We start from the raw sequence: 57671 nt of genomic DNA, 5'->3' as shown, positions 1-57671 counted from the left end.
CGATTTCTCGTCGTAACCGATCGGGCGCTGAAGGAAAAGCTCCTGCCCGTCGCCTTCAATCAGGAGCAGGTCCTGACCTCTTCGGCGATGATCGTCGTGCTGGCGGATATGGAGGGTTACAAGGAGGCCGACCGGATCTATGATCGCGCGGTGCAGGCCGGCTATATGACGGAGGAAGCGAAAAGCAAGCTCGTCGCGAATCTGAACCGTCATTACGCGAGCTCGAGCCCGGAGAAGATCAGAAGCTCCTTTCTCGTCGATGCGGGGCTCGTCTCCATGCAGCTCCTGCTTGCCGCGAAAGCGCATGGCTACGATACCTGCCCGATGGGCGGCTACGACCCGCAGCAGCTCAAAGCGCTGTTCGATATCCCGGACCGTTATGCGGACGTCATGCTGATCGCGATCGGCAAAGCGAGCGAGCCCGCTCGTCCGACGGTTCGTCTTCCGCTCGAAGAGATCGCGTTCTGGAACGGATTTGACAACTAATCGCATCTTGAGGAGGAATCCGGAATGAGTAAAGGGTTAGACTACGGAGAGAACGGGTTGAAGCTGGCGGCGCCGGCCGTGATCGACGATCGTACGGGAGCGTTGCAGGCCGGCGGCGGTTCCGTGCAGACGAACCCCGCTTTACGCACTTGGCTGGCAGTCGTATCGCTCGCGCTCGCGGCGGCAATCATCGTCACGACCGAGTTCATTCCCGTCGGATTTCTTCCGAATGTCGCATCCGACCTGGACGTATCGCTCGGCGCGGCAGGACTGATGATCTTGATCCCCGGATTGAGCGCGGCTCTCGCGGCGCCGCTCGTGATCGTAGGCGCGGGTCGGCTCGACCGCAGGCGTCTAGTCGTCGGACTCGGCGTACTCGTCGCGCTCTCGAACGCGATCGCCTATCTGGCGCCGAACTTCGCCGCCGTGCTTGCGGCCCGCGTGTTCTTGGGCGTCGCGATCGGCGGGTTCTGGGCCGTGGTTCCTTCGCTCGGCTTCCGTCTGGCCGGTCCAAAAGCCGGAACGCGCGCCACGTCGATCATCCTTGCCGGGCTGTCCGCCGGTACGGTAGTCGGCTTGCCCGCCGGTCAATTCTTCGGGAACCTCATCGGCTGGCGTCTGACCTTTGCAGGGGCGGCAGCGGCGGCGGTGCTCATCGTGGTCGCGCAGTCGGCGGTCCTGCCCCGCATCCCCGCGATCGGCCGGATGCGGTTCGTTCATCTCGGACAGGTGTTCCGGATGCCCTTAGGCCGTACCGTGCTTATTGCAGGCGGCGTCGTTACCGTCGGACAATTCGCCGCTTCGACTTACGTGACGCCGTTTCTGCTGCAAAACGCCGGCATGAGCTCGAATCTGGCGACCGTGCTGTTTCTCGGTTACGGGTTCGCGGGTATCGTCGGCACGCTGCTCGGCAGCGGTCTTGTGGCGAGAAGCCAAATTTGGACCTTTGCCGGCGCTGCTGCCGCAATCGGCATCGTTTTGATTAGCATGCCCGCGCTGCATGCCTTTCCAATCACCGTCGCTCTTCTTTTTGCGGCGTGGGGGCTGATCTGGGGGCTTGTGCCCTTGGCGCTTCAGACGCTGATGCTCACAGTGACACCGGACGCTCCGGAGGCATCGTCGGCGATGTTCATTACCGTCTCGCAATTGGCGATTGCGGTGGGCTCCGCAGTCGGCGGCATGCTCGTCGACTCCGCCGGGCTGTCCGCCGTGTTCATTGTCAGCGGAATCGTCGCTGTCTTGTCGTCGATGTTCGGCCTTGCGGCCCGGCGCGGCGTGTGATAGATTCACGGTATCGCTGTTATAAGGAGACTATCGTGAGCAGAATCGCAACCGAAGTGTTTTGGGAAAGCTTCCTGCATCCGTCGTTCCAAGACCGACCGCTTTATCTGGCCGCGACCGAACGCGGGTTATGCGCGATCACGCTGCCGAACGAATCGTTCGGGACGTTGCAAGCGTGGGTGGAGCGCAAGATTCCGGATGCCGTGCTGATCCAGGAGCCGGAGCGGATGTCCGCGTACGTCCTACAGCTGCGGGAATATCTTGAAGGAGAGCGGACCGCTTTCGATTTCCCGCTCGATTTGCGCGGCACGGCGTTTCAAATGTCCGTCTGGGAAGCCTTGACCCGCATTCCTTTCGGCCAAACCCGCAGCTATTCGGAGCTCGCCGATGCATTGGGCCATCCGAAGGCGGTTCGGGCGGTAGGCGCGGCGAACGGGGCGAACCCCATTCCCATCGTCATTCCATGCCACCGCGTCATCGGCAAAAACAATGCGCTCACCGGCTTCAGGGGAGGATTGAAGGTCAAGGAAGAATTGCTTCGTCTGGAAGGCTTTCATGCGTTTAACAAGAAAGGCCACACGCGGTTTCAATTTTGAAATCGGGGGCGGGGAGGGGGGCTGAGGCATCCTCCCGGGATGTAAAGATGCAAATCGAACGAAAAAACGGAAGGGAACCTATATAGGTTCCCTTCCGTTTTTGCTGCGTCCGTATTGCCGCGGACCGAATATCTTCGATTCGCCCTGCAGTGCCGAGACTAAAGCTTATGCCATACGCCGTAAATCATTTGCGCGGCTTCGGCGCGGGTCGAGGTGCCAAGCGGTACGAATTGGCCAGCCGTCCGTCCTTGGACGAGACCGAGCGATGCGGCCTTGTTGACGTCGTCCAGCGCCCAGGCGGAGATGGAGGCTTCGTCTTTGAACGGAACGGCAGCCGTAACCGCAGGCTTGCCGTTCAGTAATGCATAGCCTCGCATCGCGAGGGTGACCATTTCCTGCCGGGTGATATCGGTGCCAGGGGAGAACGTCGTGCTGCTTACGCCTTGCACGATGCCGGCTTTGTATGCGGCGGCAACGTCGGCCGCGTACCAGGCGCCGGCGGGAATATCCGCGAAGGCTGGCGTTCCTTCCGCCTTCAACCCAAGCGCCCGGACGAGCAGCGCGGTAAATTCGGCGCGATTGATGCGGCGGGCAGGTTCGAAGGCGGTGTCCGTCGTGCCGGTCACGATTTGCTTCGCGAAGAGCTCCTTGATGACGCCGGAAGCCCAGTAGCCCGCGGGCACGTCGGAGAAACGCTTGTCGATCTCGATCACCGCATAGGAGCTGAAATGCGCGACCTGCGCGGCATAGAAGCCACTCTCGTACGTCCCGCCGATGAATGCCGGCGTACCGCCATCGGCGAGATAGAAGATGGACGCCAGCTTCGGATCGATCGAAGCGTCGACCGGCAAGCGAAGCGTTACGGGCTGGCTAAACGCAAGCAGGTCATATGCGGTGCCGTCCGCCGCGATCCATTGCAGCTTGAGCTCGTATGCGCGGCCGCCCAGCTTGGCATCTGTCCCAAGCGCGGGAGTTTCTTCGCCGGCGACCGGTTTGACGGTCAGGGCGATGGAGCCGCCTTGCAGCTGCGCCGCGGTCAATTTCTGCTTCAACTCGGCGAATACGCCGGGCGGAATTTCCAGCGCGGTTTTACCGGAGGTGACTACGTTCAGCGAGGCTTTCCCGAGCAGCTCGTCCGTATTGGCGGGAAGCTTGATAACGGTAGCCGATTCCGGCACGTTCACGGTGGCATGGCCCGTGCCGTCGTCCTTCAATTGATCGTTCGTCACGGTTAAGGTGCCTGCCGAATCGGCTGGCGCGCCGCCGGCGGATCCGCCGATCGGGCCCGTGCCCGAGCCGCCAGAAGGTCCGATCTGAATCGCGGTCGCGTAATTCTCGGCTACGGAACTCGCTGACAGCCGGGAATCGACGAGCCGGATCTCTCTGACCTCGACGACGGCTTTTCCGTTGGCAGCCGCCTTGAACGCGAAGGACGCCAGGTCGATATCGCCGCTGTCGCCGGGCGAGCTTCCGGACTTGGTGTGGGCGAACACGAGATGCGATTCGCCTCCGCCGTCGTCGACGACTTTGACCGGCGTGCCGAAGCCGACCGCGGCCGTCTTCTCGCTGCCCGCCTCGAACGTCAGCAGATCGCTATCGTAATATACGTGCAATTCGAAGGCATACACGTCTTGCAGACCGCTTCCTTTTACCGATACGGTCACGTCGTCGCCGCTATTGACGGCATTGTTGTCGGACACCACGGAAAAGGAGGGCGATGCGGCCGCGGCCAACGCGTAATGGGGGACGAGCATGGTTATCGCCAAGCAGATCGTCGCAAGCAAGGAAAGTCGTTTTCGCGCCATAAGAGGTTCGTCCTTTCTCGTATAGTAAAACGCCGGCGAACACGGGACCGGGAGAGGAGAGGGCAGGGAATGGAGCTGCTCCGCCGCTTCCCTCTCCGTCGCGTTCCGTGAAGCTTATTCGCCGGGCAAAGCCGGAACCGACTTCGGCGCAACGCGGTTATGCGTCGCTTGTTCGTAGGCATAGCCGAGCTTGATCAGCTCGCCTTCGTCGTAAGGGCGTCCGAGCAGTTCGATGCCGATCGGCGTGCCGCTCGACACGTAGCCGGCCGGAACGCTGATTGCGGGGAAGCCGGAGAACGGACTGAGCCGATTGGCGTTGCCGGAGCTCGAACCCGTCGGTCCCGTCGTCGACGGATACAGGATCGCGTCCAGATCGTTGTCGGCCATCAGGCTGAGCAGGGACTGTTGGCTCGTGCGCGTCCGGAACAGCACGATGTCCTTGTATTCCTGGGTATCAAGCGATTCGACGCTGTTCCGCGTGTTGAGCGTACCGTTCAGCGACGGCAGGAAATCGGTGCCCGAAGCGATGATGTCGGTCAACGAATGATAGCGGACCGCGGCCGGGTCGACCATGCGCGGATTGGACAGGTAGGCGTTAAGGTTGAATTTGAACTCGTAGCCGCTGAGGCTCGGATAGCGCAAAATGTCGGCCACGTTCGGGATATTGACGCCGACCACCGTCGCGCCTTGCGCCTTCATATCGTCGGCGGCTTTGTTGAGCAACCCGAGCACTTCCTGGTTGGTCCCGATCACGCTGCTGTCCGTTACGAGACCGATGCGCGCGCCTTTCAGGCCGTTTTTGTCCAAATACTTGGTATAGCTGACCGGCTTCTTGCCGACGCTGCCGGCCGTGACGATATCGTTCGGATCGTAGCCGCTGACCGCGTCGAGCATGATGGCGGCGTCGGATACCGTTCGGGCCATCGGTCCGCCGACGTCCTGCGACAGCGCAAGCGGAATGATGCCGTCGCGGCTCGTCAGTCCGATCGTCGGCCGGATGCCGACGATGCTGTTCCAGGAAGACGGAATACGGATCGAACCGCCCGTATCGGTGCCTAGACCGGCCACGGCGAAATTGGAGGCGAGCGATGCGCCCGTGCCGCCGCTGGAGCCGCCGGGGTTCTTAGTCAAATCGTACGGGTCTTTCGTCTGCCCGCCGAGCGAGCTGAGCGTGTCCGTGTTGATGGCGAATTCGCTCAGATTGGCTTTCGCCAGGATGATGGCTCCGGCATCCTTCAGCTTCTTGATCATGAAGGCGTCGCTGACCGTCTGGTTGTCCTGCAGGCATGTGCAGCCGGCGCTCGTCGGCATGCCGAGCGTGTCGTAGTTATCCTTGACGATGATCGGGATGCCGTGCAGCAGCCCGCGCGGGCCTTGTGCCTTGCGCTCGTCGTCCAATGCCTTGGCAGTCGCCAGCGCATCCGGATTGATCGTGATCAGCGAATGGATGTCGTCGTCGTATTCGTTGATCCGGTCCAGGTACATCTGCACAAGCTGCTCCGAGGTCAGTTTGCCGGCTGCCATGGCGTTCTGAATGCTCATGATGTCGGCTTCCATCAGCTGGAACGGCTGGCCGTTGTCGTAGAGCACTTTTTTGCCCAAGGAAGCCAGATCCTGCAGATCGATGGCATTGTCCTTGTTGAAATCGCCGTTCGCCGCATACGGCCAGTTCGGGTCGGTCGAGTCGATGCCGAAGTACTTGATCAGGACGGAAAGGTCGCCGACGTCGATGACGCTGTTGGCGTTCAGATCGCCTTCGGCCGCGCCGGAGATTTGAACGGCAAGCGACTCCTCCGGCGTTTGCACGGTGCTGCCGTCGTCGATGCCGAGCTCCACGGTGCCGCTGATTCCGCTAAGGTCCGCGGCGGTCTTGGCCTTGAAGGTCAAGGCGAGGACGGAGCCGACCGTCGTCAAGCTTCCCGCCGTATCCGTCGTCACGACGGTGACCTTGCCGGGCTCGGCGTTTTCCCCGGCAATGCTCACGGCCGGATCGGCCGCCGCCGCGGATATGTAGTCGAACAGGGTAGGGTCGTATTCGAAAATGAATTTGCCCGCGGTCGCCGCTCCGGTCGCGCCCGACAGCGATACGTTTACGGTGAAAGGTTCGTCGATCGCGATAAGCGCAGGGCCGGAGAGCCGGACCATCGCCGTCGGCGTTTGAGCCTGGGCTTGCTCCTGAACGGGCGGCGTGCTCGAATTGTCGGCGTATGCGCCGGAATCCAGGAAAGGCGTGCTGAAGATGAGGGTGCTGCTCACTAGCAGAAGGCTGGCGGTTTTGAAAATGGGTTTAATCATGGCGTCCTCCTCGGGTTGGCTCAAGCCAGTCTTGAATGTTAACTAAAATGACTCTCTGTTGAAATCAACGGCGATACCAAATCAATTATATGACATATATATTACATATGTCGTTCCCCCTTTGTATCTCTCTTCAAATCTATCGTTTATATTAGTTAAGTTAGCAAATCAAATCAAACGAGATAATTGCCCGAAAATCCGCTAAAATCTGGCATTATCCCGTATTTAGTGCCTATTATCTTCCTTTATCGCTTTAGTACATAATAGCGTTAAATGCGTTATGTAAATGTTAGCTATAGTAACATAAAAATCGTGATACTAAATGCCGTTAATTGTTCGTATTCACGATGCCGCAACTTGATGAAACCGTTTCACCGCCGGCGGAATCCTCTCGCGCGGCCGCGAATAAAGTAGTAAGGGGATACAACGAGTCGCAGCGGAATCAGCTGGACGGAAGGGCGGAGGGAATCTTGGAGACGCAAGTTTATCGCCCGAAACACCATGTACGGTTTATTACGGCTGCCGCCTTGTTCGACGGACACGATGCGTCCATCAATATCATGAGACGGATCCTCCAGGATTCGGGCGTCGAAGTCATCCACCTCGGCCATAACCGTTCCGTGCTGGAAGTGACGAACGCGGCCATCCAGGAAGACGTGCAGGGCATCGCCGTGAGCTCCTATCAAGGCGGGCACATCGAATACTTGACCTACATGCATGATGTGCTGATCCGGGAAGGAGCGGGACATATCAAGATCTTCGCGGGCGGCGGCGGCGTTATCGCGCCTGCGGAGATCGAGGCCTTGCAGCGATACGGAATCGCGAAGATCTTCTCGCCCGACGACGGACGCGAGATGGGCCTGCAGGGCATGATCAATACCATGATCCGTGCCTGCGACCGCAAGACGCCGCGGTTGGCGGAACAAGCCTTCGGCGCGTTGATAGACCGGAATCGCAATGCCGTCGCGCAGCTGATCACGCTTGCGGAGGAAGAGGCGGCGAAAGCGCGCTTGTGCGATGCCGAGGAAGCCGTGCTCGAGGCGCTGCGTTCCGATATTCCGGCGGTCCCGGTGCTGGGCATCACGGGGACGGGCGGCGCGGGCAAGAGCTCGCTGACCGACGAGCTCGTTCGCCGTTTTCTCGGTGATTATCCGGCGCGTTCGATTGCCGTTCTCTCGATCGATCCGACCAAAATGAAATCCGGCGGCGCGCTGCTCGGCGATCGGATACGAATGAACGCGATCGAGGATGCGCGGGTCTACATGCGCAGCATGGCGACGCGAGGATCCAAGTCCGAGATCAGCGAAGCCGCCAAGGACGCCATCGCGATCGTCAAGCGGGCGGGCTACGATCTTGTCGTCCTCGAGACGAGCGGGATCGGGCAAGGCGGCGCAGCCATCGTGGATCTATGCGACGTGGCGGTGTACGTCATGACCGGCGAGTTCGGAGCCGCGACGCAGCTGGAGAAAATCGACATGATCGATTATGCGGACGCCATCGTCATCAATAAATTCGATCGCCGGGGATCGGAGGACGCCCTGCGCGACGTGCGCAAGCAATACAGGCGGAGCCGGCAATCGTTCGACGGGCCGGATGAGCAGTTGCCCGTGTTCGGTACGATCGCGAGCCAGTTCAATGATCCCGGCACCATGGCGCTCTTCCGTGCGCTGATGCGGATCGTGGCGGCGAAGACGGGCGCGGACTGGCCGATCCTTCATCAGGCGGGCTCTTCGAACGCGATGAAGAAAAACGCGGCGAAGACGAACATGATCATCCCGCCGGACCGAACCGGTTATCTCGGCGACATCCTGCGGACGGTGCGGCGTTACCGGGCTCTCGCGGAGGAACAAGCCGCCGTCGCCCGTAGGCTGTCTTGGCTCGAGGGGACGAAACGGCTGATCGAAGCGGACGGCGGACGGCTTCTGTCCGTCGACGAGGCGAGCGCGTTCGCGGCGAAGCTGGGCGACATGATTGCCGATTGCGAAGCCGGCCTGCAGCCGGAATGCCGGAAGCGATTGGCGGACTGGCCGGCCATCCGCGAGGCATACCGGCAAGACCGGCTGACCGCCGCGGTGCGCGGCGAGGATACGACGACCGAGCTCGCGAGCGTATCGCTGTCGGGCAGCCGGATACCGCGGGTCAGCCTGCCGAGATACGAAGAAGCCGGCGACCTGCTGCGCTGGATGCTGCTGGAGAACCTGCCCGGCTACTTCCCGTATACGGCGGGCGTCTTCCCCTTCAAGCGAACCGACGAGGATCCGAAGCGCCAGTTCGCCGGGGAGGGCACGCCGGAGCGGACCAACCGCCGTTTCCATTATCTCTGCCGGAACGATGCGGCCAAGCGGTTGTCCACCGCGTTCGACAGCGTCACGTTGTACGGACAGGACCCGAGCGACCGCCCCGACGTTTACGGCAAGATCGGCAACAGCGGCGTGAACGTCTGCTGCTTGGACGACATGAAGAAGCTGTACGACGGCTTCGACCTCTGCCATCCCGCCGTCAGCGTCTCGATGACCATCAACGGTCCGGCGCCGGTCATTCTGGCGATGTTCATGAATGCGGCCATCGACCAGCAGGCCGATCGGTTCGCGGCGAAGCACGGACGGCAGCCGGACGACGCGGAGTACGCATCCATCAAGGCAGCGACCCTGCAGGCGGTGCGGGGTACCGTGCAGGCGGATATTCTCAAGGAGGATCAGGGGCAGAATACGTGTATTTTCAGCACGGAGTTCGCGCTCAAGATGATGGGGGACATCCAGCAGTACTTCATCGATCACCGGGTTCGCCACTATTACTCGGTCAGCATCAGCGGCTATCATATCGCGGAGGCAGGCGCCAATCCCGTCACGCAATTGGCCTTTACGCTGGCGAACGGGTTCACGTACGTCGAATATTATTTGGCCCGGGGCATGCGAATCGACGATTTCGCGCCTAACCTGTCGTTCTTCTTCAGCAACGGCCTGGATCCGGAATACAGCGTCATGGGCCGCGTTGCCCGCCGGATCTGGGCGACGGCGATGAAGCGGAAATACGGCGCGAACGAGCGAAGCCAGAAGCTCAAGTACCATATCCAGACTTCCGGGCGCTCGCTGCATGCGCAGGAGATGGATTTCAACGATATCCGCACGACCCTGCAGGCGCTGATGGCGATCTACGACAACTGCAATTCCCTGCATACGAATGCGTACGACGAGGCCGTCACGACGCCGACCGAGAGCTCGGTGCGACGGGCGATGGCGATTCAGCTGATCATTAACCGGGAGTTCGGCTTGGCCAGGAACGAGAATCCGCTGCAGGGCTCCTTCGTGATCGAAGAGCTGACCGATCTCATGGAGGAGGCCGTGCTGCTTGAGCTCGAGCGCATCCACGACCGGGGAGGGGTGCTCGGGGCGATGGAGACCGGGTACCAGCGGGGCAAAATCCAAGCGGAATCGCTGGAATACGAGCATCGCAAGCACGACGGCTCGCTGCCGATCGTCGGAGTGAATACGTTTCTCGATCCGAATCCGGGCGAGAACCGGTACGATATCGAACTGGCCCGTTCGACGGAGGAAGAGAAGCAGGAGCAAATTCGGGCCTTGCAGGCGTTTCGGTTGAAGCATCAGGACCGGAGCGCGGCGGCGCTGGTTCACCTGAAGCAAGTTGCGGCAGCGGACGGGAATGTGTTCGAGGCGTTGATGGAGGTCGTGAGATACGCGTCCATCGGTCAAATCACGGGCGCTTTATACGAAGTCGGCGGGCAGTACCGGCGGAATACGTAGGCGCAATCGAGGAGGATGGCCATGAAGATCTACACGAAAACGGGAGATAAAGGGCAAACCAGCCTGGTGCACGGGAAGCGGGTGCCCAAGTACGCCGCGCGCGTCGATGCCTACGGCACCTGCGACGAAGCGAATTCGATGATCGGCGTGGCGCTGTCCGCGCTGGAACAGGGGGAGGAGTGGGCGGCATTCCGGCAGCTGATGCATACGGTGCAGACGAAGCTGTTCCATGTCGGATCGGAATTGGCGACGCCGTCGCGATTAAAGGTCGCATGGCCGATCGCGGAGGAGGACGTGCGGCATCTGGAGGCGAGGATCGACGAGATGGAAGCCGATTTGCCGCCGCTTTCCGGCTTCATCCTGCCCGGCGGCCATCCGTGCGGGGCGGCATTGCATGCGGCAAGGACGATCGTGCGGCGCGCGGAACGGCTGGCCACCGTCGTATGGAAGGACGAGGACATGAATCCGGCCGTCCTCTCCTATCTGAACCGGCTGTCCGACCTGCTGTTCGTCGCGGCCAGGCATGTCAATCATCGGGAAGGCATTCCCGAGTCGAGGTTACATCAGGAGTAGACGCCAATAAGTACGATAGAGAGCCATAAGAGCCATAAGAGCCAAAAGAGCATGCCTTGCGCGCTGTGACTGTAACGGGCTTCTGAGGTAGACAGCCGTCACACGCCGTCCCGTCTCGTGGAGCTCCCTGCGCGAGGTGAGACGGCGAACGCGTATTTGCCAGCGGAAAGGGTTTAGGCGTGAACGTAGTCTAACTGAACGACGCGGGGCGCGGCTCCAAGATCGTCACGTCGCAGAACAAGCGTTCGAACGTCCTTGTCGACGGGGGCACCGACGGCTTGGATGAACGAATCCGCCGTCTCGAACAAGATTCGGCCGATGATGCCGGTGGCTTTCGTGCGGTAATGCATCGGGATCGCGACGGCCGGCTGCAGTTGACCGACGACCTGCGCGGCTTCGGCGCCGTTCAGCGTCATCTTGCCGCCGACAGGGGCGATGAGGACGTCGACGCGTCCGATCGACGCGGCCTGCTCTTCCGTGAGCAGATGGCCAAGATCGCCGCAGTGGCAGAGGACAAGTCCGTCCATCTCGATGACGAAGACGAGATTGGGACCGCGCTTCGCGCCTTGCTGCTTGTCGTGATACGTGCGTACTCCCCGGACCGCGACGTCGTTGACGGTCACCGGCTCGGGCTGCTTGACGAGCTTGTAATTGCCGGAAGCCGCCGATATCTGATTATGATCCCGATGGTCGTGCGTCACGAGGACCAGATCCGCTTCGACGATCGGCATGCGGTAACCGAGGAAACGGCGGTAAGGATCGATCAGCACGCGAGTGCCTTGCCCGGAGGTGAGGAGAAAGCAGGATTGGCCGTACCAGATGATATTCATCGCAATCCACCGCCTTTGATGTTATATGTGCAAATAATAGCACATTAAATGGCGGTTGGCAAAGACGGGGGAGAAGCGGGAACCAGAGGGATATTGGCGATTGCTGCTGCAGGCCGAATGGGAGGCGATATGGTGATTGTTATTGCTGACCCGGAATCGCAGCTCATGATTAATGATTCTTGGTTTATTAATGATGTTAAATTTCATCAAACGAAGCCTGTTTCGGCGAATCGTTCGAGTCACAATCAAAAAAACGCAGCCCCCGATATAGCCGGGAGGCTGCGTATTGCGGTTTAACCGGCTACGACCAATACCGGCCGATTCCGACCGACTCTCACCGGATCGGACCGGCTTATGACACGGCGTCCGGATATGGGAACAAATCGACGATCCGCGTGCTTTGCCCGCTTTCGTTGGTGAAGACGACATGCTCGCGCCGCAGCTCGATCGGGCTGCGCAAGCCGCAGGCCGCCGCCAGCGAGAACAAGCCTTCGCGCATCTGCAGGATATAGTTCATGACGCGCCACTGCTTCTCTTCCGGCGCCAGCGCTTCCTGGTACTTGGAATCCGTCGTCGTGATGCCCGTCGGACATTTGCCGGTATGGCACTGCATCGCCATGATGCAGCCGTTCGCCATCATGAAGCCGCGCGCGGAATTGACGGCATCGGCGCCGAGCGCCAGCGCGACCGCGACTTTGTCGGGCGTGATCAGCTTGCCGGACGCGAATAGCTTGAATTTCCCGCGAACGCCGAACTTGCGCGCCGTATCGTCGAGGATGATCAGGGCGGCATAGAGCGGCAGTCCCATGCCGTCGGCCATCGCCTTGAACGTGGCGCCGGAGCCGCCCTCGGATCCGTCGACCGTGATGAAGTCGGGGTAAATGGCAAGGTCGACCATCGCCTGGAAGAACGGCTCGAGGCGCTTGGGATCGCCGACGACGATTTTGACGCCGACCGGTTTCCCGCCTTCCTCCTGCAGCGTACGGATGAACCGGAGCGCTTCGTCCGGACTCGTCAGAAATTCGAACCGGTTCGGCGAATTGACGGTTTTGCCGATGGGCACGAGACGGGCCTTCGCCACGGGCTCCGTGACCTTGGCGCCTTCCAGATGGCCGCCGCGGATCTTGGCACCTTGATGGAATTTCAGCTCGAAGGCTTTGATTTGAGGCAGCGACGCTTTGAATTTGAACGCTTCGAGCGAGAAGTGGCCTTCCAGGTCCCGATACCCGTACAAGCCCGGCCCGATCTGCGCGACGATATCCGCGCCTGTCTCGAGGTGCACGTCCGCGACGCCGCCTTCGCCCGTGTTGATCCACGAGCCCCCGGCCATGCGCGCCCCGTTCCCCGTGGACTGAATGTAACGCTCGCCGACCGCGCCGAAGGATGTCGCGGATGCGCCGAACAAGCCTTTCAGCCGCCACGGCTCCCGGCGCTCCCCGCCGACGACGATGGCATCCTCGTCATGCAGCAGCCACGGCTTCACCTGCTCCTCGACGATTTTTTCCTTCCGCGTGATCAAGCCTTCGTCCGTGATGACGTACCTGCGGCCCGGCTGCAAGGCGGCGTTGTCGATCCGCAGTTCGCCGGTCAGCTTCGGGAACATGGCATTGGACAAATAATAGCCGGGCTTCTCGTAATCGCGCCGGCCCCCGAAGGAAATGAGATCCGTACGGTACTTCGCCGCGTAGACGAGCCCGACGAAATCCGCGCGCGAGAACGGCTTGCCTTCCGTATCGTGATCGAACCAATATTGCCGGAATTCCGGACCGAGCTTCTCCAGCAAGTAGCGCACCCAGCCGAGAAACGGATGGGAGCGGATAATGGAATGCTTCGGTTGCTTCGATAGGATGAACATGTAGCCGAAGAAGGCGAGCGGAGGGACCAGGAAGACGACGAGCAGGATGATCAGAATAATCGAAAGCATGCGAAATAACCTCCAGATGACAAAAATAACCGCGATCGAACCAGGTATATCTTACCACGAATCGGCGGATTGATTCATGACGCCGTCCGTCCGTTTGTGCCGAAGCCTGCCCCGACGTTCGACCAGCCGATAAATCTATGAAAACGATGAAAAACAGACGGACGCGTAATTCCTCTCATTTGCGGCCTGCATATGCTGAAGCATGACAACTCTTGCAGACAAGCAAATACGAGTTTCGAAGGATGATAGCATGCCGCGCACACCGCTAGCCAGATTGCTTAGCGAAATGTATGTCGTTGCGAATGCCTCGCAAAGTCGAAATGTCTCGATAACGCATATTATGCAAGAACGGGCGGCGCGTCGCCTGACGATGCTCGAACGCTTGGAAAAGGGCGGCGCGAGCGCGCCGGAGAAGCCGGTGCGCTCGCGGCAGCCGGAACATCGGATCCGAACCGACGGATCGGCGGGAGCGGGAACGCTGCGGCCGCGGATCGTCATCGTCGGCGCCGGCCTCGCCGGATTGACCTGCGCGTACCGGCTGCGGCTGGCCGGTTACGACGCCGTGATCTACGAAGCCGACGATAAGCCCGCCGCCGGCCGCGTCAGCACGCGCTACGGCGAATTCGACGACGGGCAGGTCGCGGAGCGGGGAGGCATGCTCATCGACACCGGGCATCGCGCCGTTCGCCGCCTCGCGCGCGAGCTGGGTCTGCCGCTGATCGATCTGCTCGCGGCCGAGCCGCCGGGAACGGCGCCATTGTACTATTTCGACGGGGCGCCGTATTCGTTCGCCGAAGCGGCGGAGGATTTCAAAACCGTCATGCCCGCCATCAACCGGGATTTGCGGCTCGCCGGCTTTCCGACGCGCTACGACAAGCATACGTCGCGCGGTCTCGAGCTCGACCGGATGTCCGTCGCCGATTGGATCGAATCGTCCGTCCCCGGGGGGAAGCGGTCGAAGTTCGGGCGTCTGCTGGACATCGCCTGCAACATCGAATACGGCGCGGAATCCGGCGTTCAGAGCGCGCTGAATTTCATTTATTTGCATGGACTGCTGGAGGAAGAGGACGCATTCCGCATGTTCGGCTTGTCCGACGAACGGTATCACGTCCGCGGCGGCAACGAGCAATTGATCCATCGCCTGACGGGCAAGCTGCCGGAAGCGAGCCTCGTTCGGGGCACGCGGCTGATCGCCGTCGCGGAGAAGCTGGACGGCAGCTACAGGCTGACCATGCAGCGTGATGCCGACGCGTTCGACGTCGAAGCGGACAAGGTGGTGCTGACGCTTCCCTTCTCCATCCTGCGGTCGTCCGTCGACATCGGACGGGCCGGGTTCAAGCCGCGCAAGCTCGAGGCGATTCGCGAGCTCGGCATGGGCACGAACAGCAAGCTGCATCTGCAGTTCACGGATCGGCATTGGCATACGCTCGGCTCGAACGGGGATACGATCGCCGATACCGGCTATCAGAATACGTTCGACGTCGTCCGCGGTCAGCCCGGCAAGTCCGGCATGCTCGTGGATTATACGGGCGGCAGCATCGGCGAAGGCCTGATCACGGGGAGCGTACACGAGCGCGCGAACGGTTTCCTGCAGCAGATCGAGCCGCTCCTCCCGGGACTGTCGGCCAAGTGGAACGGCAAAGCGGCGCGCGATTATTGGCTCGGCAACCCGTACTCGCTGGGCTCTTATTCGTACCGGCGCATCGGTCAGTACACGGCGTTTGCCGGCGTCGAGATGGAACGCGAAGGATCGAGAGGGAGCTGCCATTTCGCGGGCGAGCATACCTCGATCGAATTTCAGGGTTACATGAACGGGGCGGTCGAGAGCGGGGAGCGCGCGGCGAAGGAGATCATCGCCGATATGGCAGCGGGCGCGCCGTAAAGGACGGAATTGCGCATACGGGTTCGATTTCGCGTCGATATCGTTTACAATGCAGGAAGGAAGGGGCGATATCCGGCATGGGCGATTCCGAGACGGTGAAAGTGTACAACACGGCAGTGGAGGCGGCGCTTGAAGTAATCGGCGGCAAATGGAAGCCGGTCATCCTGTTTCATCTGACGTTCGCCAAGCGGCGGAACGGAGAGCTGCTGGGCCTCATGCCCGCGATCACGCAAAAGGTACTGACGCAGCAGCTGCGCGAGCTGGAACGCGACGGCATCCTCCGGCGGATCGTCTACAACGAGGCGCCGCCGAAGGTCGAGTACGAGTTGACGGAGCATGGCTGGAGTTTGAAGGACATCCTGCACTTATTATGCAGATGGGGCGACGCGCATATCGATCGGACCTACGGATCGCGCGCGCGGGTGCTTGAGGCCGCTTCGGAACGGCAGGCGTGAGCAGGAGAGAACGTGAAAAGGCGGCCGAGACGGCCGCCTTTCACATGCCGCAGGAAGCTGATTGGCATACGCGCATTGACTCTGCGTACGCAATCGCATCAAACGACTTCCAGCGCGAACGAATAATCGGACTGGCCGCGATCGAAGCTCCACTCGCAATGAACGCTGTACACATAGGTGCCTTTCGCGCTCGGAACGACATGGGGATCGCCGAGAAAGCCTTTGATCGAATTGGCGAGCGTTAAGGCTTCGACGCCTTCCGGAGCTACGACGCGAATCCATGAACCGGCCGGTACTATCGTCGATTTCATCACGGCAATGGAATAAGCCGTGCTGGCGCAGCTGCCGTCGCCGTTTGCCGGGCACCAGGTATAACTAGTGAGGTCAATGCCGACGATCTTGCCTTGAACCGAAATTTCAGGCGACGGCGGCATCATGTCCGAGATCCGATCGTTCGACGTGGCGGCTTGGTTCGGAGCGTCCGCCGCGGCGGGGCTTTTGCCGATGCCGGCGTATTCGATCCCGCAGCCGGCGAGGAGCGGGATCGTCAGCCATGCGCCGGCCGCCAAGGTCAAAGCAAAATGCGATTTGCGAATCATCTCCGATTCCCCCTTTTCCTTCCAGACAGGCGGCGGAGAGAAAAAGTTGCATGTCCGGGGAGTGGACCTCGATCATCGCCAGCCGTGCCGACCGGCCTGCCGCCCCGATCCCGCTTAAGGAATGATCCGGCGCCGCCGAAAATCGTCGAAGATCGCATAGAACATCTGCTCCGTATCGACGTATTCGTGAAATCCGAGCCGGCGGGCTTTCGTGCCGTCCGCGAAGAAGTCGTAATCCCAGCCGAACACGAAATCGCCGAAGCCCCAGGAAGATACGGCTTGGTAACCGACGTCGGCCAGTCCGTGCTTCTCGGCCATCTTCTGCCAGAGGGGGCCTTTATCCGCCATGACGACATCCAGCGACATCTGAAGCGGCGGGGCGGTCTCCAGCCCGAAATACGCGGCGAGCTTCGGCCATAGCTCGCTCCAGCGGAACAAATCGCCGTTGGCGATGTTGAACGCCTGGTTCGCGCAGCGCGGCTCCGTCGCGGCCCATACGGTTGCCTTCGCGAGGAGCGAGGCGTCGGTCATCTCGAGCAGGCTGCCGTACGCCCCGGGCTTCCCCGGAAATCGCAGCGGCAGGCCGAGTTCCTTCGAGATGGACGCATAGACCGCGATCGTCATCGCGAGATTCATCGGATTGCCGAGCGCGAAGCCGGCGACGACCGACGGGCGGATCGCCGACCACGTCCAGCCGCTGCCCGGTTGGCGACGCTCGAGGAACTGCTGCTGGTCGACGTTGAACTCCGGCGGCATGTGATTCGCGTCGCTCTCGCGCGCCGGCGTCTTGAACGGGCCGAGATGCGCGCCGTATACTTTGTAGCCCTGCATCAGGCTGATGTGCCGCAGGTTCGCAGCGATGGATTCGATCGCCTCGACGACGTTAACGAGCATGGCCGCGTTCGGCGCGACCAGCTCCGCCCAGGTCGGCCGGTCCTGGTAGGCGGCATAGAAGATATGCGTCACGTCGGACAAGCCGCCAAGGGCTTCGCGGGTGTTCCGCGCATCCAGCAGGTCGGCCGAGATATATCGGACGCGTTCGCCGGGCGTTCCGCCGCGGCGCGAGACGCCGACGATATTCCAATCCGGCAGCGTCTCCAGGTAAGCGATAAGATTCCTTCCGATGACGCCGTTCGCGCCGACGACGAGCGCGGTCTTGCGTTCTTCCGTATGGGTTGCATTCATGGGCAAACATCCTCTCCGCTAATGGGTATATCGCCATTATGCAGCCTGCCGGAAGCGCCGAACAGTACGCACTATGAAGTCACGCAGGCACCTTGAAGTAACGATCGAGGAGAGACAAGGGCTGAGCGAGGCGGCGATCCTTGCGGATTTCGACGCATTTTTCCCGTAAGAGCTTGTTCAAGTACGGTCGAAAATGCAATAATATACATCGTAATGTTCTATGGCAATCGAAATCCAAAGAAAGCGGGAATGAGCCAAGATGGGTCGCAAATGGAATAATATCAAAGAGAAGAAAGCCTCCAAGGACGCCAATACCAGTCGCATTTACGCCAAGTTCGGACTTGAAATCTACGTAGCCGCCAAGAAGGGCGAGCCGGACCCGGAATCCAACCAATCGCTGAAATTCGTGCTTGAGCGCGCGAAAACATATAACGTCCCGCGGGCGATCATCGACCGCGCGATCGAGAAGGCCAAGGGCAGCTCGGACGAGAATTACGTCGAGCTGCGCTACGAAGGCTTCGGTCCGAACGGATCCATGGTCATCGTCGACGCGCTGACGAACAACGTCAACCGCACGGCGCCGGAAGTGCGCTCCGCCTTCACGAAGTGCGGGGGCAGCATGGGCGTCAGCGGCTCGGTCTCCTACATGTTCACGGCGACTGCCGTGATCGGCGTGGAAGGCAAATCCGTCGACGAGGTGCTGGAGCTGATGATGGAAGCGGACGTCGACGTGCGGGACATCGTGGAGGAAGACGAGGCGGTGATCGTGTACGCGGAACCGAACCAATTCCAAGCCGTGCAGGAGGCCTTCAAGCAGGCAGGCATCACGGACTTCACGGTAGCCGAGCAAACGATGCTGGCCCAGAATTACGTGACGATTCCGGAAGAATCGCAAGCGCAGTTCGATCGGCTGATCGATATGCTGGAGGATCTGGAAGACGTGCAGCAGGTGTATCATAACGTCGAGTTCGAGGACTAGCATTTCGGCTTTTCCCGCATTCGCCAATAACAAGCTTGTTTAGACAAAAGCCGCGAATTTGCGGCTTTTTTTATGCCATTCATCTTCGGTTTAAGGTAATATAGACCTATATGGCGCGCGGGGAATGTAAAATTTTGCGTTTGTCGAATTTTATAGCAGGCAAACCGTGAAAATTGTCGAATCAAGGAAGGTATAAGCTTTTATCCTACCTATAGTTTTGAGGTGCCGGTAAGGAATGAAACCCATTTTTCTCGTGCGAATCTTGATTTTTTTGTTTTTGTTCATGATGGTAACGCTGCCGAACCTTGCGGGTGCCGCGGCGTCCGGATCCAACGCACCGGTTGCGTCATGGCAGCTAAGGTGGGAGACGGAAGGCGAGCAAATAACGGCACCGCGCGAAGCATTGCTGGCAAAAGGCTGGGAGCAGGTCGAGGCATCGGAGCCTGTCATCTCGAAACCGGAGCATGTCGTATCGGCTTGGATTCGAGTCAAGCTTCCCAAGCTTGAAGAAAATCAAGGCGTCTTCTTTCGCACCGTTTACGGCCAGAATATCACGGTCTTCCTGGGCGAGAAAGCGGTGTTTCATTCGGAACGCAAACATTGGTTCGATTTGAACCGGGTTCTGATCCCGCTGGAAAAATACGACGGCGGACAAGAAGTCGTCCTTCACCTGGAAAGCCAAACGGACAGACTCGGCCTGGGGCGAGGAATCGTCATCGCGGATTATCAAGATCTCGTGCGGTTGTACGCGAAGTACGATTTGCTGGACATTATTCTGGGCAGCGCGTTTATCTTCGTTTCGTTCGTCATGCTGATTTGTTCGGTGTTCTTGGATCGCAACCAACTGAAAAGCTGGCTGGCGCTCTGCTTTATCATCCTGCCGATCGGCGGCTTATTGATCGGATATTCGCCGTTCTTATATACGTTCTACGGACAGCACGGCTACTTCTATCAATCGCTGTTCGATTTGTCGCTGTATCTGTTCCTGCCGTCCTTGATGTTGTTTTTCGAGCTCTTGTTCGGAGGCGGATATCGCGGTATCGTGAAGCATTTCCGCAAGTTCCTGATCGGGTACTCCTTCTTCGGGGTCGCTTCGCTGATCGTGAACCGGTCACTGGATAATTCCTTGCAGCATTACTATTTCTTGGTTTCGGTTACGATCATCGGATTCATCATGCTGGTTCAATTCGCGCTGATTCTCATTATTCTGGTGAGACAGCTGTGGCAGCGCAATATCGATTCGATTATCCTTTCCATCGGCTTGGCGATTTTCGCCGCGGTCAGCGTATCGGAGCTGCTGAAATTTTTCGCATCTTCGCAAACCTACGATTTGACCTGGTGGAAGTGGGGGCTGGTCGCGTTCGTGCTGTCGCTTATCGTGCTGCTCGGCCGCCGGTTCGCCTATCAGCATAAGCTGATCATCACGTATTCCAGAGACCTGGAGATCTATAATTCCGAGCTGCAGCGTTCGGAGAAAATGGAAATTATTAGCCAATTGGCGGCGTCCGTGGCGCATGAAGTCCGCAATCCGCTTCAAGTCACGCGCGGCATGCTGCAAATTCTCGAGTCGCGTCATGAAGTCTCCCCGGATGCCGATAACTATTATCAGCTTGCGATTAACGAGCTCGACCGCGCTTCGACGATCATTACGGATTTTCTTACCTTCGCGAAGCCGCAGATGGAACAGGTCAATGAGCTTAACCTGGCGGAGGAATTCAAACACGTGGAAGGCATCATCGTCCCTCTGGCCAACCTTCAAGGCGGACGGTTGGAGATGAGCGTTCCGCGATCGCTGCGCATCATGGGCAATTCCTCGAAGCTCAAGCAAGCGTTGATCAATATCATCAAGAACAGCATCGAAGCGCTGGAAGGGTCCGGCGTCGTCAAGATCTGGGCGTATGAAGATCGCGAGCAGGTCGTGATACATATCGCGGACAGCGGTGCGGGCATGGATGAGCGGATACTGGAGCGACTCGGAGAACCGTATTTCTCCAATAAAACGAAGGGAACCGGACTCGGGCTCATGGTCACGTTCAGAATCATCGAGGTGATGGAAGGGACGATCAAGTTCAAGAGTCAGAAGGGCGTCGGCACGGAGGCGATGATTCGTTTCCCGGCAGCACGGTACGCAGAAAGAAACGCGAAGGTCTTATCATGACCTTCGCGTCTTTTTTTGGGCTTATTGAGCGATACGGTTTACCACGTATCGAGAGAAGCGTCGGACTTGCTGACGTCTGACGGGTTTGGCGGGATGACGAGCGCGAACTTCGCTGGCGTTTCTTCGATGACGACTAATTCGACATCTTCGGGCAGCGTCAGGTTGAAAGCTTCTTTCAAGGCTTCTTTCGGATCGGCTAGCAATTTGGCTTTGAACGTTTCATCGGACCAAGCTTTTTCAATGATTTTCTGTTGCAATTCTTGTTCGGACATCTGACACCGCACCTCTTTAGTAGGGATATAATACCAGGTAAAGTGTACCATTGTTAGTGGGACAATTCTACTATGAATCCCTATGAAGCGACATTAAATTATAGAAAACAGAACCTTAGACTGGTAGAAATATCCTGTTTTTTGTCAAAACGCGCGGATTTGGGACCGGCGATATTCGTTTATTGCGTTAATTACCGAAATTGGCATGCGGATGATTTGAAAGCCAGTAGGTGAATCCGCCCTCGAACAGCTTGCTTTTGGTCAGGATGAGCTGTTCGGATGCTTGCGAAAGGTTGTCGGCCAGATTCGCTTGAAAGGCGGACAGATGGGGGAGCGAGACCTCAAGCCCGGCCAGTGCGGTCCCGTTCGATTGCGCCAGCAGGGAATAGCGGGATAACGCGTCATCGATATAGATAGCGTTCTTGATCTCGATCTTCGTGAGCGGGAGCTCTGGGGATCCCTGCTCCCCGGCGATCATGCTAATGAGACTGTTGGCATTCCGCGTATCGAAATCCTCCTCCCAATCCGCGTAATCGTCGGACATCTGCAGCGTAGCCAGGACGAGATCGACCGCTGCGGATACGGCGCTATCAAGCTCCGGCCGACCGGCCAGCAGCAGGGCGCCGGTGCTTGCGAGTTTGACGGGCGCCGCTTTCTGCGCGAGTTTATCCGTTGCCAGGCTGTCGGATGCCGATTCATAGGCGACTGCCATCGACCAGTCCGCTACGTAGCCGCGGAAACGGCCCCAGAACGGAGAACGGCTGTCGAACAGCGAATGGTACGATTCCAGCATGCTAAGATGAAATAAATTGCCGAGGGCAAGCTGTTCTTTCCAATCGGCGGGAGCCGTGTCCATCAAGTCGTCTTGAATAAAAAAGTAAAGCATGACGAATACGTTCGCGAGCGATAAATCGCGATATTGTTGATGATCGAGATTCGTCACGGGCTTCATCCAGAACGGAAGCAGGTAGCAAATGTGATTCTTGGTGCTGGACGGGTCTAACGGATTGAACGCTTGCAGATAACGGCGTCCCTTGATGTTCAACGGAGCGGGGTAGGCATCGATTATTCGCTCCGCTTCACGGAATACCAGGATGAGTTCCTCTTCGTAATCAGATCTCCACGTCATCGTCTCATAATCCTCTCGCGTGCGTAGTTTAGTTGCGCTGCATCGATAAGGCAAACATGCCGACCTCGTAGGCTTGCCGGTCGTCGCTTGCCCAGTGGTCCAGTTCTTGTTTGCGTTCGTCGGACAGGCGGCCGCCTTGCATGAGTCGCGTTACGCTTTCCATGTACGTTGCCATCAGCCGCTTTGATTCGATGTCATCCGCGGAAATGCGGTAGTCCAGCTTGTTCGATCGATAGCCGCCGTCCGAGGAGATGAATGCCGTTAAACGGTCGGCGGGCAGTCCTTTCAACCGATCCAGCAGCGGTCGCCGAGATGCGCGAAACAATGACTCGTACAAGGGCAAACCGTCGGACGGAAGGGGACCGGTGGCGCCGTCGTCCAGATCCATGATGATGACCGTCGACGCGGAGTGGGTCACGCTTCGCAGCCAAGCCAGGAAGTGAGCCGGATCCGGCAGATGAAGCACGACTAGCCGAGCGATGACGACGTCGAAGGGCTCGTCCCACGCTCGCTGATCGCGATAATCGCCCCGTACGAATCGGAGACCCGGCGCCGTTCTGGCTGCCGCATAGGGGTAGATGCGCTCGTCTTTCTCGAGTCCTACGCAGCGCAACGTCGGATCTTGCGATCGGATCGCCTCCAGATAAGCGCCGTTGCCGCAGCCGATATCGAGCACCGATGCAGCGCCGGCCAGCTTCTCGAGGAGAATAAGGTCGAATTCCCGTTGGAAGAACAGTCGGGTAGTAAGCGTCAACATTTCATTGAACAGCCCCGTTGGATCTGCGTGTGTCAGCATCATCGGCTCCTTATGATTCTCTCGCTTGCTACATTCAGTATAATGCGGAAGAACATCGTCGAACAATGCAATTCCGAATCGAATTTCGAGGTTATCGTGTCGAATCCGGAATCGATATCCTCCATGCGCATCCATTCACGGCGATTTGCATGGCGACGCCCTCGTAACGCCTCCCGTAAGGTGATATGATTGAGGGATAATGGAGCGAGACCCTGAAGCAAGTTCATTAAAACGGCAATTGCCGCATGGAGGACGAATTATGGCTGTGCTAGAGGTAGATATCCGGAAAGCCGGATATGCCGCGGATGCCGAGATCATCCGGAATATCGCGTTCTCGATCGAAGCGGGCGAGCTGGTCGGCCTGATCGGCCCGAACGGCGCCGGCAAGAGCACGACGATCAAGTCCCTGCTCGGACTGATCCGCTACGTGGACGGAAGCGTGAACTTCGGCGGCGAGGAGGGGCGGTACGCCTATGTGCCGGAACAGCCGGTGCTCTACGAGTATATGACGTTGTGGGAGCATCTGCAGCTGGCGGCGTCCGCTTACGAACTGGATGAAGCGACGTTTCTGCAGCGGGCGGAGACGATGCTGGAACGGTTCCGGTTGACCGGCGAGCGGCATAAGCTGCCGACGGGCTTCTCCAAAGGCATGCAGCAGAAAATGATGCTCATCATCGGCTTCCTGCTGAAGCCGGACGTCTACGTCGTGGATGAGCCGTTCGTCGGGCTCGATCCGCGCGCAACGCGGGACTTCCTGGAGTTGCTGGAGGACGAGCGCCGGAGAGGCGCAGGCGTTCTGATGTGCACGCATGTGCTCGATACCGCCGAACGTATCTGTAATCGCATCATTCTCATTAACGACGGCTCCGTCGTCGCGAAGGGCACGCTCGGAGAAATCCGGGAGCAGGCCGGCTGCGCGGAAGACGCGCCGCTGACCGACTGCTTCTACGCGCTGACATAAGGGGGGGAATTGCGATGCGGGATCTCGCCGTTAACTGGCGCGTCGGAACGCTCTTCCGCCGCCGGCTGAAGCGCTTCTGGACGGAACAATGGAAAGCGTGGCGCACGGCGCTCGACTGGACGGTGTGGGTCTATTTCATCCTGCCGCTGCTCTGGATCGGCGGCGGCACGTACTTGGACATCTGGCATCATCCGCCGGAATGGCTGCGGCAATTGCCGATGTGGACAGGAGAACGCCTGCCGCTCGTCGTCGTCTTCGTCGGCCGGCTGCGTACGTTCGCGGAAGAAGCGGACGTGCTGTTCTTGCTGCAGAAGCGGAAATGGGGCAGGGGGCTGATGCTGCGAGGCACGGCGTATACCGCCGCCGTGCTGCTGTTCCTGACTGCGGTCGTCTACGCGCTGCTGCTGCCCTTTTTCGTGGCCGTCCATCATTTCTCGGCCGCGACGCTCGTTACGATGATCGTCTACACCTGGGCGTGGGCGTGCATCGGCGCCGTGTGGCGGAACATGCTCGAAGCCCGCTTCTCGGGTTTCCGCAAATGGCTCGTCAAGGCGGCCGTCCTGCTGCTTCTCGCGATCAGCTATCTGATCCCGATGATTTATTGGGGCAGCGCGCCCGCGCGCCTGCTGCTGCCCATCCTGATCGGAGCGGCAGCATTCGGGCTCTTGCTTCGCGTCAAGCTTCGCGCCAGGGATGCGTTCGACTCGGACACCGAGCAAGAACAGCTGGCCCGGTTGGCCAGCACGCAGTTTCTTCTGCGGAACGTCATGAAGCGCAAGCCTCGCATCCGGCTGCGCCGGCCGATGGTGCTTCGCAATTCGAAGCGAATCTTCAAACGCTTCGACGGCGAAACCATTCTCGGCGAAATGATCATCAAAGCGTATATCAGACGGCTTCCGCTGATCCGCACCTGGCTCGCGTTCACGCTGCTTTCCTCCGTTGCGCTGTTTCTGACGCCGGCGGTCATCCAACCCTATGTCGCGATCGCGCTGACGCTGCTGTTCTCGACCTGGATCACCTCCCATTGGCGGGGAATGATGGCAGAGCCGTATTTCGCGCAGTTCCGCTGGCCGGACGCCGTCAAGCGCAAGTCCGCCGGACGCGTTCGTTTCTGGCTCGTCGTGCCTTGCGCGGGACTGTTCGGCATGATCTGCGGTTTGAAGGCGTACGGCGCATGGGGACTGCTGGCGATCGTTCCGGGCGTCCTGATCTGGCTCGTCATCAACAGCGTCGTCACGTCGACGATGCTGCTATCGGATCGCAAAGCCGAAGAGACATAAGCGGCGCGACCTTCGCTGGAGGTTTTAAACGCCGGCATGATGCGGGTAATTGACTTGAAGCCGTTCTTCTATACTCGAATATGGAGCTGTGGCCCATGTATTTGAAAAGCATCTCGCTCGCAGGCATCGACGAGACGGATCCGCGCGAATATCCGTTCTCGATACCGGTGATTCGTTCGTTAACGTCATTAACTTTCGCGTCCAATGTCGCGTTCTTCGTCGGAGAGAACGGATCCGGCAAATCCACGCTGCTTGAAGCGATCGCGTACCAATGCGGCTTCAATACGGCGGGCGGCGGACGCAGCAATGCCTACGAGGTGGATGCGTCCGCATCCGCGCTGGGCGGCCATCTTCGCTTGTCCTGGCTGCCGAAGATCACGAACGGCTTCTTCCTGCGGGCCGAGACCTTCTATCAATTCGCCAGCCACATCGACACGATGCCGGACTCGCTGCCGTATTACGGCGGGCGTTCGTTGCACCAGCAGTCGCACGGCGAAGCGTTCCTGTCGCTGTTTACCAACCGTTTCGGGGGAAAAGCGATCTACCTGTTGGACGAGCCCGAAGCCGCGCTGTCGCCGGCGAGACAGTTAGCCCTGTTGCGGATCATGCATGATCTGGAAGGGGAGGCCCAATTCATCGTCGCCACGCATTCCCCGATCCTGCTCGGCTATCCGGATGCGCAAATTTTCGATTTCGATGCGCTGCCCGTTGGAGAGATCCGTTACGAGGATACGCTCCATTACGTGTTGACGCGAAGGTTTCTCGAGAACAAGGACAAGGTGCTGAAAGAACTGTTTGCGGATGACTAGCGTATCGGATAAGCCATGAAGAAAGAAGGAGGAATACCCATGAACGAAACGATCTCCCTGTTAAAATCGCATCGCTCCATTCGCAAATTCTCGTCGCAGCCCGTCACCGACGAGCAGCTTGCGCATATTCTGGCCGCCGCTCAGGCAGCCTCGACATCATCCAATATGCAAGCCTACAGCGTCATCGGCATCCGGAGCGAAGAGAAACGGGCTAAGCTTGCCGAGCTGACGGGCAACCAGCAGCATGTCGCGCAGACGCCGCTGTTCCTCGCCTGGTGCGCGGATTTGAACCGGCTGCAGACGGCCGTCGGGCTGCATCAGGAATCTCCCGAGTTCCAACTCGAACAAAATATGGAAACGTTCATCATGGCGACCGTCGACGCCGCGCTTGCCGCGCAGAACGCAGCCGTAGCCGCGGAATCGCTTGGTCTGGGCATCGTGTATATCGGCGGCATTCGCAACCGGCCGCAGGACGTAACGGAGCTGTTGAAGCTGCCCAAGCTCGTGTATCCGGTATTCGGCATGTGCGTGGGCGTTCCGGCCCAGGAGCCTGATCAGCGTCCGAGGCTTCCGCTGTCGGCCGTGTACCATGAAGAAGCGTACGCCGAGGCGGCGGCAGTTGCCGAAGGAATCGAGGCTTACGATGTCACGATGGGGGATTACTATGCCGAGCGGTCGGGGAATGGGCGGACGTCGGTCTGGTCGAAGGAAATGGCGGCCCGCTTCCGGCCGGAGCAGCTTCGGCCGCATATGCGCGCTTATTTGGAAAGTCAAGGTTTTCGCTTGTCTTGAGTGACATCCGCGAGGCGAGGAATCGGATTCAAGCGGATGCGAAACCATTAATGGCATTAAGTAACAACGGATTGAATATGAACCGAACAAACAAAAAACCTTCTTCGGCGGAGTTTCGCTGAAGAAGGTTTTTTAGTTGAATTACTGTATCCGATTCCCGATCGCCTCGGTCATCGATCCTTGGAGATGCGGTCGACGACCAGTAGCAGGAGGAACGAGAGCAGGATCATCGAACCTGCCCAAGCCCAAGCCATCGTCATGCTTCCGCCGTCCGATGCGACGTAGATCGCGGTCGGGATCGTTTGCGTTCTGCCCGGAATGTTGCCCGCGACCATCAGCGTGGCGCCGAATTCGCCAAGCCCCCGGCAAAAGCCGAGGATATAGCCGGAAGCGAGCGAACGCGCCGACAGGGGGACGGTAATGTAGCGGAACACCTGCCACTCGCTCGCGCCCATCGCCCTGGCGGCATTCTCGAGATCGGCATCCACGCTTTGCAGGCCGGTCTTGATCGTCCGATAGGCGAGCGGGAAGGCCACGATCGCGGCCGCGATGACCGCGGACTCCCATGTGAACAGAATCGGACCGCCGAACAACGATTCATAGGCTTTTCCGATCCAGCTGCGACGGCCGAGCACGACCAGCAGAACGAAACCGACGACGGTCGGCGGCAGCACGAGCGGAAGCAGGAGCACGGTTTCCAGCAGGCTTTTGCCCCAGAAACGCGCCTTGGCCATGCGCCACGCGATGAGGAGCGAAGCCGCGAAGACGAGTATGCTGGCGACGACGGATATTTGGATGGATAATCCGATCGGATCCAGGAAGGTATTCCAATTCATGGCAAGACTCCTTAAGATGGCGGCCGTTACGACAGTTTAAAGCCGTATTTCATGAAGACGGCGTCCGCAGCCTTCGTTTGCAGATAGGCATAGAAGGCTTTCGCTTCCGCGGCATGCTTCGTCTCCTTCACGACGCCGGCCGGATAGAGGATCGGGCTGTGAACGCCGGGAATGATGCGGAGCGCGATTTTCACTTTGCTCGAGGTCAAGGCATCGGTCTTGTACACGAAGCCGGCATCGACGTTGCCGGTCTCCACGTAAGTCAGCACTTGGCGGACGTCCTTCGCGTAGACGAGCTTTGATTGCAAGGAGTCCCAAACTTTGCGGGTCGTGAGCGTTTCCTTGGCGTATTGACCGGCCGGAACGGATTCCGGTTGGCCGATGGCGACTTTCTTCACGGATTTGTCCGTCAGTTCTTTGACGGTCGTGAACGCGTGCTTGGAATTCGTCGGAACGACCATGACCAAATCGTTGTTCAGCAGCGTGGCGTGGTCGGCGATCAAGTCTTCCTTGACGAGCGTATCCATTTGTTTCTGCCCGGCCGAGAAGAAGAGATCCGCCGGCGCCCCTTGCTCGATCTGCTTCTGCAGCGTACCGGACGAGCCGTAATTGAAGACGAGATCGATGTCCGGATGCTGCTTCTCGTACGTTTTCTCGATCGTGTCGAGACTGTCCTTCAAGCTGGCCGCCGCGGAGACGAGCAGCTCGGTTTTCTTGGCCGCCGCATGGGACGGCTGGGCCGGCAGCGCCACGAGCGCCGCCAATAATACAAGACTGATGCCTACTTGCTTTTTCATGCTAGGATTCCCTCCTGAGACGGTATGACCATATTTATGAGAGTTATCGTAACATATCTCTATTGCGATTTATAGTGTTTAGCTATAAATAGACCTTTTTAGATATAATCAGTATTCGGGCGTCAAAGATCAAAGGACCGGCACGCTGTTGGGCAGCGATTGCCGGTCCTTTGGGATGGATTATTTAGTAGACATAACTATTGTTATGTCGTGCTGCTAAGTTTCGTTGCTATGACTTCTTAATTGAGTCTTTTCGCAAATGTCTTATCCCTCTGACACCTCGCTCTGACACTTCACAATGCCAGATCACTCTGTCGCTTCGCAATGCCACGTTTCGGCTCTGTCTCTTCACGGAGCCTCACGACGTCTCGAACGGTTCGATATGAATATGCACATGCGTGATCTGATGGTGATCGTACATTTGCTTCTCGACCTGCTCGGTAATTTCATGGCTCTCGGAGACGTTGAGCATACCGTTCACGCCGATCGTAACGTCCACGAGTTTGTTGTTGCCGTGAATGCGGGCTTTGATGTCGATGATTTTCTTGACGCCGGGCACTTCGCGAATCGTCTGCTTCATCACCTGCAGCTCTTGGTCGTCGAAGCCGTCGGTCAAGGCATGCGTGGCATCCCGGAAGATGCCCCAAGCCGTCTTGATGATGATCGCTCCGACGATTAATGCCGTTAATGGATCAAGCCAAGGCAATCCCCGCTGCGAGGCGAATATGCCGATGAAAGCTCCTACGCTGACGAGCGCGTCCGACCGGTTATCCTGGGCTGCGGCCATCATCGCTTGACTGTTGATCTGCCTGGCCAATCTGGCGTTATACCGGTAGACCATATAAATCGCGGCGGCGGAGAACAAGGCCGTCCAAGCGGCCACGCTGCCCTGCGAAGTCGCGTGCGGCGTGCCGAAGGAGGTTGCTGCCTGGTACAGCACCTGCAAGCCGACCGCGAACATAATGAAGGACGCGACAAGCGCCGATACCGTCTCCGCCCGAAAATGGCCATAGCGATGATCCCTGTCCGGCGGCTTTCGGGATATCCGAAGTCCGATCAAGACGGCCAGGGACGCGATGATATCCGTCGAATTGTTGAGCCCGTCCGCCGACAACGCCTCCGAATTCGTCCAATACCCGATCGAGAGCTTGAGCGCCGCCAGGCACAAGTAGGCTGCGATGCTGATCCAAGCGCCTTTTTCCCCTTTTTTAATATCCTCGTACATACGGTCCATGCCAAACCTCCATCAATAAGTGCTTCGTTCGTAATGATAAAGGACGATTACCGTGTGGGTCTAGAGAAACAGTGTTGTCGGCGGCCTCAAAAATAAGCAGGGTTCAACTTTGTTGCGCATGTCCAAACTATTGAGTTTACGTAACAATAGTTATGTTCAGAAACTCCGCCCGGCATGTTGTTTTTTTAATTTTCCTTGCAACTTATTGGAAATTGGCCGCATCATCATAGGGAGGAGAGGTGGAAATCCGGTTTGGATGTTGTTGCACGCTTGAAACAGCAAGACGAAGACGCGCTGCGGATGCTGATGGATGCCCACGGCGATCGTCTGCTTAGAACGGCTTACCTGCTGCTCAAAGATCGTCAGGCCGCCGAGGAAGCCGTGCAGGATACATTCGTTCAGGCGTATCGCAAAATCGGGCAGCTGGAGGATCCGGCAAAGCTCGGCAGCTGGCTGCTGCGGATCGCGCTCAATCGCTGCCGCATGAAGCAGCGGACGTGGAGCTGGCGCCATATCTTCCCGTCCCCGCGCATGGAGCTGGACGCGGAGCAGGGCGATCCGGGACCCGAGGAAAGCTTGCTGCTTGAACTGCGCGGCGTTCAAGTCCATGAAGCGATCGGCCGTCTGGAATACAAATACCGCGAAGTCATCACGCTGTTCTATTACCAGGAGCTGTCGGTCGCGGAGATCGCGGACCAGCTGCAAACGAATGAAAACACGATCAAGGCGAGGCTGGCCAGAGGGCGCCGGCTGCTGAAGGCGGAACTCGAAGCCGATGAGGAGGGATGGCCGTGAACGGGCAGGATCGGCAGGATACGATGAAAACCAAACTCGACGAAGAGTTGAATTCGCTGCGATTCGGCGGTCACGCGCGCGTCCTGGAACGCACGCACCTCCGCGGTTGGCGGAGCAGGCTCCGCGCATGGTGGAATAAGGAGCTTGAGATCCCGGTCGTGCCGGTCGCCGCGGCGATCGCCTTGCTGGCCGGCTCGCTGCTGGTCGGGCGCTTGCGCGGCATCTCGGAAGCCGATCGATCGGGACCTTCGGCGAACCGGGTGTTGGTCAAGGAAGGCGAGAATTACTATTGGCAGGACGATTACGAGAAGGCGGTGGCCTCCATTGAGACTGAAGATTCGCGTTAAAGTGAAGCATCTGGTCTCCGGGCTCGTCGTAATGGGGCTGTTGTTCGGCGCAGCGTCCATACTGATGCCTTCGCAGGCGAACGACTTATTGGCAGGAACCGCTTCTACAGGCATGGATAAATCCGAATTGCTGCGGTCATTGGATGATCCGAAGCCAAGCGAGGCGAAGTGGAAGCTGATCCAAACCTACGTACTTGGCGATGGCAAGGATCGGCTTGCCAGCGGTTATCAGGTGTACGTCGGTTCGAATTTCACGACATCGGGCGGCAGCAGCGACGGCGTTGAACGTCCAACGTTAACCTGGGGGGAGAAGCTGCCGTCTCTGCTCGACTATTTGGCTAACGGACCGGCCGTCGGTTCTTCTCTCTTCCAGGCAGCCATGCAGCTGGCCTTGTATTACGGCTCGTCGGGAGAACCGGATCGGGCAATCGAAGCGTTGGAGACCGCCGAGCGGCGTTATCCGACCGGGCAGGAAGGAATCGTCAAGCAGCTGCGGTTCGAGCAGGTTAAGCTGCTTATGCAAGAAGGCAAATATCCTCAAGCGGAGGCATTGATAGACGAAATCGATGCTGAAGGAAATGCAATCGATCTCGACGGGGACGTGAAGTCCGCGAAGCTCAAAGCGCAAATTCTCCTTCATCAGGGCCGTCCGAGCGAAGCGCTGGCGCTTGTTCAGCAAGCAATCTCGACCTATACGGTCGCGTACAAGAAACTGATGAGCCAGCCGGGGGATGCCATGAGCGAGAAGCCGGCGCAATTGGAACCGCTCGAGACGCTGAGGCAGTATTTCGCGGCGATGCAATCGACTTCGGGCTCGTATGCGCCGGCTTCCGTGTCCGGAACGGTGCTGCGCAGCAACGGCGCGGCGATGGCCCGCGTCGCCGTGTTTCTGCGGACGGAGGATGCGGTCAATCACAGCGTATTGGATACGGAGCCGTATCAGACCATGACGGACGATCAAGGCCGCTATACGTTCACGGACGTGTTTCCCGGCAGCTACCAGCTTACGATCGGGTTCGACTACGATCAGATCGACGGGTGGAGCTGGCCGGTAGGAATCAATGAGTGGATCGACGTCGATCCCGGCAGCCGCATGACGATACCCGTCGTTCTGAGGCCATTGATCAAGCTTAATGCCCCGGTCAACAACGTGGAGCTGTCCGGTCCGCGCATCGATTTCGATTGGGAGCCCGTCGAAGGTGCCGCCTATTACAAGCTTACCGGCAATATCCAGGTCGAGAACGGCACGATCGGCGTCGAGATTCGAAACCATATCACGGGCCATGCATGGAGCACGCCGGTCGACACGCTCTATAACCTCGCTTCGGGTTATTCCTTCATCGAGGTAGACGGCAAACAGGTGCCCGACCCCGTCTCGCTGCTCGGATTCGCCAATCCGGGGAAACGGTTCTCGTGGTACGTCGAAGCGTTCGACGAGCAGGGGAACAAGCTGTCGCAAAGCAACGGGTACCGGTTGACGCCGGACACGATGGGGGAGCTCCCGTTCTTCACGCTGCACGATCGAACGCTGTCGGAGGGCGATCGGCTGCTGCTCGCCTATCGCGACGATGACGCGATGAAGGCTTACAAGCGAGCTTGGGCGGCGAATCCTGCGGATGCGTACAGCCTCGGCATGATTATCCGGCTTTATCACTCGCGGGAAACAAGCGATCGTTCTGCCAGAGAACGGCTCGACGAGGAGACGGTCCCGTATGTCCTGGAGATGATGAAGCTTCGGCCCGAGCTCCAGTACAGCTTCTGGCTCATGAATCAATTCATCTCTGAGAAGGAATGGTCCGGCGCGGAGAAGTATTACGAGCTGGGGCTGCAATTGGGCAAAGACGACGACTTGACTTACGTGCAATCCGTCTACGCCGCGGCATTGATGACGCAAGGGAAATTCGATGAGGCGAAGGAACTGCTCGCTGCGGTCATGCCCGCCGAGAAAAGCCACCGGTTCGTCGGACATCTCCTGGCCGCCGACCTAATGGTCGTCGGTTCGATCGAGCATGCTTCCGACTTGGCGGCGCGATACCCGGAACGCAAAAGCGGCGAGACCGCAACGAATTGGAGCCGGTTGCTGTCGGACTTGAGCCGCGAAGCGAACGACCTTGGAAGCTCGGCCTACATCAAGGTGCTCAAGCAGGCGATGCAATGGCAATACGCGGGGGATAAGGTAAGGCTGGGACAATGGTTATCGCAATCGGGCCGACCGGCAAGCAAGGCGTTTCTGGCGGCGTTGGCGAGCATTGATTAATGGGGTTAATTAATGTTCGAGACCGTAGTTGAGTCCACGCAAAGTGGCTTCTACGGTCTTTTTTTTGCTGCGGAATCGGCCTGTCGACAAGGCTGCGGGGGCTTCGAACGATAAAAACGGACTAGGCTGAAGTGGACGCGCTTTTTTACAGGAAACGAGGGATTTTTCGCGAATTGGTAGTCATAACGCCGGGCCGCTTACAGGCAACTTTAAATATGTCGGGAGGGATTGAGCGTGCCGAATTTTCAGCAGGGCAGTTATGGCGGCGAGACGATTACGTTATCCAATGCGCATGTGCGGATCGAAGTGCACAAACGGTTGACGGGCTGGGGCTGGGCGGAGATCCACGCGGCGGATGGCCGATTCATGGCGGTCCTCGAGCATTTCGGGGAGCTGCTGCTCCGCGACCAGGAAATTCCGATGCGCATGGAGTCTGACAGCTGGCGGAAGGAGTCGACGGAAGCCGGCGAAAGCTTGATTTTCCCGGTGAAAGCCCTTAACGTGCAACGGATGCTGCAAGGAACGTCGTTCGATTCTTGGATCCGGTATCCGTTCGACGCCGCGCTGATGGAAGGCGAGGCGAAGCTGACGCTGCTGCGCGACGAACCGGTCCTGAAGCTGGACTTCAAGCTGGAATCCAACTACAATCTGTTCGCGCGCTATGTGCGAGGACCGTGGGTGAAAGCGGGAGCGGATTCGTTCGGCGCGCGGAAGACGGACGCGATCTTCCCGGGAATCGAATGGCTGGAAGGCGAGGAATGGTCGAGCGGCACGGACTGGTTCAAGGATCCTTGGGCGCTGCGCGCGGCTCCGCATCCGAACAAAGCCGCGATGCCGCTCATGTCGGTAAGCTGCGACGGCATGGCCGTGGGGTTATCGTGGGACCCGGTTTTGAATGCGACGAGATGGTTCAACTACCGGACGCATGTCCAGCAGCCCGTATTTGCTTCACCTAATTTCATCGACCGGCGGAACCACCATTTGCTGGGCTTGATGGTTCCGGACGCCGCGGCCGAGCATGCGGAGAATCAAATTCATGCCACGGAGCCGCTCGAGCTTCATCCGAGGCAGATCGTGGCCTGGAGCGCCGAGCTCTTCGTCGTGCCGGGCACGTCGCTCGACGCCGTGACCTTCTGGATTCAGCGGCAGCAAGGATTGCCCGCGCCCGCAGAGCCGCGCTGGCCGTACGAGGAGGCGCTGAAACGAATCGCTTCCGCTTACTGCAGCCGGTATTGGGCGGAAGGCAAAGGGTTCGGCACGCCGCAGCACGAGAACGGCTATTCGACCCGAATTCCGCGTTTCGCGGAAGGCTTCCTCGGGCGTTATGCCGGAAGCGAGCCGGCCGTGTCGCTCCAGGAGAAGGTCGATGCATGCAAGGTGCTTGCATCCGAATCGTCGCCGGATCCGGATGAGGACTCGCTGCAGAAATGCCTTGCGCTCCTGACGTATCAGCGCGAGGACGGCTCGTTCGCGTTCGATCCGGACGGCCGCCATTACATGAAGGATGATTTCGTCGTGGCGCGGGCGTTCCTGGAACCGATGGGGCACGCGGGGGATACCGCGCTTGACCTCTGCGTGCTGCCGGCCATCGAGCTGTTGCGCTGCTGGCAGCAAACCGGCGACGATCGCATGAAGGCCGGTGCGCTCCGTGCCGTCGATTACTGCTCCGCCATGATGCGACCGGAAGGCGGGGATTTCTGGGAGACGCCGCTGCACAGCCCTAACCTGTTCGCGGCCGGGCATGCTGCGATCGCGAACGAACTGGCCCACCGGGCGACCGGAGAGCGGAAGTATCGGGAGAAGGCGGTCTATTGGCTGCGCGCGCTGCTGCCGTTCACCCATCTCTGGGAACCGAACGGCACGCCGATGCTGTACAACGCGAAGCCGTGCTTCTGCGCAAGCGATTGGTACTTCGCGAACTGGGTCCGGGACCATGTGCAGTGGGAAGTGTTGGAAACGTTCGCCGTCTCGCACCAACTCGGCCTCGACTGGGCTGCCATCGATCCGTCGATCGATTGGAACCGTTACCGGGAAGGGATCACGAACGCCGCGCTTCGCTGGATGCTCGACAGACGCAACGCGACGTGGATGCCGCATAATCTGCAGCACACGAAGTCGTTCTACGACCAAGGCTTGCTCGACGACTGCTTCGCCGACACGCATAATGCCGTTACGGGCTTGTACGGCGGAATGGCGATCATGCCCGACGTCATCGCGGTTAATTTGTTGGCGATGCTGGAGATGCAATCCGCGTAGCGGCGTATTCGCAGCCGGCCGGATCGGGTAAGGATGGGGAAGGAGCTGATGAACATGAACCATGCAGAGGATGCCGTACAAACCGAAATCACGATTCGAATCCCGGGGCTTCAGCGCGACTTGTCGATCCTGCACCTGACCGATTGCCATCTGACCGAATACGACGACCGGGATCCGGAGGAAATCAGGGACGCGGCAAAAAGCCGTACGGAGTATTTTGCCGCGGAGAAGAGCGGCGGCGAATCCGCGCGCGCGACCTTCGAGCGCATCATCGACGCCGTCAATGCGCAAGCCGTCGATTACGCGGTATTGACCGGCGATATCATCGACTTCCCGTCGCAAGCCAATCTGGAGACGATCCGAGCGGCATTTGCCCGCCTGTCCGCGCCGTACGCGTATACCCTCGGGAACCATGATTGGTACTCCGGCGGCAGCTTCAACGATGAGGTTCGCGTCGCGGCTTACCCGAAGTTCGCCGAATGGATCCCGTCGCCGCCGGGCTGCGATATTCGAACGCTGGCAGGCGTTACACTCGTAGTGCTGGATAATAGCAATTACCAAGTGACCGCGGAACAGTTCGACGCGATCCGCGATGCGGCGGCGTCCGGCGAGCCTTACTTGCTGTTCATGCACATTCCGATGTATCTCTCGGGCCTCGTGAAAGACGTCGTGAAAAGGTGGAAAGCGCCGATCATGATGGGGGCCGCGGGCTGGGATCCCGCGGTGCAGGAAGCCTGGCAGGTGCCGCACCAAGATGATAGCACGGGCGAATTCTGCCGTTGGCTGGCAAGCCCGGACAGCGGGAACATCCGCGGCATATTTTGCGGGCATGTGCACCTCGACCATATCGACGCGTTTCGGGAAGGGCGTTACCAATACGTCGGCGCGCCGGGCTATACCGGCGCTAGCCGGATGATTCGGTTGATTCCGGAAGAAGGCGGAATGATTCCTTGACCCGAATCGAGCAGATTCAAGCGGAACGAGATGGAGTCGCGCAATTGTTTAACGACACTAATTAAATTCGCGAGAAAGCATGAACATAACCCCAAAATGCGCTTGAACTTACTATGATTGCGAGGATACCATAAATGCGCGACGCATTAACTGTACTTGCCATATCCGGCAGTTTGCGAGAAAAATCGTCCAATACGGCGCTCATGCATGCCATCATCGGATTAGCCCCGGAGGAAATGCAATTCGAGATCTATCGCGGACTCGGCGATCTGCCGCATTTCAATCCCGATCTCGACACGGAGCCGGGACCGGCCGCGGTAACGGAACTGCGCGGCAGGCTGGCGGCTGCGGATGCCGTGCTCGTCTGCACGCCCGAGTACGGAAACGGCGTCCTGGGTTCGCTCAAAAACGCCTTGGATTGGATCGTGTCGTCGGGCGAATTCGTGAACAAGCCGACGGCCGTCATCACCGCGTCCCCGACCCCCATGGGCGGCGATAAGGCGCATGCCTCGCTGCTGCTGACCCTTGGCATGATCAACGCGGTCATCGCGGAAGGCGCGACGCTTATGATTCCGCATATTCCGCTCAAGCTGGACCGGGAAGGGCGAATCGTGGACGACGCGTTGGTACGCGATATCGAAGCGATGCTCGCCGCGCTTTTATCGGCCTGCCGCGTGTAACAGAGCAGTAAACTATTAGACCGATTTGTAATGGTCCACCGTTGTCATAAGTGCCATCGCGAGAGAATGCCGGGCGAACGTCTTGCCCGGTTTCTTCGCATGCCGCCTGATTTGGATATTGTTGGATATTCGGCCGTTCGCGGGGCATACTAAGCCAAATGACCGACAAGGATGAATGCCTCATGAAGCCGTTCGATCTGCACGCCGCCATTCCCGGGCTGATGCATTCCGGAGATCTCGTCAGCCGCGGGCTGAATACCGACAATGAAACGGTGCAGCTGGTCTATTTGTCGTCCTTGTGCGACAAACAATATCTTCAAAGCACGATCATGCAAGCGTTCGGCGATTGCAGCGACAGGGCGGATTTCAAAAACAGGCTGAGCTTGATCCCCGGCTATGAGCAAGCGGAGAGCGGGGACGCGGCCGTCCAAAAGCTCCTTCACGGGTATGCCCTCGTGCTGTTTCCCGATGCGATCTGCGCGATCGAGTCGGCGAAGGCGGCGACCTCCAAGCCCTCGGATGCAACGATGGAAAGCATCTTGCAAGGGCCGCAGTATGCGTTCTCCGAAGATATCGCGACCAACGTGCAGATCATTCGGACGCGTTATCCCTCGAAGGAGCTGCGCGTGGAATACTCGGTCATCGGCACCGTCAGCCAGACTTCGTTGGCGATTTTGTACGATGAATCGAAAGTGGATCCGGAGGTACTGCTGGAGCTCGATCAGCGGCTCTCCAAAATCGACGCGGAAGTGGTGCAGGCCTCTAATCAGGTACAGATGCTGCTGACCGACCGGTACCATTTGCTTCCGACGGGTTTGGTCACGGATCGGCCCGACCGGACGGTTTTGAATCTGAGCCAGGGCAAGGTAATCCTGCTCCTGAACGGCACGCCGTTCTCTATTAATTTGCCGGCTGTTTTTTTCGATTTCTTGGTTTCCATGGAAGACGTGTATCAATATCCCTGGTTGATGCGGCCGCTTCAGGCGCTGCGGTATATCGGGGCTTGCATCACCATGACGCTGCCGGCGCTATACATCGCATTCGTGTCGTATAACCCGGAATTCTTCCGGGCGCAGCTGGCGATCGAGATTGCCGGCAGCCGCGCGGCGGTACCGTACGCCTCGTACTATGAGGTCTTCTTGATGCTGTTCCTAACGGAAGCGTTGACGGAAGCGAGCATACGGCTGCCGAAGCATATCGGTTCGACGGCGACGACGGTCGGCGGCCTGATCTTGGGCGAAGCGGCGCAGCAGGCGGGACTGGTCAGCAGCATCATGATCATCATCGCCTCGTCCGTGGCGATCTCGAACTTCGTCATCCCGATCAATACGATGAGCTATGCGGTGCGGGTCGCGAAATTCCCGTTGATCATTCTGGCGATGTATTTCGGCTTGGTCGGGATCGTAACCGGCATTTTTTGTTTCGTGTTGTACGCGGCGAGCTTGCGAAGCTTCGGCCGGCCGTATTTGAAGCTGTTTTCCGGGGAAGCCAAAAGAAGCAGGTGAATGGGTTGTCGCGCTATTTTTTTTACTTTACGAGCATCTCCATGTTGATCCATACCTTATTGAGCGTGCCTCGCGATCATATGAACGCACGGTATGACGGCGCGATCATGTCGTTCCTGATCGGACCTGCGATCGGGTTCATGCTGATCTATGTCTATACCCGGTCGTTATCGAAATTCAAGGGCCAAGGGTTGCCGGAGATCGCGGCCGAGCGGCTCCCGAAAGCGCTAAGCATGCCCCTGCTGCTCATCGCGGGACTGACGTCGTTCATCGCCGGCGGCGTGGCTTGGATTCATTGCGCATTTATCATTTCCAAATATCTGAATCCGGATATGTCGCCGTATGCGCTGCTCATCTTGTTTGTGATCGTGACCTGCGCGGGGGCGGTTCAAGCATCGAAAACGGTGTTATTCAGCGCCGAGATCATCTATATCGTATGCGTGCCGCTGTTGATCGTCTTGATCCTTCATGGCCTATTCAGCAAAAGCATGAATTACGACTCCGTGAAAGTCATGCTTGATTACACGTGGATGATGCCGTCGTGGAACAGTATAGCGGCGTCGACCAATACGTTCGCCGGTTACTTGGCGCTGTCGGTATTCAACCGGACGTTTCCGGCCGACAAGCCAATCAAGCATCTGTGGCTGATTCCGGCGGTAGGGTTCATCCTGGAGTTGTTCTCTTTCTTCATCCCTATCGGCTTCCATGGCACGGATGGGGTCGACGACTTTATTTATACCTGGGTATCGACGGTGGACGCGTTTCGCATGAAATACGTGCTGATCGAACGGGTGGTTTCCATTTATTTGTTGATTCTCTTGGTCATCACGTACGTGTTTACGATGATCACGTGGCATGTCGGCTCCGAGCTGATCACGGGCGCTTTTCGAAGCCGTCCGCCTAAGAAGGCTTCGCTGCGAACCCAGCTTCCGGGACTTGTCATCTGCATGCTGATCGGGATCGGCACGGTAATCGCCGGCGCGCATATCGACGAGACGACGCTGTTCAAAGCGTCCTCGTATTGGATGGGGATTCGGCTGCCGCTCGATATACTGATCGTGTTCGCCGTATTTCTACTTAGCCGATGGAGGGTAAAAGCATGAAACGGACGATACTGTGGATGAGCGTAGGGATGCTGCTGCTCGCGAGTCTTCCCGGTTGCGGCTTCAAGGACATCGATCGGCGTTTCTTCGTGATGGCCATCGGCATCGATAAATCGGAAAAGCCCGGCAAGCCGTATCATGTCTCTTTGAAGATGGCGATTCCGTTCTCCAAGATCGAGCCCGGCAAGACCAATACGTATCAGCTCGTCAGCGATGATGCGAGCACGATTACGGAAGCTGTAAGGCATATGAAATCCAAAGTCGATAAAGAGCTGGACTTCTCGCAAGCCAAGATCGTCGTCATCGGCAAACAAATGAGCGCGGAGATCTTGCAGAAGGACTCGCTCGATTGGTTTATGCGCAGGCGGGATATTCAAGGAGCCGCTTACATGGCGCTGGGCGATCCGAGCGCCGAAGAGGTGCTGAACGTGAAAACCGGTTCCGAACGGTTCCCGGGCGACAGTTTGTTCCTGAGCTTCGATCATGACGGTACCGAATCGTCCTATATCGTGACCGAATATTTGTTCGATTTTCACCGCCGCGTAACCGAGAAGGGACTTGATCCGTATTTGCCGATCATTCGGCCGATGGGCAATGTGTACTTGATCGATCAGGTGGCCGTGTTCGACAAGAAGAAACTGAAAGCCGTCCTAAGTCCGGAGGAAACGCGGATCTTCAATAAACTGGTGGCGAAATACCAGAAGTTCGATATCGAGACGAAAACGGATCAGATTCAATTTGCCTTGAACGTGGATAAGATCAAGACCAAGTATAACATCGACATAGCCGAACGTTCGGCGCCGGTGCTCCAATTGAACGTGCGCATGGTAGGCCAAGTCGAGGAATCGTCGGAATCGTTTTATGAAAAGCCGTGGTCGTATTACGAACGGCTCGCCGAACAAGGCGTTGCCGCGCGTTATACGCACTTGCTGCAAAAGCTGCAGGCGCTGAACGTCGACCCGATCGGATTCGGATTGCATTACTGCGCGACGCATCACGACGGTCAGCAAGCCGAATGGACGGCATGGCAATCGATTTATCCGAAGCTGGCGTTCAAGCCGAAGGTGCGGGTTGAGATTAAGAGTTCTGGGGGGATTAAGTGAAAAGGTTTTCCGAATATACTTTTTCACAAAACCCGTATTTTATACATATGTCTATAAGTCGGGTGTAATGATGTCGGTTGACAATTCCTGTCGGAGTTGTCGGATGACAAGAACTTGATGTCATAAATGACAAGAACTTTATCTCATTGCCTCCTTTCCCGTCTTATTAATAATAAGACGGCGATCTTGAATTCTGACTATATCCCGCCGTTACTTCAATGTAAAACAGCAGCCGATCGTGAGGCCGGCTGCCGTTGTCTATCCATTCAACTATCGTGCCCGTTAGCTTAATGATAATTATATTGCTACTGTGACTTTTTTTGCTGCTTCGTTGTAATCATGAATGTAACGTATACAAGCAATAAAAGGACTGAAAAAATCGTTAATGTTGTATTTAATGTGAATGAATCTGAAATTCTGAATGCAACTATGCCAAGTATCACAATGAGTCCTATGGATTCCCTGTTAAACTTAAAAAAGCGATATCTTATCATTCTATAAATCACCAAACCATTAGCAAGCAGGTACAGAGCAAGAAAGGCATAAACCAAATTTTTCACTCCCTTATCATTAACGGTCAGTCCGCTGTATATATCCACCAGTATTTTACTCAGATACAACAAATTAGTTGCGCTATCCTGCCCGTTACTTCAATGGACAACGGCAGCCGATCGTTTGGCCGACTGCCGTTGCAGCTTTAATCTGCTCCCTTTTAACCTTTGTTTTGAGTCTTCTTAATTTGAGACCAACAGACTATCGAAATAATAATAAACATCAAGATTATAGGCATTGAAAATGAAGAACTTCCGTTTATGAAATCCGAAATGAGCAGTACAGCGGCTACAAAAGCCATGAACAATAAGAAATAAACCGCTATTAAATGATTCGCTTTTTGTTTCCCTTTACGTTTAAACAAAAAGCATATTCCAATAACGGCTATGACGACATAAAAAAACATTAGTCCTTGGACAGCTAATAATGCGGTTAATTGACCAGTCATATTACATTTCACCTTGTTTCTTTACAAAGTGTTGTTCGTTACTTAGTAAAAAGGCATAAAAGAGAGAATTCTAATTGATTCAAACGACCACTCTATATTAGTACATATTGGAAGTAGCCTGCCATACTTTAATGGATAAGAAGAGCTGCCGCGAAGCATACACCTCCACTAACTCGTACAAGTTGAGTAGAACACATTCCAGGTCTTTTTCTATTTATAGAATGTCTCATCTATATGTTTTCCATCAATTGCTGTAACTCCTGTTTGAACAAATTCACCTTTTCTGTTTTTACCGTAGTAATAATTTTTTGTTGGTTCATCTTTAAATCTTACGTTGGCTTCGTATTTTTCGCTTTTAAAGCTGTAAACTCCTTTAATGGATAAAATTTCATCTGTTTTGTAATTTTGTTCTGTAACAAGGTACTCTTTTACATCGTTTGCCATATTTCGTTTAGCTGTAGGCAGGCCAGAGAAAAATAAATAGATCGTCCCGCAAAGTAAGAAAGTTATAACAAGAACGAGGATTGTTTTTTTATTCGCGATGATGATTCCACCCTTCTTTACACAAAGCTGCATTCTATTGGCAATTATGCCGATAGCCATAGCCCCATAGCCGCAACGAAATAATGGACCTAATCCGAGAGTGCCCGCAAAGTCTCCAATTCGTAATGAATGCTGATGAAGTAACGATGACCCCAAGATTCTTTCGCCCTCTTAACTTCCCAATTACTTGAATTTCTTCATATCCATCTCCCCATAAAGCTGGGAAACAATAGACCTTTGTATTAGGAGTGAATTGCTTGGTCCCTCTTCTAATGGTTTTGTTTTCACCAAAAAAACGCTTTTCAATTATGTTTCCTACAAGACACCAAATATAAGGGAGTTCTAACTCTGACATTCAAAAACCTCCTCTTAGGAGCAACGCTACCTCAATACTTAATTATACAGATATTAGAAGTAACTTGCCCTTTACTTCAATGACGAACGGCAGCCGATCGTTTGGCCGGCTGCCGTTGTGTCTCCATTCAACTATAGTTCCCAGATAGCTTAATCTTGCTAAGAAGTCTCTTCGTCTAAAATGACCTCTTTCGAGCTGAGAGTTCCATAGGGATAGCAGTGGAATTAATCTTGTGCTTCTTCGAGTAACTCTCTGAGCATCCTATCCTTGTTATTCACAAACTCTTTCATAATCATAAAATGGTCGGTTTCCTCCAATACTTGAACCTCGATACCATCCGGATTTAGATTGTAAATAATCGAATCTGGATATGCCATAAGAATCGGGGAATGGGTCGCAATAATAAATTGAGAGTTTTGCAATACAAGTTCATGGATTCGTGTCAGCATCGCCATTTGGCGAAGGGGAGACAATGCAGCCTCAGGCTCATCCAGTATATATAAACCATTCTCCCCGAAGCGATGAATGAAAGTAGAAAAGAACGACTCTCCGTGCGATTGCTCATGCAAGGACTTACCACCGTACGAATCTTTAATAGGTGGACCGAATGAAGGTTGACTGTCCAACTCATCGATCGTCGTGGCGAAATTATAATAACTTTCTGCCCGGAAGAAAAAGCCATCCTTCGGGCGTCGCGGACCTCTGATCAATTGTATAAATTCGTATAATCCCGAGTGGGTAGCCTGGGTCGAGAAGGAAAAGTTGATCGTCCCACCCTCCGGGTTAAATCCCCATGCGACAGCAATGGACTCCATCAGTGTTGATTTACCCATCCCATTTTCACCTACGATATAGGTTACCTTGGGGTGGAAATCAAGGGTATTTAAGCTTCGAATGACCGCCAAATCAAAGGGATAACGATTATACGTGGGTATTTGTTGCCTTTTGAGCTGAATTTGTCGTAAATAGGAATGCTGCACATTCAATATATTTCACTCCCGTTTAGGCCTTCAATCCTTATCCTTACCTTTGTTGGTCGACGCTGACTCATGTCACATTTTTGAGTTTACTCCATCAACCAAATAATACCACATATTGGAACTACACTGCCCGTTACTTCAATGCTCAACTGGAGCTGATCGTGTGACCGGCTCCCGTCGCGGGTGTCGTTAAGCTATACCTTCCCTTTAGTAAATTTATAAGTTTTCCCTTTTTCAGTCGCTGCCCTTTCAATATTTGTTGGAATCACATTCTATCCTTCATTATTTGCTAATATCGACTGTAATCGTCAGGTCATCAATATAATCTTTCGGATGGAATTGCTCCGTGCCGATGATGACGTCATCGTTCGGATTGGTCGAGGTAAATACAGCTTGATATTGATTCACCGTTCCTTCTACCCGTTGAGGGTATTGAAGAACGTCATATCTCACACCATATTGATTTTCTAGCCACACATACCTTGTCCGATCACTGGTAAGCTCGCCCTCTACTTCGAACGTCATCGTAAATGTATTATTTTTTTGTTCAATATGCTCAATCCGAACGGAACCGGCTTCCCCTTGAGACAGCTCGAGGCTCTTTCCCTCCCATCGTTTTGTTTCCAAACCCGTCATACCGCTCCCCAGATACGGCTTAATGGTCAGGGACTTTGGAATGGGATCCATACGTTCGAAATTCAATTGAGAAGAGTACACATATTGACCGTCTTCAGTCGGTGTGTCTTTACCATTATGACTGAATATTTGCAGAACGCGTCCCTTGTCATCGAAAATTTGATAGTTCATGACTGAAGGGAGCTCCTTTTTTTCTTTACTGAACCAGCGGATAGAAAGTGTTGCGGAAGTTGAATTAAAAACAGTTCTATCGTAAAGCATCGTCATATCCCGCCACACTCTGGCGTCATTAATAAGGTAAGCATGCTCGTCTCCTTGTAATTTCATAGGAATCGCGACATGCCACGATCGGTCCTCCAATGAACTTAATTCAAGTGTAAAAGCTTCCGGAATGTCTTGATTTGGGTGAATCGTATAGATACCCGCGAAGCTTCCATCCGCCAACGTTCTGCTGCCGCTTAAATCCGCGTTATAGCTCGTCAGACGTTTACCGTCTATCGATATTTGAGCATGGTTCCAAAATTCAAAGTTGCCGGTATCGTTGATAAAGCCGATATGAATGCTCGATCCGTCATAAAGACTTTCCGTGAAGGTAATGGTTTTACCGTCAATGACCACCTGTTGTCCAAGCGGACTCACAAGCCCGTCTTGACTGGCTTTCCGTTCCCCGACATTCCCTACGAGCTCAAAAATCGATCCGATCACCGGAATTGAACGTATGGTTTCCGCGAAAACCGGAGAAATCACTCTTGCGCCGAACAGGATAACTACCGCCAATACCGCCGCCGGGAGTGCGTAGTACATTTTCCGCTTACGTGCTTGTCGAGGAAGCTGATTGAGAGTGTGCATTATTCGATCCTCCAGTTCGCTTGGTACGGATGGATTCACCGTTTGTTTAATAGCTTCTTCCCATTGCTCCACTGTCGCTCCTCCTCCGCTAACCATATTTCTTTTGCTTTTTCACGCGCCCTGCGCAATCTCGTCTTGATTGTACTTTCAGGCACTTCAAAAATAGCCGCCAAGTCTTGTACGGAAATATCCTCGATATGGAACAACTTCAGAAGCTCGCGTTGATCCTCTGGCAAACTTTCGAGTAGTTGATCGACTTCGATCCGTGCAAATGCGTAGTCGTTGGAAAAGGGCTCGTCACGCAGCTCAAGCGCAATTATATTTTCACGTTGTCGGTACATTTGTTTGCATTCATTGATGAGGATGCGCAGTAACCAGCTTTTAAAGTATCTCGGTTCCTTCAAGCTACGAATGTTTTGGTACGCTTTCAGGATCGCATCCTGGATGGCGTCAGCACAATCTTCATCGCGATGAAGCATCGTTTTCGCCATACGATACATGACCGTTCTGTGAGAGAAGATCAATCCTTCGAATGCTTTCTTGTCTCCGCGCTGCGCTTTTTTCACTTCCGATACAGCATCCATCGACAATCTCCCTTCTGGTTGCAACCATACGTTAGATACATAAGAGGATCGTTAGGTTTCACGTTATCAAAAATATGTTTTCGGAATGCTAATTGAGCTTAAATGCCCGTTAGCTAAATAAGAAAAGAGCAGCTGCCACTGGCAACTGCTCTAAACAAATGGCGCACCAAGAATAGAAATACATATCACCATGGACAATACGAATTCGACATTTCATCTAAACCGAACCAAACCTTTGTCCTTAGAATTCACTTAACATTTCCTCGTTTGGAGTTTTTATTCCGCAAGTAGCATCAAAGTAATCTGCCCGTTACTTCAATGAAAAAGAGGAGCAAACTGCCGCGGCATCTGCTCCTGAATTTGTTGAACTATCGTACCCGTTAGCGTAACGATCTAACTTAATCAAAATTGCCTCGAGCGGACCGAAGGCAGAATGACCCCTAAGTGTGAACACAGAAAAGACGAAGTTCTACTCATCTACGAATAATCCTTCGTATCTTTTCTTGTATTCTTCAAATCGTTTTAACTCTTCAATTGCTTCTTGTACAACATCTTCTTTATTTCCGTAAATCCCTTCAGTCGCTAAACAATATCCATCACTTAACCGGTCTAGAAAAGAAAATTCAGCAACATCTTTGTCCGACATACAGCCATGAGTATATAAACGATAAATATATGTGAAGAAATTATCCTCAGATATCTTCTGATTTATAAAATCTGAACGGAGCAGACCAAGCATAATATACATTGGCGTTACAAATTCATTCTTACCATAAATAGTCTTGAGAAAAGATAAAGTATCTTCAATGGATTTGGAGCCTGATAATGAGAGTTCAATAAAATCATAAGGAACATCAAAATGTTCAATGCAAAAGTCTGCCCATTTAATTACATCGCTTCTGTCAATATAGCCTGTAACTATGGAAAGATAATATATACCTGCTTTTGTTTTTAGATCTTTCATTTGTTTTCAGTCCTTAGTGGAATTTCGTCAAACGCGTTGAATTCGCCATACCTAAGGAATTCGCGAAGTGACTACGCAATCCTGCCCGTTAGCTTAATGCCGGTTCCCAGTCTACAACGTTATTTTCACAGTCTAATGTTTTATTTTTCAGTCTAAGACTTTATTTTCGATGAACAAAGTGCACGAACGCATGCCGATCATTCTTTGGCGTGAGTTGTCGGGAATGTTATAAAGTTCTTGTCACTGATCGGGAATGTTATTAGGTTCTTGTCATTACGCTTTGACAAGAACCTTATAACATTAAAACAAAAAGCCGCTTCTTATGCGGCTTCCAATGTTACTATGTTCTTGTCACCCGACAAGCATCTACAAGATTCTTATTATGCTTTTGTTGATGTGACTGTTGGGTTTAGTTTTTATGGTTCTTCTTTGTAACTTCAATTAATCTATATACAGCATCTACAAGATTCTTATTATGCTTTTGTTGATGTGACTGTATGCTTACTAACATAATCACTATGATGATCAACAATACAATAATGAGTACCAAATATTCATCCAAACCCAATATAAGCACCTGCCTTCACTCTTTAAGATACAACCTATTCTTGCACGTCTATTAAGCTCTCGTTCCCAGTTAGCGTATTGATTTATGGGGTATTCCAAAATTTCAATATCACTATAATGATGTAAAAGTTCCAAATCGGATTGAAAACAAGGACAATCGTGTAAGCCATCATGCGTTTATCATTTTTCTCTAAAGTCAAATTGTAGGTGCCTCGCAACCTGGTTCTTATCCAATTCGTAATAATTACCATGGTTAGGTAAAACAAATTAATTGCTACACATAAATATTCTCGAAAAAATTCAATCGCATTTCCACTAACTAATCCAATTAAAATATCAAGCGATTTATTCTTTTGATAATCATCATACATGGTAGCGATAAAGCTAAGTAGTAAAAAGAAGGTGGAGCATTTAATTGACCACCTTACGAGTGTTGTATTGTCACCATCTGATACTCGATAAAGTAGGCGCTCTACACCAAAGAATAAGATTACACTTAAAATAATGAATGCCATCGCTTTTATATACTCCAAAATGACAAGAACTGCATTAGTCGTTGTTTACGAACTGTTCTTGACCAGTTATCGTTCTTTGCAATACAGTTTCCGGACCCAAGAGGGTTGGGCACCGCCCCCCAATTTGACCCCATTTCACACAAAAAATTTCGTTATCATTATTGAAAATCTCTAATCATTCTCATCTCTACTTTTCAATATTTTTTCAAGCGAAATATGAATTGCTCTGAGATAACTAATTACGCATATGAAGCCAATTATCAAAACCATTATGAGAAATCCCAAAGGTTCCTTCACTCCTCATTTCAAGGTAACCTCATATTACCATAATTGGATCTAATCTGCCGTTCGTGTTAACGAGTAATCTGCCCGTTAGTTGAGCGAAGGCAGCCGTTCTGTTCCGATCGGCTGCCTTCGTGTCTTTAATTGAAGTATCGTTCCCGTTAGCTTAATGATAATTATATTGCTACTGTGACTTTTTTTGCTGCTTCGTTGTAATCATGAATGTAACGTATACAAGCAATAAAAGGACTGAAAAAATCGTTAATGTTGTATTTAATGTGAATGAATCTGAAATTCTGAATGCAACTATGCCAAGTATCACAATGAGTCCTATGGATTCCCTGTTAAACTTAAAAAAGCGATATCTTATCATTCTATAAATCACCAAACCATTAGCAAGCAGGTACAGAGCAAGAAAGGCATAAACCAAATTTTTCACTCCCTTATCATTAACGGTCAGTCCGCTGTATATATCCACCAGTATTTTACTTTTCTTGTCATTTGGTTTTGACATGGACTTGATCCCATAAATACAAAAAGCCGCGATATTCGCGGCACTTAAAGACATAATGTTCTTGTCACCCGACAAATATTTTGGGATAGATCTAAAGGGTTCCTACACCAGAAATCGACATTACTTGTCTATTTGTAATGGTAGCGGTATCTCCTATTACACCATCAGTGATTTGTGCAAGGATACGAAAAACATGATGCCCTTCTATAACATTGAACAGTGAAGTTCCAAAAAACGCGCTAGTATATGTTGCTGATGTCAATCGAACTACATAAGAATCAAGGACGATATTATTAAACATAATCTGCAGTGAAACAGAAATTGTATTTTCAGAAATATTGTTGACTACTGCTCCGCCCTGAATAGAAAGTAAACTAGGCACTGTATCAAAAAAATGTCCCCACTCCATTAACACTACTGGTGTATCTCCATCTGATAAGATGATAACATCTGAGCGATGAGCACCTTGCATATTGTTTGGATTAAAAATAGGCATTCACATTTCACTCCATATACTATATTAATTGCTAATATAGTATATGGAGTAATTTACCATTTGATTGGACAAGTATCTTATCATGGGCGAACATATCGCAAAAGATAAGTTGCCCCGAGATCATCGGCCAATCATTGACTGCAGCTGGTGCTTTCTTGTAACTCAAAAAGGCGTTCCCCTCGAAGGGAACGCCTTTCCTCTAAACTTTCCTAGCGAAATAGATCACGGTGCCGATAGAAGTTATGAGAATTAAATCGAGTAGAACGCCATACCAACCGCCCCATACAATAATCCAAATAGCAATTATTAGTGCGAGAATCGCACCGCATCCAATTAAAGCATCGTTAGATCCACCGCCACCGCCCCAGCCGTTTCCTGCCCGTTGTTCTGAGAAAATAAAGTATTAGACTGGATGTATTGAATTCGTGCGGTTTTTCGAATTGCAAAACCGTCAGGCTCTGAAAAATAAGTATTAGACTGACCCTAGAAACGGAACAGCAGCAGTCATGGACGTGAAAATAAAGTCCTAGACTGCTGCTGTTTTGTTGAACTAACGTACCCGTTAGTTTAGCGAAAAGTTAAATAAGTTCCGGATATCCCACTCTAGTAGCTGTCAATAATGACTAATCGACTCGACTACTTTAGATCACCAAAATCATCCACAAAGATAAGCCACCCACGACTGCGAGGGCAATTCGCGTAGTAAAAATACGTACTTCAAAGTTGGTCTTCTTGGAGGGTTCTGGATACGCAATAACGTAAATCCCTTTTAGCAAGGCAAGCCACGCTATTAAGGTAATAAACCCCTGCCAATTCAAAGCCCAGATATTATGAAGAATAACCGTTCCTAGACCTAAGAAAATGGACAAAAAGCCGTACATAATTCCAAAACCTCTGTCCTCGACCACCAGCCGTTTCAATTCACGTAGAACCGAAGGGCGGACAAACAAAATAGCAGAAATAATAACGGTCATCCAACTCCAAAATAACTCTACGAAAGTCGCCATTGCCATACTATTCATTTCTTACATTCCTTTCAATTGTATTGGTTTTTTATTTATAGAAACTCTTTTTCAATATCGCTAAATAGGCATCCATTTCCGCCTTTGATCCATCCGCCGACAAAACCAGTCGAAAACAATGGAGATCATGCTTTCTTAAGATAAAGGAAGCATCAGGCCATCTGCATTAATGATGGTTAGAATGATGATTAACGCAGTAAAAACGATAGCCGCTGCCGTTTTGCTGATTGGATCTTTGACCTTGAAATGCGCGAGACACGCCAATATCATAGTGACTCCAAGCCATATACCGGCCCATGCGACCGCCTCTACATACCAGTAGCCGATGATGAGTAATGCTACTCCGACTAACTGGACGATACCTGTGACGACGCGAAACCACTGCGGTAGTCCAAGATTCTTGAAAATATCAGCCCAATATTAGGCCCCTGCGATCTTTGCGCCTCCCGAAAAGGCATAGTATAAAACTAGCAAACTTTGAAGTATGATGGAAAATACAGTCATGAGGACTTAATCCCTATTTTTAATTATCTGATTATTAGCGACCTCTTGTAAGGATTCGGAAAGTGATGCCGAATTTATCCGTCACATTGCCGTATGCGGGGCTGAAGAAACTAGCTTGAAGCGGATCGTTCACTTGACCATCTACCTTCAGAGCTTCAAAATAGTTGGTAGCTTTATCCTTATCGTCGGTTTGAACAACGATGGTGATTTGTGTTCCCTTCTCGTAAATACTTCCGGTGACATGATCCGTAATCTGTAGTTCCGAATCGCCGATTTTCAAGATGGCGTAATTAACCCAGTCCTTCTTTTCCGGAGGCAGCGGAGCTTTAGAATCATCCGGAATGTCGCCGAATCGCAGCAAATAGGAGACCTTAGCATCCAATGTCTTCACGTAAAAATCTATTGCTTCCTGAGCACTTCCGTTCATTTCAAGAAAGGGAATCAAAACAGTACTCACAATAATCAGCTCCTCAGTTTAAATGTTCTTTCCGGGACACCCTCGGCATTCTTCGTAGGATCCGGTTTCCCTTGTCACTTACTATGTCGTAAGTCAGCGAGGAAACGTGACGGATACGGTGAAAATTTTTTTGGGATAAGTAAAATACAGATTTCGTACATTGCCATGTCACGATTGTTGAGTCTCTTACGACAATTAAGTAAAAAGGAACCGAAGGAAGGAATGTGTTGTATGAACGATCATGATTGGCTTGTGGAACAATTCGAGTCGCATCGAAATCACCTGCAAAAGGTGGCTTACCGGATGCTCGGATCTTTATACGAAGCGGATGATGCTGTACAGGAGTCATGGATTCGTCTTAGCCGCACCGATACTAGAGAGGTCGAGAATATGGGGGGATGGCTGACGACGATAGTATCAAGGGTGTGCCTGGATATGCTACGAACTCGTAAATCGCGGCGTGAGGAGCTTACGCTAGTGAATGCACCTGAGCCGGTTAATGACCATCAGGACGAAAGCAACCCTGAGCACGAATCCTTGTTGGCCGACTCCGTTGGTATTGCGATGCTGATGGTTCTTGGAAATTTGAATCCCGCCGAACGCATCTCATTCGTACTGCACGATATTTTCGCCCTATCTTTCTCGGAGATCGCCCCGATTATAGGGAGTAACGAGGTTGCAGCCAGACAACTTGCGAGCCGTGCACGCCGTCGGGTTCAGGGAGCGAAAGCGACTGCGGATTCGGACGAGTTCATGCGAAAACGGGAGCTTGTGGATGCATTCCTAACGGCGTCGCGTTCTGGAGATTTTGAGAAGCTTCTAGCGGTATTAGACCCCAATGTTGTGCTCCGACAAGACCCTGCATTTCCTCCGGTCGCTGCATGGCCGCTTGTTCTAGGTGCGGAAGCTGTGGCCAAGGGCTTCGCTGGCCGCGCTCAGGGAGCACGGCCGGTGCTCGTGAACGGATCTGTAGGCGTGATTGTTGCTCCTCGCGGTCAAATGCTTTTCGTACTCGAACTCAAAATTGTGGATGGCAAGATCACTGAGATCGACATGATTGCCGATCAAGCGCGTGTTCGCCAGCTCGACTTAGCAGAATTGAAGGATTAATGGGTCAGCTTCAAAGAGCAGTTACAATAACATAAAATTTGAACAAAGCACAAAAACGCATTGTCTTCGACAGTGCGTTTTTGTGCTTTGTTCAAGATCAAGTTTACCATCTGCAAATGTGTTCTCAAATATATCCGTCCCATGCAAACCTGCCACGCAAACTGCCAGTTAGCGGAGCAAAGGGCTGCTCGCAGGCAGCCCTTTGCATTTGGAACTATCGTACCCGTTAGCGTAATGAAGGGCCAAAGACAAGTCAAAATTTTACTGGTATCATATTTAGAAATCAGGCGAATTACACAGAAAAGGCTATCTATGATAAGGCTGCTATAGCCCATCATATGTAACTTGTGCTATAAACGTCTGAAATACCCGATCGCTATCGCAGAGCATTTTTTACATAATGAAGGGGCGTCACGAACCCTAATTTAACCAATAAAAGAAACAGACCAATTTGAAATAGATATCGGTCTGTTTTTACACAGGAATGGAAGAAATCACACGGTTATATTTTAGCTTTGTATCTAATTTAAAAACAACATATCAAGCAATGGAACTTACCACTCCATTATTGTTATAAATGAACTCATCTGGATCAATCGCCAATTTTAAATCTGGGGTCTAAGCAAAGTACCAAAGGCAACTTTTGCTTCCAATCAGCCTCCAGGGTATCTTGGGTTGAGGGCGGGCGTACCAAGCGCGGGCTCGATGTCAGTCTTCGATTGCCTGATAGACCGTGGTCCAGAAGTCGTGGATAACCCGCGCTGAATCTGGGGTGGTCATCCCGACCTGGGTGAGCAGGATTCCGGTGAGCTGTTTGTCTGGGTCGGCGTAGGTCGAGGTGCCGCTTCCGCCGTCCCAGCCGAACTGGCCGATGGGCGCGTAGTCGCCGCGATAGGTACGCACTGCCATCCCCATGCCCCAGCCACCGTGCTGCCCTTGGCCGAATGATATATGGACGTTGTTAGTGGCCATTTCGTTTCGGACGGCTTGTTGCTCGGGCGTTAGGCGGTTGGTGGTCATTAGCTCAACGGCAGCCCGGGACAAAATCCGTTTGCTCCCGTGCATCCCTTTGTTCAGCAACATCCGGAAGTAGGCGTGATAGTCGTCGACTGTGGAGGAAAGTCCGCCACCGCCGCTCTCGAACGCCGGAGGCTGGCTATGGAGTCCCCCTTTGGCCTCGTCCCACACGATGAACTCTCTGGTTTGCGGATCGGGGGCGTAGAGGGGTGGCAGCCGGTCGATTTTGCCTTCGGGTACGTGGAAACCGGTGTCCTTCATGCCCAGGGGGTCGAGGATGCGTGCGCGCAGGAACGTCTCAAACGATTGGCCCGTGACTCTAGAAACGAGCACGCCGAGTAGATCGTTGCTGATGTTGTATTGCCAACGTTCTCCGGGCTGGTACTGCAGCGGAAGCGCCCCAAGGCGGCGCATCCACTCATCCGGATCGGGCATCGGCGGTACATTGAGCGCGAGATTCTTCTCGAGGATCGCGTTCATGATCGGAGTGCCCAGCGCCGTAAAATCCAAACCGAGCCCGAACGTGGAGGTTAGCAGATCCCGTACGGTAATCGGCCGCCGTGCTGGCACAGTATCATCTAGCGGACTGTCGGGTCGTTTAAGCACCTGCCGATTGGAAAATTCAGGAAGCCATTGCTCTACCAGGTCATCCAGCCGCAGCCGGCACTCGTCGAGCAAGATCATCGCCGCCGCGATTGCAACCGGCTTAGACGTCGAGGCCATACGGAAGATTGTGTCCCGGCGCATCGGCGCGCCACCATCATGGCGCATCGTGCCGATCGCTTCCACATGCGTCTGGCCGCCCCGGCTGACCAGAGCGACAAGCCCGGGAATCTTCCCGGACTCGACATGCCGTGCCAGCACGTCTCTCATTCTGCGCAATCCTGTTTCGGAGAAGCCAGCAACATCCTTCATATTTTCTAACGAACTAAAATCTTCTGTTGTAATCTTTTGCATTTGGTTTCCCTCTCTTCCTTTTCTATCAGCCCTATTGTTTTCAACTACTAATTCGTTATTCATGCTGGAAAACCTCTTGCCAAAAAAGGTGTGTTCTATGCAGCAAAGAGAATAACTATTGGCAATCACATGATAACTCACCTCCTGTATGAGGTGATTAGAATCGAGATATGTCCTGCAGCTTCCTTCTTTACCTGTTTCACATCTTTCACTTTAATTGCTTTTTCCATCCCGATATCCCCCTTTTACTTTTTTTTATCCATAACTATTTTCATAGTCTTATTACCTTCTTGTTCAACAGATGCTTGATAGATGTCCGCGTAAGTTTTTGAATCTTTGATTAGATCGTCGCAGAAAGCCGCTACGTCACTGCTCGTCACTTCGAGCACGCCTTTCCCCAAGGCCGCGCCCTCTTCAAAAAGATCAATAATCCCCGAGAGCAAACCCGTCCCGTTTGTTAGCTCAACAGGGCCGACCTTAAAGAGATATTTTTGAATCTCTTTATAAACTATTTGATAATCTTGCGGGAGCGCTTTGACACGCGCCACGTGCGCTCGCCACACTTTTTTGCCTTCGATGATATCTCGTATACTCATCGTTTTACCCTCCTATTTACCTAATTTTTTAGCGATATTATTGTTGAGTTGCTCACGCCACTTGTCGCGAAAAGACTTTGCCCCTTCTTCGCCGGCCAGCGCTGAACAGAAGCTTTTGATATCGTGACCCAAAACCTCTTGGACACTCTGACCGTCCGCAGCCGTTTCTTCGAACAGACCAAGCACACCGTCAAGAATTGGCATGAGGTTGCGACCGGAGAAATCGGAGTAGTGCCAAATGTTGGCCCAAACTTCTCCCCATGCCGCTTGATAATCAGCCGGCAGCTTTTTGACTCGCGATTCAAAAGATTTCAATTCTTTAGTCATGTCGCTGCCAGTGATCTTTTCCCAAAAATTCATGATTTTTTCTCCTTTAACTCATTAATTTTTGATGATACGAACGCCCATTTTTCCCAGAACCTCCGCAGCTCCTCGCGTCCCGCGTCGTTGATCGCGAAGAACTTACGCGGCGGTCCCATGTCGGAGGGCTTCTTGGTGATCTCCACCAATTTGTTTTTTTCAAGCCGGATCAGGATGGTGTACACCGTTCCCTCCACAACATCTGTAAAGCCGAGGGCGTTCAGCCGCCGCGTGATTTCGTAGCCGTAGGTTTCTTTGCGGCTTATAATTTCAAGGACACAGCCCTCAAGCGCCCCTTTGAGCATTTCCGTTAGATTTTCCAGCACAATCACTCCTTGCTATTCTGTATCACTGGTATAAAGTGTTACTTACTACCGCTATAAAGTAACACGTAGTAGTTTGTTTGTCAATATCGTTTGCTCTGATACGGATTTTACATTTTCAACTATAATGCCAGTTAGCTCAATGCCCAGCAGTATATATGCACAAAATGCCTAAATTTTATGTACATGTCTATGCCCTTCGGAACACGGATTAGGTATCTCAAGAATTAAATATAGGGAAAGGGTGCAGTCACCTTATCCTTTGCTAAAAAGGGTCCGTGAGATTTCGCGACCCCTTTTTGCATAGCTAGAAATTTGTTCGTGATAGCTGTATCGAAGAAAAAGCAAAAAAGAGCTTTCCCGGAAGCTCCTTATCAAATGTCTTTATTAAGCTATCGTACCCAGTTCCATCAACGAAAAAGGAACAGTTGACCGCCGCGGCGATCTGTTCCTGGTCTTTGCACTATCGTGCCAAGTTAGTTTAAACGATAGTGGATTAAATTTATCTTAATGCCTCTTCATCACCGGGATATGCAATCTGTTCCGAGACCCAAGGATTTTCACCTTTCTTACTATAAGATGAAAAATACTCCTTGTCTTTTTCGATTAAATTCCAAACCATCGGTTCTTCAACAATAATCTTTATTGCATCCTTCTCTTTCGAATTGTTTGGATCGTAGTCCATAATCCAAGCTTCCTTGTAGTCAGAAGAATGTTGTTTTTCAATAACCTTAAGGTATGAAGTCGTAGATGTGAATGCCCCATTTTGAGTACAACCGACAACTAATGCAATTACCATCATGGTAAAAAGTAAACCTACTTTCCTCATGATTTCTCCCACCATTCCCATATTTCACATTTTACCATGTCCACACGAAAAAATTACGCTATACTGCCCGTTAGCGCAACGACGACAGCCGATCGTTCAGAGACCGGCTGCCGTCGTGTCATCATTGAGCTATCGTACCCTTTGTCTTGTGCTTTTCAGCTATTGTGAGTCAGTATTAAGGAATTTTTTTGCAACCGGATAAAGGACATGCGGATCCATGTGATGGTTTTGTCCTTTAAGACATAGATATTGTCCAATTGGAAGATGGGTGGCCATCCGCTCATTTGCTTGCCTAAACCCTTCTTTGCTTTCTTCTCCTGTCATAACAAGAACGGGAATGTGAATGGTCGCCAATTGTCCACGAATTGGCGGCTCGCAAACAAGCTTTGTATCGTACACCAAAGTATGCGCAAGAGTCTCCAAGTATGTCCTGGACGGAGCACTTCGTAATTGGGTGATGACAGGGTCTGGTAAACCGACGACTTTAGACTGAAAAAACTCGACCGCATCACCTCGCCGATCTGCGTTAATCAATTCAGTCAGTTGTCCGACGAGACTGCTGTCGTGTCCTTCAACAGGTGCTTCGTACAAAACAAGTTTGGAAATATCCAAACCCTTGGCTGCAGCTTTTAGCGCCAGGACAGCGCCAGATGAGTATCCGAATACGTAAGCGGAACCGCCCGCTTTTTGAATGAGGGTGTCCAGATCCTCAATTTCCCGTTCAATGGCATAGGGTAATGTATTGCCGCTCCTTCCCCTTCCCCGGCGGTCATAATTGATTACTGTAAAACCCGACTCCAAAAGCTCAGCCAAGGGTGCTCCGGTGGAACGATCGTTAAATGCGCCCATAATCAATATAACAGGGTGGCCTTCTCCAATACGATCGAATTCGATAGAAGTGCCGTCTTTCGAAATAACTTGGCTCATTTGTTACCCTCCATTATTGAAAAGTATAATAGCTAAGAATTCGCTCTTTCGCTTCTGTATATAAAGCTGAATCGGCGTAAATAACGCTCAATAAGGCAGCACCTTGAAGTTCTACAACAACTTGCTTGGCGAGTTCTTTTGAACGCCTTGTGTCAACGGTATCCTTGAAGATCACCTCAAACGCTTCCATATAAGAATTAAAGTGAGACTTGATAATCTCGTTAAACTCAGGAATTTGCGTTCCTACTTCAAATCCGATCCTGCCGAAAAGACAGCCCCCTTCTTCGGTTCCATTGCCAAATAACCCTTCCTCGGTGATGTCAAGTATCATCGACAATCTTTTGTGACCAGGAATGCCTTTATTAAGGGCCAGAGTGAATATCGTGTCGCTTGCATCATTGTAAGAAGTCTTTAGTACTTCCAGCATCAACTCCTCTTTGCTTGGAAAATAGTGATAAATACTACCTTTAAGTAAACCGCATGTTAATCCGATGTCATTCATGGATGTATTGTAAAACCCTTTTTTGCGGAAGATGGTAGCAGCTCTAACTAATAGTTCATCACGAGTT

At 53.9% G+C, this 57671-nt stretch carries 53 protein-coding genes (1 of these 53 running past the window's edge); 24 read left to right on the top strand and 29 right to left on the bottom strand.

The features are described 5' to 3' along the window. The 3 genes in view from AC50YL_RS09320 to AC50YL_RS09310 are tightly spaced (at most 35 nt apart) and all read left to right on the top strand, a layout consistent with a single transcriptional unit that may run on beyond the window. Window positions 1-486: the 3' portion of a nitroreductase family protein gene (locus AC50YL_RS09320; RefSeq protein WP_494831316.1), read on the top strand. 162 nt of this gene lie to the left of the window's left edge; 486 of the gene's 648 nt are visible here — the last part of the coding sequence; its start codon lies off the left edge, out of view; it ends in the stop codon at window positions 484-486. Between the two features lie 24 nt (window positions 487-510). After that, window positions 511-1767: an MFS transporter gene (locus AC50YL_RS09315; protein WP_494831315.1), complete on the top strand. Its 1257-nt coding sequence runs from the start codon at window positions 511-513 to the stop codon at window positions 1765-1767. Between the two features lie 35 nt (window positions 1768-1802). Then, window positions 1803-2363 (top strand): methylated-DNA--[protein]-cysteine S-methyltransferase, encoded by a 561-nt coding sequence (locus AC50YL_RS09310; RefSeq protein WP_494831314.1) that lies wholly within the window; start codon window positions 1803-1805, stop codon window positions 2361-2363. A gap of 158 nt (window positions 2364-2521) precedes the next feature. Here the strand turns inward: AC50YL_RS09310 and AC50YL_RS09305 are convergent, their stop codons facing one another. Together AC50YL_RS09305 and AC50YL_RS09300 are read right to left on the bottom strand one after the other, a co-directional pair. Further along, entirely contained in the window at window positions 2522-4168 is a 1647-nt protein-coding gene (locus AC50YL_RS09305) for an S-layer homology domain-containing protein (protein ID WP_494831312.1), read from the bottom strand. A gap of 114 nt (window positions 4169-4282) precedes the next feature. Beyond that, window positions 4283-6463 carry an amidase family protein gene (locus tag AC50YL_RS09300; RefSeq protein ID WP_494831310.1) on the bottom strand — a complete coding sequence of 727 codons (2181 nt, stop codon included), beginning with the start codon at window positions 6461-6463 and terminating at the stop codon, window positions 4283-4285. 470 nt (window positions 6464-6933) lie between these two features. Here AC50YL_RS09300 and icmF point away from each other — a divergent pair, with 470 nt between their 5' ends. Further along, entirely contained in the window at window positions 6934-10224 is a 3291-nt protein-coding gene (icmF, locus tag AC50YL_RS09295; protein ID WP_494831308.1) for a fused isobutyryl-CoA mutase/GTPase IcmF, read from the top strand. A gap of 21 nt (window positions 10225-10245) precedes the next feature. Next, window positions 10246-10797 carry a cob(I)yrinic acid a,c-diamide adenosyltransferase gene (locus AC50YL_RS09290; protein ID WP_494831306.1) on the top strand — a complete coding sequence of 184 codons (552 nt, stop codon included), beginning with the start codon at window positions 10246-10248 and terminating at the stop codon, window positions 10795-10797. A gap of 173 nt (window positions 10798-10970) precedes the next feature. Here AC50YL_RS09290 and AC50YL_RS09285 read toward each other — a convergent pair whose 3' ends face one another. Continuing rightward, complete coding sequence (locus AC50YL_RS09285) at window positions 10971-11627, bottom strand: MBL fold metallo-hydrolase (RefSeq protein ID WP_494831304.1); 657 nt, start codon at window positions 11625-11627, stop codon at window positions 10971-10973. 48 nt (window positions 11628-11675) lie between these two features. On the opposite strand from AC50YL_RS09285, the gene AC50YL_RS09280 reads away from it, so the two are divergent. Continuing rightward, window positions 11676-11924, top strand: a complete 249-nt coding sequence (locus tag AC50YL_RS09280) for a hypothetical protein (RefSeq protein WP_494831302.1) — start codon at window positions 11676-11678, stop codon at window positions 11922-11924. A gap of 55 nt (window positions 11925-11979) precedes the next feature. On the opposite strand, the gene AC50YL_RS09275 is transcribed toward AC50YL_RS09280, so the two are convergent. Next, the gene (locus AC50YL_RS09275) at window positions 11980-13551 is read right to left on the bottom strand and encodes a glutamate synthase-related protein (protein ID WP_494831300.1); all 1572 of its coding nucleotides are present in this window, start codon (window positions 13549-13551) and stop codon (window positions 11980-11982) included. Window positions 13552-13921: 370 nt separating this feature from the next. Between AC50YL_RS09275 and AC50YL_RS09270 the strand changes: the two genes are divergently transcribed. Together AC50YL_RS09270 and AC50YL_RS09265 are read left to right on the top strand one after the other, a co-directional pair. Beyond that, window positions 13922-15433, top strand: a complete 1512-nt coding sequence (locus AC50YL_RS09270; RefSeq protein WP_494831299.1) for a flavin monoamine oxidase family protein — start codon at window positions 13922-13924, stop codon at window positions 15431-15433. 77 nt (window positions 15434-15510) lie between these two features. Then, window positions 15511-15888, top strand: a complete 378-nt coding sequence (locus tag AC50YL_RS09265) for a winged helix-turn-helix transcriptional regulator (RefSeq protein ID WP_494831298.1) — start codon at window positions 15511-15513, stop codon at window positions 15886-15888. 98 nt (window positions 15889-15986) lie between these two features. Here the strand turns inward: AC50YL_RS09265 and AC50YL_RS09260 are convergent, their stop codons facing one another. Together AC50YL_RS09260 and AC50YL_RS09255 are read right to left on the bottom strand one after the other, a co-directional pair. Further along, window positions 15987-16487, bottom strand: a complete 501-nt coding sequence (locus AC50YL_RS09260; RefSeq protein WP_494831297.1) for a hypothetical protein — start codon at window positions 16485-16487, stop codon at window positions 15987-15989. A gap of 114 nt (window positions 16488-16601) precedes the next feature. Next, on the bottom strand, window positions 16602-17672 hold the full coding sequence (locus tag AC50YL_RS09255; protein WP_494831295.1) for an SDR family oxidoreductase: 1071 nt from the start codon (window positions 17670-17672) through the stop codon (window positions 16602-16604). Window positions 17673-17931: 259 nt separating this feature from the next. Between AC50YL_RS09255 and AC50YL_RS09250 the strand changes: the two genes are divergently transcribed. Beyond that, the gene (locus tag AC50YL_RS09250) at window positions 17932-18651 is read left to right on the top strand and encodes a YebC/PmpR family DNA-binding transcriptional regulator (protein WP_494831294.1); all 720 of its coding nucleotides are present in this window, start codon (window positions 17932-17934) and stop codon (window positions 18649-18651) included. 235 nt (window positions 18652-18886) lie between these two features. Beyond that, entirely contained in the window at window positions 18887-20809 is a 1923-nt protein-coding gene (locus AC50YL_RS09245; protein WP_494831293.1) for an ATP-binding protein, read from the top strand. A gap of 38 nt (window positions 20810-20847) precedes the next feature. On the opposite strand, the gene AC50YL_RS09240 is transcribed toward AC50YL_RS09245, so the two are convergent. The 3 genes from AC50YL_RS09240 to AC50YL_RS09230 form a co-directional block, all read right to left on the bottom strand. Continuing rightward, entirely contained in the window at window positions 20848-21081 is a 234-nt protein-coding gene (locus AC50YL_RS09240; RefSeq protein WP_494831291.1) for an NHLP leader peptide family RiPP precursor, read from the bottom strand. Between the two features lie 187 nt (window positions 21082-21268). Next, window positions 21269-22210: a hypothetical protein gene (locus AC50YL_RS09235; RefSeq protein WP_494831289.1), complete on the bottom strand. Its 942-nt coding sequence runs from the start codon at window positions 22208-22210 to the stop codon at window positions 21269-21271. Window positions 22211-22238: 28 nt separating this feature from the next. Then, window positions 22239-23009, bottom strand: coding sequence for a class I SAM-dependent methyltransferase (locus AC50YL_RS09230; protein ID WP_494831287.1), 771 nt, complete (start codon window positions 23007-23009; stop codon window positions 22239-22241). Between the two features lie 256 nt (window positions 23010-23265). Between AC50YL_RS09230 and AC50YL_RS09225 the strand changes: the two genes are divergently transcribed. The 4 genes from AC50YL_RS09225 to nfsA all read left to right on the top strand — a co-directional run bounded on the left by AC50YL_RS09225 (window position 23266) and on the right by nfsA (window position 26848). After that, window positions 23266-23967: an ABC transporter ATP-binding protein gene (locus AC50YL_RS09225; protein ID WP_161741557.1), complete on the top strand. Its 702-nt coding sequence runs from the start codon at window positions 23266-23268 to the stop codon at window positions 23965-23967. A gap of 14 nt (window positions 23968-23981) precedes the next feature. Then, window positions 23982-25247: an ABC transporter permease gene (locus tag AC50YL_RS09220; RefSeq protein WP_494831285.1), complete on the top strand. Its 1266-nt coding sequence runs from the start codon at window positions 23982-23984 to the stop codon at window positions 25245-25247. A 95-nt stretch (window positions 25248-25342) separates the two neighbouring features. Then, on the top strand, window positions 25343-26056 hold the full coding sequence (locus AC50YL_RS09215) for an AAA family ATPase (RefSeq protein WP_494831283.1): 714 nt from the start codon (window positions 25343-25345) through the stop codon (window positions 26054-26056). A gap of 39 nt (window positions 26057-26095) precedes the next feature. Beyond that, a complete protein-coding gene (gene nfsA / locus AC50YL_RS09210) occupies window positions 26096-26848 on the top strand; it encodes an oxygen-insensitive NADPH nitroreductase (RefSeq protein ID WP_494831281.1) in 753 nt (250 codons plus the stop codon). A gap of 170 nt (window positions 26849-27018) precedes the next feature. Here nfsA and modB read toward each other — a convergent pair whose 3' ends face one another. From modB to AC50YL_RS09195, 3 genes are all read right to left on the bottom strand, one after another. Further along, window positions 27019-27684: a molybdate ABC transporter permease subunit gene (modB, locus tag AC50YL_RS09205; protein WP_494831279.1), complete on the bottom strand. Its 666-nt coding sequence runs from the start codon at window positions 27682-27684 to the stop codon at window positions 27019-27021. Between the two features lie 26 nt (window positions 27685-27710). After that, window positions 27711-28481: a molybdate ABC transporter substrate-binding protein gene (modA, locus tag AC50YL_RS09200; protein WP_494831278.1), complete on the bottom strand. Its 771-nt coding sequence runs from the start codon at window positions 28479-28481 to the stop codon at window positions 27711-27713. 358 nt (window positions 28482-28839) lie between these two features. Next, window positions 28840-29715: a cation diffusion facilitator family transporter gene (locus AC50YL_RS09195; RefSeq protein WP_494831276.1), complete on the bottom strand. Its 876-nt coding sequence runs from the start codon at window positions 29713-29715 to the stop codon at window positions 28840-28842. Window positions 29716-30021: 306 nt separating this feature from the next. Between AC50YL_RS09195 and AC50YL_RS09190 the strand changes: the two genes are divergently transcribed. The 9 genes from AC50YL_RS09190 (at window position 30022) to AC50YL_RS09150 (ending at window position 40715) form a co-directional block, all read left to right on the top strand. Then, window positions 30022-30510 carry a sigma-70 family RNA polymerase sigma factor gene (locus tag AC50YL_RS09190; protein WP_494832511.1) on the top strand — a complete coding sequence of 163 codons (489 nt, stop codon included), beginning with the start codon at window positions 30022-30024 and terminating at the stop codon, window positions 30508-30510. Beyond that, window positions 30507-30857 (top strand): hypothetical protein, encoded by a 351-nt coding sequence (locus AC50YL_RS09185; RefSeq protein WP_494831274.1) that lies wholly within the window; start codon window positions 30507-30509, stop codon window positions 30855-30857. The genes AC50YL_RS09190 and AC50YL_RS09185 overlap by 4 nt, the downstream gene beginning before the upstream one ends. After that, window positions 30835-33114, top strand: coding sequence for a carboxypeptidase regulatory-like domain-containing protein (locus tag AC50YL_RS09180; RefSeq protein WP_494831272.1), 2280 nt, complete (start codon window positions 30835-30837; stop codon window positions 33112-33114). The genes AC50YL_RS09185 and AC50YL_RS09180 overlap by 23 nt, the downstream gene beginning before the upstream one ends. 234 nt (window positions 33115-33348) lie before the next feature. Next, a complete protein-coding gene (locus AC50YL_RS09175) occupies window positions 33349-35370 on the top strand; it encodes a prenyltransferase/squalene oxidase repeat-containing protein (RefSeq protein WP_494831270.1) in 2022 nt (673 codons plus the stop codon). A gap of 54 nt (window positions 35371-35424) precedes the next feature. Then, on the top strand, window positions 35425-36324 hold the full coding sequence (locus AC50YL_RS09170) for a metallophosphoesterase family protein (protein WP_494831268.1): 900 nt from the start codon (window positions 35425-35427) through the stop codon (window positions 36322-36324). Between the two features lie 134 nt (window positions 36325-36458). After that, entirely contained in the window at window positions 36459-37004 is a 546-nt protein-coding gene (locus AC50YL_RS09165; protein WP_494831266.1) for an NADPH-dependent FMN reductase, read from the top strand. A 182-nt stretch (window positions 37005-37186) separates the two neighbouring features. Continuing rightward, window positions 37187-38509, top strand: a complete 1323-nt coding sequence (locus AC50YL_RS09160; RefSeq protein ID WP_494831264.1) for a spore germination protein — start codon at window positions 37187-37189, stop codon at window positions 38507-38509. A 5-nt stretch (window positions 38510-38514) separates the two neighbouring features. Then, complete coding sequence (locus AC50YL_RS09155; protein WP_494831262.1) at window positions 38515-39612, top strand: GerAB/ArcD/ProY family transporter; 1098 nt, start codon at window positions 38515-38517, stop codon at window positions 39610-39612. After that, on the top strand, window positions 39609-40715 hold the full coding sequence (locus tag AC50YL_RS09150; RefSeq protein ID WP_494831260.1) for a Ger(x)C family spore germination protein: 1107 nt from the start codon (window positions 39609-39611) through the stop codon (window positions 40713-40715). The genes AC50YL_RS09155 and AC50YL_RS09150 overlap by 4 nt, the downstream gene beginning before the upstream one ends. Before the next feature lie 1210 nt (window positions 40716-41925). Here AC50YL_RS09150 and AC50YL_RS09145 read toward each other — a convergent pair. The 10 genes from AC50YL_RS09145 to AC50YL_RS09100 all read right to left on the bottom strand — a co-directional run bounded on the left by AC50YL_RS09145 (window position 41926) and on the right by AC50YL_RS09100 (window position 50983). Further along, window positions 41926-42414, bottom strand: coding sequence for a DUF3139 domain-containing protein (locus AC50YL_RS09145; protein WP_494831258.1), 489 nt, complete (start codon window positions 42412-42414; stop codon window positions 41926-41928). Window positions 42415-42837: 423 nt separating this feature from the next. Next, complete coding sequence (locus AC50YL_RS09140; protein ID WP_494832509.1) at window positions 42838-43593, bottom strand: AAA family ATPase; 756 nt, start codon at window positions 43591-43593, stop codon at window positions 42838-42840. 282 nt (window positions 43594-43875) lie between these two features. Then, window positions 43876-45150 carry a DUF4179 domain-containing protein gene (locus AC50YL_RS09135; protein ID WP_494831256.1) on the bottom strand — a complete coding sequence of 425 codons (1275 nt, stop codon included), beginning with the start codon at window positions 45148-45150 and terminating at the stop codon, window positions 43876-43878. Further along, entirely contained in the window at window positions 45114-45662 is a 549-nt protein-coding gene (locus tag AC50YL_RS09130) for an RNA polymerase sigma factor (protein ID WP_494831254.1), read from the bottom strand. The genes AC50YL_RS09135 and AC50YL_RS09130 overlap by 37 nt, the downstream gene beginning before the upstream one ends. A 469-nt stretch (window positions 45663-46131) precedes the next feature. Further along, window positions 46132-46626 (bottom strand): hypothetical protein, encoded by a 495-nt coding sequence (locus AC50YL_RS09125; RefSeq protein WP_494831252.1) that lies wholly within the window; start codon window positions 46624-46626, stop codon window positions 46132-46134. Window positions 46627-47276: 650 nt separating this feature from the next. Then, window positions 47277-47708: a hypothetical protein gene (locus tag AC50YL_RS09120; RefSeq protein WP_494831250.1), complete on the bottom strand. Its 432-nt coding sequence runs from the start codon at window positions 47706-47708 to the stop codon at window positions 47277-47279. Window positions 47709-48595: 887 nt separating this feature from the next. Further along, complete coding sequence (locus AC50YL_RS09115; RefSeq protein ID WP_494831248.1) at window positions 48596-49000, bottom strand: hypothetical protein; 405 nt, start codon at window positions 48998-49000, stop codon at window positions 48596-48598. 641 nt (window positions 49001-49641) lie between these two features. Beyond that, window positions 49642-50013, bottom strand: coding sequence for a hypothetical protein (locus tag AC50YL_RS09110; protein ID WP_494832508.1), 372 nt, complete (start codon window positions 50011-50013; stop codon window positions 49642-49644). Window positions 50014-50157: 144 nt separating this feature from the next. Then, window positions 50158-50430: a DoxX family protein gene (locus AC50YL_RS09105; RefSeq protein ID WP_494832506.1), complete on the bottom strand. Its 273-nt coding sequence runs from the start codon at window positions 50428-50430 to the stop codon at window positions 50158-50160. Window positions 50431-50560: 130 nt separating this feature from the next. Continuing rightward, window positions 50561-50983: a VOC family protein gene (locus tag AC50YL_RS09100; protein ID WP_494831246.1), complete on the bottom strand. Its 423-nt coding sequence runs from the start codon at window positions 50981-50983 to the stop codon at window positions 50561-50563. 231 nt (window positions 50984-51214) lie between these two features. Here AC50YL_RS09100 and AC50YL_RS09095 point away from each other — a divergent pair, with 231 nt between their 5' ends. Next, entirely contained in the window at window positions 51215-52093 is an 879-nt protein-coding gene (locus AC50YL_RS09095; RefSeq protein ID WP_494831244.1) for a sigma-70 family RNA polymerase sigma factor, read from the top strand. Window positions 52094-52801: 708 nt separating this feature from the next. Here the strand turns inward: AC50YL_RS09095 and AC50YL_RS09090 are convergent. The 7 genes from AC50YL_RS09090 to AC50YL_RS09060 form a co-directional block, all read right to left on the bottom strand. Beyond that, entirely contained in the window at window positions 52802-54025 is a 1224-nt protein-coding gene (locus AC50YL_RS09090; protein WP_494832505.1) for a serine hydrolase domain-containing protein, read from the bottom strand. Window positions 54026-54312: 287 nt separating this feature from the next. Continuing rightward, the gene (locus AC50YL_RS09085; RefSeq protein ID WP_494831242.1) at window positions 54313-54663 is read right to left on the bottom strand and encodes a DUF1048 domain-containing protein; all 351 of its coding nucleotides are present in this window, start codon (window positions 54661-54663) and stop codon (window positions 54313-54315) included. Between the two features lie 12 nt (window positions 54664-54675). Further along, entirely contained in the window at window positions 54676-55023 is a 348-nt protein-coding gene (locus tag AC50YL_RS09080) for a DUF1048 domain-containing protein (RefSeq protein ID WP_494831240.1), read from the bottom strand. Next, window positions 55020-55328 (bottom strand): PadR family transcriptional regulator, encoded by a 309-nt coding sequence (locus AC50YL_RS09075; protein ID WP_494832504.1) that lies wholly within the window; start codon window positions 55326-55328, stop codon window positions 55020-55022. Before AC50YL_RS09075 ends, AC50YL_RS09080 begins: the two co-directional genes overlap by 4 nt. Window positions 55329-55848: 520 nt before the next feature. Further along, a complete protein-coding gene (locus AC50YL_RS09070; protein ID WP_494831238.1) occupies window positions 55849-56175 on the bottom strand; it encodes a hypothetical protein in 327 nt (108 codons plus the stop codon). A gap of 159 nt (window positions 56176-56334) precedes the next feature. Next, on the bottom strand, window positions 56335-57102 hold the full coding sequence (locus AC50YL_RS09065; protein ID WP_494831236.1) for an alpha/beta fold hydrolase: 768 nt from the start codon (window positions 57100-57102) through the stop codon (window positions 56335-56337). A gap of 13 nt (window positions 57103-57115) precedes the next feature. Further along, window positions 57116-57671 (bottom strand): TetR/AcrR family transcriptional regulator (locus AC50YL_RS09060; protein ID WP_494831234.1); only part of this gene is annotated, 556 nt, incomplete at its 5' end.

The sequence above is a fragment of the Paenibacillus sp. J22P277 genome (assembly GCF_059383675.1).
The sequence above is the reverse complement of the archived record's forward strand: the minus strand, read 5'-3'. Positions and strand labels throughout refer to the sequence as shown.

Bases quoted from the DNA above. Each gene is read 5' to 3' on its own strand.
- AC50YL_RS09265 (WP_494831298.1), top strand. From the start codon at position 15,511: ATGGGCGATTCCGAGACGGTGAAAGTGTACAACACGGCAGTGGAGGCG.
- AC50YL_RS09165 (WP_494831266.1), top strand. From the start codon at position 36,459: ATGCGCGACGCATTAACTGTACTTGCCATATCCGGCAGTTTGCGAGAA.
- AC50YL_RS09275 (WP_494831300.1), bottom strand. From the start codon at position 13,551: ATGCTTTCGATTATTCTGATCATCCTGCTCGTCGTCTTCCTGGTCCCT.
- AC50YL_RS09115 (WP_494831248.1), bottom strand. From the start codon at position 49,000: ATGCCTATTTTTAATCCAAACAATATGCAAGGTGCTCATCGCTCAGAT.
- AC50YL_RS09080 (WP_494831240.1), bottom strand. From the start codon at position 55,023: ATGAATTTTTGGGAAAAGATCACTGGCAGCGACATGACTAAAGAATTG.
- AC50YL_RS09255 (WP_494831295.1), bottom strand. From the start codon at position 17,672: ATGAATGCAACCCATACGGAAGAACGCAAGACCGCGCTCGTCGTCGGC.
- AC50YL_RS09070 (WP_494831238.1), bottom strand. From the start codon at position 56,175: ATGAGGAAAGTAGGTTTACTTTTTACCATGATGGTAATTGCATTAGTT.
- AC50YL_RS09215 (WP_494831283.1), top strand. From the start codon at position 25,343: ATGTATTTGAAAAGCATCTCGCTCGCAGGCATCGACGAGACGGATCCG.
- AC50YL_RS09095 (WP_494831244.1), top strand. From the start codon at position 51,215: ATGAACGATCATGATTGGCTTGTGGAACAATTCGAGTCGCATCGAAAT.
- AC50YL_RS09270 (WP_494831299.1), top strand. From the start codon at position 13,922: ATGCTCGAACGCTTGGAAAAGGGCGGCGCGAGCGCGCCGGAGAAGCCG.
- AC50YL_RS09240 (WP_494831291.1), bottom strand. From the start codon at position 21,081: ATGTCCGAACAAGAATTGCAACAGAAAATCATTGAAAAAGCTTGGTCC.
- AC50YL_RS09170 (WP_494831268.1), top strand. From the start codon at position 35,425: ATGAACCATGCAGAGGATGCCGTACAAACCGAAATCACGATTCGAATC.
- AC50YL_RS09280 (WP_494831302.1), top strand. From the start codon at position 11,676: ATGGCGGTTGGCAAAGACGGGGGAGAAGCGGGAACCAGAGGGATATTG.
- AC50YL_RS09130 (WP_494831254.1), bottom strand. From the start codon at position 45,662: ATGGATGCTGTATCGGAAGTGAAAAAAGCGCAGCGCGGAGACAAGAAA.
- AC50YL_RS09260 (WP_494831297.1), bottom strand. From the start codon at position 16,487: ATGATTCGCAAATCGCATTTTGCTTTGACCTTGGCGGCCGGCGCATGG.
- AC50YL_RS09305 (WP_494831312.1), bottom strand. From the start codon at position 4,168: ATGGCGCGAAAACGACTTTCCTTGCTTGCGACGATCTGCTTGGCGATA.
- AC50YL_RS09315 (WP_494831315.1), top strand. From the start codon at position 511: ATGAGTAAAGGGTTAGACTACGGAGAGAACGGGTTGAAGCTGGCGGCG.
- AC50YL_RS09225 (WP_161741557.1), top strand. From the start codon at position 23,266: ATGGCTGTGCTAGAGGTAGATATCCGGAAAGCCGGATATGCCGCGGAT.
- AC50YL_RS09065 (WP_494831236.1), bottom strand. From the start codon at position 57,102: ATGAGCCAAGTTATTTCGAAAGACGGCACTTCTATCGAATTCGATCGT.
- AC50YL_RS09150 (WP_494831260.1), top strand. From the start codon at position 39,609: ATGAAACGGACGATACTGTGGATGAGCGTAGGGATGCTGCTGCTCGCG.
- nfsA (WP_494831281.1), top strand. From the start codon at position 26,096: ATGAACGAAACGATCTCCCTGTTAAAATCGCATCGCTCCATTCGCAAA.
- AC50YL_RS09250 (WP_494831294.1), top strand. From the start codon at position 17,932: ATGGGTCGCAAATGGAATAATATCAAAGAGAAGAAAGCCTCCAAGGAC.
- AC50YL_RS09290 (WP_494831306.1), top strand. From the start codon at position 10,246: ATGAAGATCTACACGAAAACGGGAGATAAAGGGCAAACCAGCCTGGTG.
- modB (WP_494831279.1), bottom strand. From the start codon at position 27,684: ATGAATTGGAATACCTTCCTGGATCCGATCGGATTATCCATCCAAATA.
- AC50YL_RS09110 (WP_494832508.1), bottom strand. From the start codon at position 50,013: ATGGCAATGGCGACTTTCGTAGAGTTATTTTGGAGTTGGATGACCGTT.
- AC50YL_RS09090 (WP_494832505.1), bottom strand. From the start codon at position 54,025: ATGAAGGATGTTGCTGGCTTCTCCGAAACAGGATTGCGCAGAATGAGA.
- AC50YL_RS09195 (WP_494831276.1), bottom strand. From the start codon at position 29,715: ATGGACCGTATGTACGAGGATATTAAAAAAGGGGAAAAAGGCGCTTGG.
- AC50YL_RS09285 (WP_494831304.1), bottom strand. From the start codon at position 11,627: ATGAATATCATCTGGTACGGCCAATCCTGCTTTCTCCTCACCTCCGGG.
- AC50YL_RS09160 (WP_494831264.1), top strand. From the start codon at position 37,187: ATGAAGCCGTTCGATCTGCACGCCGCCATTCCCGGGCTGATGCATTCC.
- AC50YL_RS09125 (WP_494831252.1), bottom strand. From the start codon at position 46,626: ATGAAAGATCTAAAAACAAAAGCAGGTATATATTATCTTTCCATAGTT.
- AC50YL_RS09120 (WP_494831250.1), bottom strand. From the start codon at position 47,708: ATGGCATTCATTATTTTAAGTGTAATCTTATTCTTTGGTGTAGAGCGC.
- AC50YL_RS09085 (WP_494831242.1), bottom strand. From the start codon at position 54,663: ATGAGTATACGAGATATCATCGAAGGCAAAAAAGTGTGGCGAGCGCAC.
- AC50YL_RS09190 (WP_494832511.1), top strand. From the start codon at position 30,022: ATGGATGCCCACGGCGATCGTCTGCTTAGAACGGCTTACCTGCTGCTC.
- AC50YL_RS09075 (WP_494832504.1), bottom strand. From the start codon at position 55,328: ATGCTCAAAGGGGCGCTTGAGGGCTGTGTCCTTGAAATTATAAGCCGC.
- AC50YL_RS09300 (WP_494831310.1), bottom strand. From the start codon at position 6,463: ATGATTAAACCCATTTTCAAAACCGCCAGCCTTCTGCTAGTGAGCAGC.
- AC50YL_RS09245 (WP_494831293.1), top strand. From the start codon at position 18,887: ATGAAACCCATTTTTCTCGTGCGAATCTTGATTTTTTTGTTTTTGTTC.
- AC50YL_RS09235 (WP_494831289.1), bottom strand. From the start codon at position 22,210: ATGACGTGGAGATCTGATTACGAAGAGGAACTCATCCTGGTATTCCGT.
- modA (WP_494831278.1), bottom strand. From the start codon at position 28,481: ATGAAAAAGCAAGTAGGCATCAGTCTTGTATTATTGGCGGCGCTCGTG.
- AC50YL_RS09220 (WP_494831285.1), top strand. From the start codon at position 23,982: ATGCGGGATCTCGCCGTTAACTGGCGCGTCGGAACGCTCTTCCGCCGC.
- AC50YL_RS09230 (WP_494831287.1), bottom strand. From the start codon at position 23,009: ATGATGCTGACACACGCAGATCCAACGGGGCTGTTCAATGAAATGTTG.